The sequence below is a fragment of the Agrobacterium tumefaciens genome, from assembly GCF_031801495.1.
Lineage (GTDB): Bacteria > Pseudomonadota > Alphaproteobacteria > Rhizobiales > Rhizobiaceae > Agrobacterium > Agrobacterium tumefaciens_K.
On sequence record NZ_JAOEGC010000001.1, the window covers coordinates 1455885 to 1511545 of the forward strand.

Sequence of the window (55661 nt, forward strand, 5' to 3'; positions counted from 1 at the left end):
ACGAGCAGGCGCCGTGGATCATCAGGTTCGTACCGTTGCGGCCATTGGCGGCATCGTAGCGGTTCGGAAATCCGGTGTTGATGGCGAGGTAATATTTTGAGTTCGGATTGAGGTGCGCGGGCGTCAGGTTGTAGAAACCTTCCGGCGCCTGCCGGTCGCCTTCCTTGATCTTGGGACCGAGTTTGCCTGACCATGCGCAGATCTGGTATTCGGCGATCTTGTCGAAACGGTTGTCGCGCTTGGCCTTCCAGATTTCCAGAACGCCTTCTTCCTTGAAGATGCGGATCGCGATCGGCGAAGTCCGCTCCATGTTCTTCTTGTCCATCTCGGCCAGAATTGCGGGCGCAAGTGGATAGTCAACCTTGTTCTTGACGTGGGATACGTCCCGCTCGACGGTTTCCAGCGTGTCGTTGCAGCCGGTAAGAACGAGCGCCGTACAGGCAAGAAGTGCAAATTGTGTCAAACGCATGAGTCGATCCGAAAGACGATGTCGCGGCGCAGTTCTACACTGCCGCGTCTGCATTTTAAATACGGTATTAACCGTTTACATCTTCTTAACTGAATCGGGATCCGCCCCCGCAGCTACCGATACATCACTTTGATGTGACGTGACTGTGGCCGAGTTGGGGCGGATTGTCTTTAAAATATGGCGCGACGACCGTTGCCGCGGCTTAGAGGCTTCTGCCGATATCCAGGAATTTCTGACGGCGCTCGGCGCGCAGCTGCGTGCCGGACTGCTGGGACAGGTCTTTCAGCGCCTTGCCGATGACGTCTCCGGTCGCCTTGATGACCTTTGCCGGGTCGCGGTGCGCGCCGCCCATCGGTTCCGGAATGATGCCGTCGATGACGCCGAGAGCCTTGAGGTCGTCGGACGTGATCTTCATGTTCGTCGCAGCTTCCTTGGCACGGGTCGAATCGCGCCACAGGATGGATGCCGCGCCTTCCGGCGAGATCACCGAATAGATGGCATGCTCAAGCATGTAGACCCGGTTGCCCGTGGCGATGGCGATAGCGCCGCCGGAGCCGCCTTCACCGATGACGACGGAAACGATCGGCACTTTCACGTTCAGGCACATTTCGGTCGAGCGGGCGATGGCTTCGGCCTGGCCACGCTCTTCAGCACCAACGCCTGGGTATGCGCCTGCGGTGTCGATCAGCGTGACGACCGGCAGCGAGAATCGGTCGGCCAGTTCGAGCACGCGGATCGCCTTACGGTATCCTTCCGGGCGCGGGCTGCCGAAATTGTGCTTGAGGCGCGACTTGGTGTCGTTGCCCTTTTCCTGGCCGATGATGGCGACGGGCTGGCCATTGAAGCGGGCAAGGCCGGCCTGAATGGCAGCGTCTTCGGAGAATTTGCGGTCGCCGGCGAGCGGCGTGAAATCGGTGAACAGCGCATTGGCGTAGTCGATGAAATGCGGACGCTGCGGATGTCGCGCGACCTGCGTTTTCTGCCAGGCGTTCAGTTTCGAATAGATGTCCTGCATCGCGTCGTTGACGCGGGATTCAAGACGGCCGATCTCCTCCGAGGTGTCTATGCTCTCGTCTTCGGTGGCAAGCTTCTTCAGCTCGATGATCTTGCCCTCAAGGTCGGAGATAGGTTTTTCGAAGTCGAGGTAGTTGTGCATGAGATCCGTTTCCGATCGTTTTGCGCAAGGTTTGACCGGGTTATCCGGCGGTTCCGGTCGCTCTAATCAAGGTTTTTGGCCTGTTTGGCAAGAGGGTGATGCGTTTGTACCAGCTCTTGCAGCCGTTCTTCCAGAACATGTGTATAGATTTGTGTCGTGGAAATGTCCGAATGGCCAAGCAGTTCCTGCACGGCGCGAAGGTCTGCACCGTTTTGCAGCAGGTGGCTTGCAAAGGCATGACGCATGACATGCGGCGAGATTGCGGACGGGCTCAGACCGGCGCGGATGGCAATGTCTTTAAGGTCGCGTGCAAAGACCTGCCGCGTCAGATGCCCTTCCTTTCCGTTTGATGGAAAAAGCCATGCGCTTTCTTCCGTCGTCTTTGCTTTTGCCTTTTCCGGAGAAAGCGTCTTGCGGGCGTCCTCGTATTTCGCCATCGCCTCGATGGCCGCACGGGACAGAAGCACCATGCGGTCCTTGTTGCCCTTGCCGCGGATCATCAGGAAACGGCCTTCGTGTCTCAGCACCTTGGCAGGTAGGGAAACAAGCTCACTGACACGCATGCCGGTAGCGTAGAGAAGTTCCAGCAGCAAGTGCATGCGGATGCGGCCGAGTTGACCGGGGCCGGTTCTATTCGCCTCCTCGGTTGCCAGCGCCAGAAGCCGCGTCACGTCGCCGATGCTCATGGTTTTTGGCAAGGCGCGACCCTTTTTCGGGGCGTCGAGAATGCCGGTCGGATCATCGCTCCGCAACCCTTCGGCATAGAGGAAGCGGTAGAATTGCCGCATTGAAGACAGGCGGCGCGCCTGCGACGTGGAGGCGAAGCCCTGTGTGGCGAGATGCGCAAGGTAGGCCGAAAGATCAGCCGTATCCGCTGCCGCGAGAGACTGACCGCGCCCGGCCAGGAATTCGCGCAGATCGGAGAGGTCGTGTTCATAGGAAGTAAGCGTGTTGGTGGCTGCGCCGCGCTCGGCGCTCATCATTTCCAGAAAGCCTTCCAGCCGGGCGCCGTCACGTCCATTCATGCCCTGGCTATCGTTCATGGTGTGCGCCTTGCCGGTTCTGCCGCAGGCGGGTTCAACCTTTCCGAAGGGATGCGCACGGTCACTTCCCGTTCGCGCGGTTGCACGAACATGACGAGAAGAACCATGCTGCCGTAGATCAGCCCTGCGATGGTCGCCAGTATCATCGTGAAGCGCAAGAGAGTGGGCATGGTGGCTCCATTAAGGCGGTATTCAGAGTTCACGCAGGGTGCGGCACCCTGCATCCAAGTGATTCACCGCAATTCAGTCAGCAATTTGGCTTGACGCTTCGTAAACATTTGCAGATATCCATGCCAAACGGGCTTCAAATTTATGAACGAAACGAATTTAACGGTCCCATCAACACTTGGGGAACAGGCGCGGGCGAAGCTCGGACGGCGCAACGTTGTTTTCATCGGACTGATGGGAGCGGGAAAATCCGCCATCGGACGGCTTGTCGCGCAACAGCTCAGGGTTTCCTTCATCGACACCGATGCCGAGATCGAGCGCGTATCGCGCATGACCATTTCCGAGCTTTTCGCAAATTACGGCGAAGATGAATTCCGGGCGCTGGAGACGCGTGTCATCAAAAGGCTGATGCGCGGCGGTCCGAAGGTCATATCCACGGGTGGCGGTGCCTTCATCAACGACAATACCCGACGCCACATCAAGCGTGGCGGAATTTCACTGTGGCTGAGGGCGGATCTCGAAGTTTTGTGGGAGCGCGTGAACAAGCGTGACCATCGTCCGCTTCTGAAGACGGAGAACCCGAAAGCGACGCTCGCCGCATTGATGGAAAAGCGCTACCCGATCTATGCGGAAGCAGACATGACCATCGAATCGCGGGATGTGCGCAAGGAAATCATTGTGAATGAAGTGCTGGCCGCCATCGCCGGTATCGAAAAGAAAGATAGCAAGCCATGACGCCATCCCAGAACCAGAACGAAGAACGTCTCGTCCATGTACCGCTTGGCGAGCGTGCCTACGACATTCTGATCGGGCCGGGGCTGATCGGCAGGGCAGGGGGCGAGATTTCCTCTCGCCTCAAGGGCAGGCGTGTGGCTATCATCACCGATGAGCATGTCGCGCCGCTCTATCTTGAAAACCTCATGGACGGTCTTCAGACGGATGGCATCGAGGCGGTTTCGTTGACGCTGCCCGCCGGTGAAAAAACGAAGAGCTTCGAACACCTGATGACGGTCTGCGATGCGGTTCTGGCCGCGCGCGTGGAGCGCAACGATGCGGTGATTGCGCTGGGTGGCGGCGTGATCGGCGATCTTGCCGGTTTTGCGGCGGGTATCGTGCGTCGTGGTGTGCGGTTCGTACAGATCCCGACCTCGCTGCTGGCGCAGGTCGATTCCTCCGTCGGCGGCAAGACGGGCATCAATACGCGCCACGGTAAGAACCTCGTCGGCGTCTTCCATCAGCCCGATCTGGTTCTGGCGGATACGGCCGTTCTCGATACGCTCAGCCCGCGTGAATTCCGCGCCGGTTATGCGGAGGTCGTGAAATACGGCCTGATCGACAAGCCGGATTTCTTCTTCTGGCTGGAAAAGAACTGGGGCGAAATCAAAAAGGGCGGTCAGGCCCGTATCCAGGCGATTGCGACCAGTTGTCAGGCAAAGGCCGATGTGGTCGTGGCCGACGAGAAGGAAAACGGCGTTCGCGCCCTTCTGAATCTCGGGCACACCTTCGGTCACGCGCTGGAAGCGGCGACGAACTATGACAGCAAGCGGCTGGTGCACGGTGAAGGCGTCGCCATCGGCATGGTGCTGGCGCATCAGTTCTCGGCTCGCCTCAACCTTGCAAGCCCGGATGACGCCGCGCGCGTCGAGGCGCATCTGAAGGTCGTCGGCCTGCCGACGACAATGAAGGATATTCCCGGCGAGTTGCCACCGGTCGAAACGCTGATGGCGGCGATTGCGCAGGACAAGAAGGTCAAGGGCGGAAAGCTGACCTTCATCCTGACCCACGGCATCGGCCAGTCTTTCGTGGCCGATGATGTCGCTGCGTCCGAGGTGCAGTCGTTCCTGTCAGAAAAGCACCCTGGCTGAGCTTAGAAACGCGTCGGTTCGCCCGGTGCCGCTGCCTCAATGGCGAGCGCATGCAGACCGGCATCCAGTTCCGGCTTCAAAACTGCGTTGATCGCCCTGTGGCGGTCGACGCGTGACTTGCCGGTAAAGCTTTCCGCCATTATCTGTACACGCATGTGCGTCTCGCCCGTGCCGGTGATATCCGGCTGGTGGCCCGCATGCATATGGCTTTCATCGATCACGCGCAGCCGCTCCGGGGAAAAGCTTTCTTTGAGCTTGGTTTCGATGCGTTCGCGCAGGGACATGTCGGCTGTTCCGATCCTGTTGTGTTGTAAAAAGGGCTACCTAGAAGCCAGCAACATTCCGCTTTGTCAATTCTTGTTGTGCGTGCTTTCGCGCACCATAATCAGGACATCATGAAACTGGATTCGAAATATTTTGACCGCATCCGCACCCGCCGGAAAAGGGAGAAGGAGCCTGAGGTTCAGGCGCCGACCTGCCAGTGGGATGGATGTGAAAACCCGGGCGTTCACCGCGCACCCGTCGGCCGCAACGCCGAGGGGCAGTTCTTCCTGTTCTGTTTCGAGCATGTGAAGGAATACAACAAGGGCTACAACTATTTCTCCGGCCTGTCCGACAGCGAGATTGCTCGCTATCAGAAGGAAGCCGTGACGGGCCACCGTCCGACATGGACGGTTGGCGTGAACAAGACTGCGCGTGACGCTCCGTTGCATTCCACGCTGCGCTCCGGCACTGCCAGCGGCAATGCCCGAATCCGCGATCCCTTCGGTTTCGCCAATGGTTTTGCGCAGGGGGCGAGAGCAGGCGGCCAGCGCATGCAGCAGGCCCGCAAGCTCAAGACGCTGGAGGCGAAAGCCTTCGATACGCTCGAACTTTCCGCCGGTGCGACGCAGGATGAGATAAAAAGGCGCTACAAGGAGCTTGTCAAAAAGCACCATCCGGATGCTAATGGTGGCGATCGTGGTTCGGAAGAACGTTTTCGGGCTGTTGTTCAAGCATATCAATTGTTAAAGCAGTCAGGTTTCTGCTAAGCCATTTTCGTGTTTACCGCCTGATGATGATGTGGCCGGGTGGCTGCCGCCCGCCTTGGAGACGTGATGAGCAAAATCGACCTTGATATTTCCAACCTGCCCGACACAACCGTGTCCGTGCGGGAGGTTTTCGGCATTGATACGGATCTGCGGGTTCCTGCCTATTCGCAGGGCGACGCCTATGTTCCGGACCTCGATCCAGACTATCTTTTCGACCGCGATACGACGCTTGCCATTCTTGCCGGTTTTGCTCACAACCGACGTGTCATGGTGTCCGGATTCCATGGCACGGGTAAATCCACGCATATCGAACAGGTCGCTGCGCGACTCAACTGGCCTTGCGTTCGCGTCAACCTCGACAGCCATGTCAGCCGTATCGATCTCGTCGGCAAGGACGCCATCGTCCTGAAGGACGGCAAGCAGGTCACCGAATTCAAGGACGGCATTCTGCCCTGGGCCTATCAACACAATGTTGCTCTGGTCTTCGACGAATACGATGCCGGTCGTCCGGATGTCATGTTCGTGATCCAGCGCGTGCTGGAATCCTCCGGCCGCCTGACCCTGCTCGACCAGAGCCGCGTTATCCGTCCGCACCCGGCTTTCCGCATCTTCGCAACGGCCAACACGATCGGCCTTGGCGATACCACCGGCCTCTACCACGGCACCCAACAGATCAACCAGGCGCAGATGGACCGCTGGTCTATCGTCACGACGCTCAACTATCTGCCGCATGAGCAGGAAGTGAACATCATCGCCGCCAAGGTAAAGAGCTTCGATAACCCGAAGGGCCGTGAAACCGTATCGAAGATGGTGCGCGTGGCCGATCTTACCCGCTCGGCCTTCATCAACGGCGATCTTTCGACCGTCATGAGCCCGCGTACTGTCATCACCTGGGCGGAAAACGCGGAAATCTTCGGCGATCTCGCTTTCGCGTTCCGTGTGACCTTCCTCAACAAGTGCGACGAACTGGAGCGCACGCTGGTAGCAGAACAGTATCAGCGCGCTTTCGGCGTCGAGCTGAAGGAAAGCGCTGCGAACATCGTTCTGGGCGCCTGATTTTTCCGGTTTTCCGGGAAACATCACCGATGACGTGAAGGCGCTTGCGAACCGCACATTTTGCGATGGGCGGTTCAAAAGTGTTTAGAATCGACAGGAAAGACAATGGCAGGGCGCGGCGACAATTCCAGAGCGAAACCGGGTACGGCGATCGATACGGAGCCGTTGCGTCAGGCGATTACCGGCTGCGTGCGATCCGTCGCAGGCGATTCCGAGGTTGAAGTCGTTTTCGCCAACGAACGGCCGGGTCTTGCCGGTGAGCGCATGCGCTTGCCGGAAATTTCCAAGAAGCCGACAGCGCAGGAAATCGCCATCACCCGCGGTCTTGGCGATTCCATGGCGCTTCGGCTTGCCTGCCACGACAGCGACGTGCATGCCATCATGTCGCCGCAGGGAACGGATGCACGGCTGATCTTCGATGCCGTCGAGCAGGCGCGTGTCGAATCGATTGGCGCTTTGCGCATGCCCGGCATGGCGTCCAACATCCGCGCCATGAATACGGAAAAATATGCCAAGGCGAATTTTTCCGATATCAGCACGCAGAACGACGCGCCGATCGCCGAAGCGGTTGCGATGCTGGTGCGCGAGAAACTGACGGGTGAGAAGCCGCCTGCCTCTGCCGGCAAGGTGCTCGACCTGTGGCGCGGTTTCATTGAAGACAAGGCCGGTTCCGATCTTGACGATCTGTCCAAGGTCGTCACCGACCAGAAAGCGTTCTCCAGACTCGTCCGCAAGATGCTGACCTCCATGCAGATGGCGGAGGATTTCGGCGACGACGATAACGAACCGGAAAGCCAGGAGGCTGAATCCGAAGAGGATCAGCCCCGCACCAACGAGACTGACGACGAGCAGGTCGAGGAGGAGGCTGGTTCCGACGCGACACCCGCTGATGAGAGCGAGGCTTCGCAGGAGGAGATGGAAGAAGGCGAGATGGATGGCGCCGAGATGTCGGAAGAGGAGATGTCCGACGATCTCGACGAGGATTCCGAAACGCCCGGCGAAACGCGCCGCCCCAACAGCCCTTTCGACGATTTCAACGAGAAGGTTGATTACCGCATCTTCACGCAGGAGTTCGATGAAGAGGTGCATGCGGAGGAACTGTGTGACGAGGCGGAACTCGACCGTCTGCGCGCCTTCCTCGACAAGCAGCTTGCCCATCTTCAGGGTGCGGTCGGACGTCTGGCAAACCGCCTCCAGCGCCGCCTGATGGCGCAGCAGAACCGTTCGTGGGATTTCGATCTGGAAGAGGGATACCTCGACCCGGCGCGTCTGGTACGCCTCATTATCGACCCGATGCAGCCGCTGTCCTTCAAGAAGGAGCGCGACACGAAGTTCCGCGATACGGTGGTTTCTCTCGTCATTGATAATTCCGGATCGATGCGGGGACGCCCTATCACCGTTGCCGCCACCTGCGCCGATATTCTGGCGCGCACGCTGGAGCGTTCGGGCGTAAAGGTCGAGATTCTCGGTTTCACGACAAAGGCCTGGAAGGGCGGTCAGTCGCGTGAACAATGGCTGGCGAACAGCAAGCCCGCATCGCCGGGACGCCTCAACGATTTGCGTCACATCATCTACAAGTCGGCGGATGCACCGTGGCGTCGTGCTCGCCGCAATCTCGGCCTGATGATGCGCGAGGGGCTGCTGAAGGAAAATATCGACGGCGAGGCGCTGATGTGGGCGCATAACCGTCTGATCAACCGTCCCGAGCAGCGCAAGATCATGATGATGATCTCCGACGGTGCTCCGGTCGACGATTCCACGCTGTCGGTGAATCCGGGCAACTATCTTGAACGGCATCTTCGCGCCGTCATCGAACAGATCGAAACGCGTTCGCCCGTCGAGTTGTTGGCCATCGGCATCGGCCATGACGTGACGCGTTATTATCGTCGCGCCGTCACCATCGTGGATGCGGACGAACTTGCTGGTGCGATGACGGAACAGCTTGCCGCGCTCTTCGAAGATACGAATGCGTCTGCTCCGTCACGCAGGGTTCGCCGTGCGGGATAAGCAGCGCGGGCGTTTCTCTGCTCGCAATTGTTTCACGGCGGCGTTTCTTTTCGCCGCCGTTTCGCTGGCGCCCATTCAGCTTGGCGCATCCACCATCGATGTGCCGGTGAGCGCACGCCTGCTTGCCAATTTCGAGGTCGGCACCAGCGCGACCCGTTTCGGCAAGCTGGAATTTGTCGGCGGTCTGGTGATGAGTTCGCCCGAAAAGCTTTTCGGTGCGATATCCAGCATTCGGTTCCGGCCTGACGGCGAGAGTTTCGTTGCCGTGCTGGATACCGGTCACTGGCTGACCGGGCGGATACAGCGCGGCGAAAAAGGTGCGCTTTCCGGTGTCGCGGATGTTCGCATCGCGCCGATGCTGGATATGAGCGGGCGTGAGCCAACGCGGAAAATGGACGTGGATGCGGAGGGGCTGGCGCTGCGCGACGGCCAGATTTTCGTCAGCTATGAGCAGCGGCACCGGATCGATGTTTTCCCCGATCCGGGTTTCGAGACATCAAAGCCCCTTGCGCGTTTGCCGCATCTGATTGCCAACAACGAACTGCGCTCCAATGGCGGCATGGAAGCCCTTGCGGTTTCTCCTGCCGGTTCACTTCTGCAGGGCGCCATGGTGGTGGTTGCGGAGAAGAGCATAGATGCGGACGGTAATCTGCTCGCAGCCGTGCTGGAAGGGCCGCTGAAGGGTGATTTCGCGGTGGTGCATCATCCTTCGTTCGATGTGACGGATGGAGCCTTCCTGCCGAATGGCGACCTTCTGCTTCTCGAGCGGCGTTTCAATTTTGCCGAAGGTGTTGGCATGCGCATACGCCGCATCAAGGGGGCTGATATAAAGCCCGGAGCAGTCGTGGATGGGGAGACTCTGCTCGAGGCAGGTATGGTCTACCAGATCGACAACATGGAAGGCATGGACGTGGTGAAGGGGCCGGATGGCTCGACGCGTCTCATCATCGTCTCCGACGACAACCATTCGTTTCTCCAGCGTAACCTGATGCTGGAGTTCAAACTGGTCGAATGAAAAAGCCCGCTTTCGCGGACTTTTTCTGATCCATTTTTTACAGCGCCTTCGCGGGCGGCATTGGCTTCAGCGTGCTCATCAGCGCGCCGTAGGGAAGCAACATCACGAGGCCGACGATAATCTTCACCGACAGGTCGCCGAGCGCCCAGGAGATCCAGCGCGGTGCTTCCTGTGCGAAAACGCCGAGGATGGGCGCGTTCTCGATCGCGAAGGCATCGTTCGGGCCGACGAAGGAGAAGCTTGCCGCAAAGGCTATGGAGAAGAACAGCATCGTGTCCAGCACGGAGCCGAGCATCGAGCCAGCCAGCGGCGCGTGCCACCAGCGCTGACGGCGCAGACGGTTGAACACCGAGATGTCCAGCAACTGGCCGACCAGATAGGCCGTGCCTGATGCGACGGCGATGCGCGGGATCGAGGTCCAGAAGGAAAGCGTGACGCCGACGACGAAGCCGGCCAATACGACGCGGCGGGCGATGGAAGGGCCGAACTGCCGGTTGGTGAGGTCCGTTACGAGGAAGGCGATCGGATAGGTGAACGCACCCCAGGTCAGCAGATCACCGAGATTGATGCCGAACAGCGAGCCGGAAAGCGGATATTGCACGAGAATGTTGGACGCGACGACGACCAGCGTCATCAGGACCACGTAAATGAGCGTATAGCGCATATAGGGCATTTTTTTATCCTGGGTGATGCCACCAGTTCAAGCCGCGGACCGACAATGACAATCCGATGCTGAAACAAAAGAGCGTTGGCAGAAAAACAAACAAAAGGCTTGAGCGGCCAAAGCCATTCAAGCCTTCCGAATGTCGATGATGTTGAGGCCGCTAATTAAGCAGCTTCAGCCGTCTTCTTGGCGATCTGACGACGCAGCAGACGAGCGCGCATCGACAGGTCGTTTTCGTCGGACTTCAGAAGGAAGGCATCGAGGCCGCCACGGTGTTCAACCGAACGGAGAGCCGCTGCGGAAACACGCAGGCGGAAACGCTGGCTGAGAACATCGGAGATCAACGTGACCTGGCAAAGGTTCGGCAGGAACCGGCGCTTGGTCTTGTTGTTGGCGTGGCTGACGTTGTTGCCCGTCTGGACGCCCTTGCCGGTCAATTCGCATACACGGGACATGGGTACACCTATTTCGTTTCGTCTGTTTCACCACTGGATTGCTACCGGCAAAACCTGGCAGGCAATCCAACTGGCCATGATTGGAAAGTTGCGGTTCTATAGTCAGGCGCGCTTTAACAGTCAAGTCGCTCGCGAGCAAATGAACGGAAAATACGGCGTTTTCAACCGGCGTCCGCTTTTTTCTTGCCACAACTCGGCGTATATCATCGCCCTACAAGGCCTTTTCACGGGCCGCTTTCAGGGTGATATCCGATGTTTGCCAGAGGACAAAGGTTTTTCTTGGCTGCCGCCATGGCATTTGCGGGTGCAGGCCCGTCTTTTGCCGCTGAGGCACGCCATACGAGCGAATACAGCATCAATCTTGGTATCCTGCCTATTGCGCGGGCGAGTTTTTCGACTCGCATGGACGGACCGAACTATTCGATTTCCGGCTCCTTCACAGCAGCCGGACTGGCGAGCGTTCTCAAGGATATTTCCGGCAAGACGACCGTATCCGGTGCCAAACGCGGCAATCGCCTGCAGGCCAACGCCTATTCGCTGGTCTACAAGGACGGCAAGCGCGTCAGAACCTATGATGTCGTCTATCGCAACGGCAATGTGACCTCTACCAGCGTCAAGCCGGAGCCGAAAGCCCGGCCCGATAACTGGGTCGAGGTGAAGGATCGTGACCTGCGCTCTGTCCTTGATCCGATTTCCGGCCTCATCATTCCCGCCGGTGGTCGAATCTGCCCGACTCGCCTGCCGATCTACGACGGTGAGTCGCGGCTGGATCTCGTTCTGAGCTCCAGCGGTACGAAGCCATTCACGACTCAAGGGTTTAGCGGTGATGCGATTGTCTGCAAGGCGCGCTATGTCCCGCGCTCGGGTTATCGTCAGGGACGCAAGGATATCGAGTACCTGAAATCCATCTCCATGGAGATCTGGTTTGCCAAGTCGGACGCCATGAACGTCTACGCGCCGGTCTACGCGGTTATTCCGACCAGGGTAGGGCAGGTTTACATCACGGCGACCAAGTATGGCGGTTGAGTGATTTTAGCTGGCATCACCTGGCGACCAGCCTGGTTCCGCCATCTCGAAGCTGGAAAAGGCAAACCCCGGTGAGACAGTGCAGCCGACGAGCGTGAAGTCTCCGAGGCTCTCCGCCGATTGCCAGCAGTTTGACGGCACGATCACCTGCGGGCGCTCGCCGTGCAGAATCCCCGGACCAAGCGTAAAGGTCTGGACCTCTTCGCTGTCCTGAGAAAGATGCAGGGCAATGGGAGCGCCCGCATAGTAGTGCCATACCTCCACGGCATCCGTGACCCGGTGCCAGTGTGAGCGCTCCCCTTTTCTCAGCAGATAATAGATGGCGGTGGAATGGCCGCGCTCACCGCCCGCCCTGTCGCGAAAGGTCTGGTGATAAAAGCCGCCCTCAGGGTGCGGCTCGAGCCCCAGTTCGCGGATGATCGCTTCCGGCGTCAGTTCCGCACCGCTCATCTGAAATTGTCCTTTCGGGTGCGGATTTCAGCGAAGACGTCTTCATTCGTTGCATCCTCGAGGCCAAGGTGTGCACGAATCTTTCCATCTGCCACGCGCATATAGGGGTTGGTCTGTTTTTCCAGCCCGATGCTGGTCGGAATGGTGAATTCGTTCGACTGCCTCAGTTTTTCGACATGGGCGGCGCGCGCCTGCAGTTCAACGTTCTGCGGATCGACTGTCAGGGCGAATCGGGCGTTGGACAACGTGTATTCGTGGCCGAAATAGACTCGTGTGTCGTCGGGCAGAGCCATCAGTTTCTGGAAAGAGTGCCACATATCGACAGCGGGGCGCTCGAAAAGGCGGCCGCAACCCATGGCGAACAGCGTATCTGCGGCAAACAGCAGGCTATCGTCCGGCAGGTAATAGCAGATGTGACCTGCGGTATGGCCGGGTGTGGAAATTACCTGAACGCGCCGCCCGGCAAATTCGAATTCGTCGCCGTCCGCCTGCGAGCGGTCGAGGCCGGGAATCGCGACCGCCTCGTCATAAGGGCCATGGATTTCGCAGTGATAGCGCTCTTTTAGCGCCAGATTGGCCTCGACATGATCCTGATGGTGATGCGTGGTGAAGATATGGGTCAGTTTCCAGCCATGGGCTTCGAGCGCTTGGACGATCGGGCCTTCTTCCGGCGCGTCGATGGCTGCCGTGGCACCGCTTTCGGGGTCATGCAGCAGAACCCCGAAATTGTCACTGCGGCAAATAAAGACGTCTATTTCCAACGGTTTCATCGTGTCCTCTCCATTGCCGGGAACCAACCCGGCGCAATCGCCCGCCTGTCCCCCAATGTAAGGACATGCGCCTTGAAGTCCAACCGTCTGATGCTACATTCCCGTGCATGAATACCGATATTGTCGATCTGCGCGAATTCTATCACTCTCCGCTTGGCCGGTCGGCAGAGCAGGCGATCACCATGGCGCTGTCGACGCTCTGGCCGTCTCTTCCGGATGAGAGATTGGTGGGCCTGGGTTACGCCGTCCCGTTTCTGGATCGGTTTCGCCGCGATACCGAACGGACCTTCGCCTTCATGCCAGCGGGGCAGGGTGCGGTAAACTGGCCGGCTGGCGAGCTATCCTCCACGGCCCTGATCTTCGACGAGGAACTGCCGCTTCCCGATTCATCGATCGACCGCGTGCTGATGGTTCATTCGCTGGAGTTTGCGGAGAACCCGCGTGAAACCCTGAAAGAGCTGTGGCGGGTGCTGGCGCCGGGTGGTCGTCTGGTCATTGTGGTGCCGAACCGCCGCGGTGTCTGGGCGCGCATGGAACATACGCCTTTCGGTTCAGGCCGCCCATATTCCCGCAGCCAGTTGACCGCGCTTCTGCGCGAAACCAATTTTACGCCGGGTTCGACCGCCGAGGCGCTGTTCTTTCCACCGACCACCAGTCGCCCCGTATTGAAGTTCCGGCGTTATCTCGAACATACCGGCCGCAGACTATGGCCGCTATTCTCCGGCGTGATCATAGTCGAAGCCCAGAAGCGGCTGTATCAGGGGCTGCCTGTAACGCAGCGTGCCTCGCGCCGCGTTTTTGTGCCGGTTCTGGCACCCCAGGGCGTGCCGACAACACGTGTGTCCTCAATGCCGACAAACCGGCGCTGACCCTCGACAAAGCTCCCATTCCGGTCTAATGCCTGCGGCATTGTTTTTGCCGGATTTCCCGGCGTTTTTCCGAAGGTCGATCAAATGAGTGCAGAGCTTAGCCAACCTGTTCCGCGTCCAGGTATTCTGGATATCGCCGCGTATGTTCCGGGCAAGGAGCATGTTGATGGCGTTGCGAAGGTTTATAAGCTCTCGTCCAATGAAACGCCACTTGGCCCAAGCCCGAAGGCCATCGAAGCATTCGGCACCGCCGCCAGCCATCTGGAAATCTATCCCGACGGTCAGGCAATCGCCCTGCGTCAGGCCATCGCCGACGTTCATGGACTGAACATTGCAAACATCATGTGCGGCAACGGTTCGGATGAACTGCTTGGCCTGCTTTGCCATGTCTATCTCGGCGCGGGCGACGAGGCTATCATCACTGAACACGGCTTCCTCGTTTACAAGATCCAGATCATGGGTGCTGGCGCAACGCCGGTGACTGTGAAGGAAACGGATTGTACGGTCGACGTGGACGCGATCCTTGCCGCTGTCACGCCGAAGACCAAGATGGTCTTCATCGCCAATCCCGGCAATCCGACCGGCACCTATGTTCCTGTTGCCGAAATTCGCCGTTTGCAGTCCAGCCTTCCGAAGCATGTGGTTCTGGTGCTGGACGCGGCCTATGCCGAATATGTGCGCAAGAACGATTACGAAGCGGGCCTTGAGCTTGTTTCTGGCAACCGAAACGTGGTCATGACGCGCACCTTCTCCAAGGTTTACGGTCTTGCGGCGCTGCGCGTCGGCTGGATGTACGGCCCAGCTGACATCATCGATGCGCTGAACCGCGTCCGCGGTCCGTTCAACATGAGCGCGCCTGCCATCGCCGCCGGTGCCGCTGCCATCCGCGACCAGGCATTCGTCGAAAAGGCGGTTGCTCACAATGCCCTGTGGCAGGAGAAGCTGATAACGACATTTGAGGGCCTCGGCCTGACGGTCACGCCGTCCGTCACCAACTTCATCCTCATCCACTTCCCGGATCAGGACGGTAAGCGTGCAGCCGATGCCGACGAGTTCCTCAGCCGCCGGGGCTACATCCTGCGCGCCGTGCGCGGTTACGGTTTCCCCAACGCACTTCGTATGACGATCGGTTCGGAAGAGGCCAATCTCGGCGTCATCGCCGCTCTCACCGAGTTCATGGGAAAAGCGTGATGGCTGATTTCATGTTCGAACGGATCGCACTGATCGGCATTGGCCTCATCGGCTCGTCGATCGCGCGTGATGTCAGGGAGCTGGGGTTGGCGCGTCATGTCGTCGTCTCCACCCGCAGCGAAGATACGCTGAAACGGGCAGAAGAACTGGCACTCGGTACCGAATACACCGTGTCGGCGGCGAAGGCCGTCGAGGATGCCGATCTCGTCATCGTTTCGGTTCCGGTTGGTGCTTCCGAAAGCGTCGCAAAGCAGATTGCCGCGCATCTGAAGCCCGGTGCCATCGTCACCGACGTCGGCTCCACCAAGGCGTCGGTCATCGCGCAGATGGCGCCGCATATGCCCGACAACGTGCATTTTATTCCGGGCCACCCGTTGGCAGGTACGGAAAAATCCGGTCCCGATGCCGGGTTTTCGGGCCTTTTCCGTGATCGCTGGTGCATCTTCACACCGCTGCCCGGCACGGATGAGCACGCACTTGATAAACTGAAGGGCTTCTGGCTGGCGCTCGGCTCGCGCGTCGACGATATGGATGCGGAACATCATGACAAGGTGCTGGCCATCGTCTCGCACCTGCCGCATATCATTGCCTACAACATCGTCGGAACGGCTGACGATCTGGAAACGGTAACGGAATCGGAAGTCATCAAATATTCCGCTTCCGGTTTCCGCGATTTCACGCGTCTGGCGGCATCCGACCCAACAATGTGGCGCGATATCTGCCTGCACAACAAGGATGCCATCCTTGAAATGCTGGCGCGTTTTTCGGAAGATCTTGCCTCCCTGCAAAGGGCGATCCGCTGGGGTGAGGGCGACAAGCTGTTCGAGCTGTTTTCACGCACCCGTGCGATTCGTCGCTCCATCGTGCAGGCAGGGCAGGATGTCGATGCGCCCGACTTCGGCCGCCACGCACAAGATCAGAAGAAATAAGGCGTCCATCAATGCAAAAAGGCGGCTAAAGGCCGCCTTTTTCAAAACCGAGATTTTCGGTGGCTCACGCCGCCAGCGCTCTGGCGACTGCCTTGCGGATATCCGGCAGGGCGAAGGGCTTCGAAACCACGTCCACGATCTTTTCGGCAAGATCGTCTGCGCGTTCGCGCTGCTCTGCGTAACCCGTCATTAGAAGAATGCGCATATCCGGAAACCGCTCGGCGGCGCGGTGCGCCAGCTCGATGCCATCCATGACCGGCATGCGGATATCGGAAAGAAGAAGATCGAAACTGGTTTCCTGCAGCTTCTCCAGCCCCTGTTCGCCATCAGCGGCTTCATATGTCTCGTGACCGTCGAGACGGAGCGCGCGCGCAACGAACGAGCGCAGCGAATCCTCGTCTTCGGTAATCAGAATCTTTGCCATCAACCATTGCTCCTGGGCGTCATTTCCAGCCAGGAGCAACATCGCAGGCGCATCTTTTCAAGAGGTAAACACTCACGCATCCGCTGGGCGGATGGTTAACGAGGCGTCTCCAGATCGTGCCAAAAAAGGACAGGTCCGAGGCCGTCAGGCGTCGCCCGTCACGACGCCCACGAAGGGCAGTTCGCGGAATGCATAGGCCACGTCCATGCCGTAACCCACGACGAAATAATCGGGGCATTCGAAGCCGACATAATCGGCCTCAAGGTCTTCCTTGCGCTTAACCTTCTTGTCGAGCAGCACGGCGATGGAAACGTTGCGCGCGCCGCGCTCATAGAGCAGTTCCTTGGCGAAACGCAGCGTGCGGCCGGATTCAAGAATATCATCGATCAGCAGGACGTCGCGATCCTTTACGGCGCTGTCGATATCCTTGACGATCTTCACACCTTGGGAAACCGTGCCCGCACCATAGCTGGACAGCGTGATGAACTCGACTTCCGGGGCGAGGCCGCTATCGTGAAGCGCACGGATAAGATCGGCTGCGAAGATGAAGGAGCCTTTCAGGACAGCAATGACCAGCAGATCCTTGGTCGGGCCGCTTGCGATGCGCTGCGCCATATCGCGATTGCGCTCCGCAATCTGTTCGGCGGTGTAAAGCGGCTCGATGTTTTTTCCACGGACGACGGGCATTCTTTCTCCTGTGCTGCGTCTTGCTTCTTTTACCGTTCAGTCAAAAGACGGGACCGGTTAGCACAGTCAGCGCTCGGACGCACCCGCTTCTACGAAGGAAAGCTTGATCTGCGGCGTTTTTCCACCGGGATGGCGCAGTTTTGCTGCAAAACCATGGCTATTTGCTGGCTGGATTGCCTCTACTGGCGGGGAAATCAACATGCTGGCGACGAATTCGCCCTTGGCGGAGAAGAGATCGGCGCGAATGGCGGGTACGGCTTCCGTATTGTGACCGTTGTTTTCGACGATGCCGTTGATGAGCAGGATTTCCATGCCACCCGCATCCTGTGGTGTAACCGAGACGTGGGAGATTGAAAGCGGGCTGACGGGCGCGGCAGCGGCAGTGTTTTCCGGACCAACCACTGAAAGACCGCCGGCACAGATGAAAACCAGCGCAGCCAGTGCTGCCACCAATGCCGAATAGGCATCCACGGAAAGTCGGGATAATTTCCGGTCGATCCAACCGACGAAAGCAAAGCCGACGGCTGCCGCGGTTACCTCTGGGGCGCTTTTCCGGTGAGCGTTTGCTCCGCGATTGTCATTGCCGTGCCGACGACCGTACGTGTCCTTGATGGTGACAAATTCCGCATCTAGCACTTCTGGCTTGGCTCTGGCTGCACGCGATGTCGACTGCGCCGGTGCTTCAGGCATCAGGAGGTCGAGGTCGAAGGCCGGTTGGCGGCGCGATGAACGGAACATACCCATGGAATAATTCCCCGGTGAGGTTTTCCGCCCGGTAAAAACTGGGCATTGAAACGAATCCTGCCAAGTTTTAAATTTAATTGGTTAATGCTTCGCAAAAACGGTTCGCCCTGGCTGCCGGTAAGGGTTAAACGGCAAGTACCGGACGGGGAGCCGCGACCGGCGAGAAATCACGAAACAAAGAGACTGGAAGTCCGTTGATCCATTTCGAAAATGTCGGGTTACGCTATGGAATGGGTCCCGAAATCCTCAGGGACATGACCTTCGATATTCCGAAAGGGTCGTTCCAGTTTCTCACCGGACCTTCCGGTGCGGGCAAGACCACGCTGCTACGCCTGCTTCTTCTTTCACTTCAGCCGACACGCGGCAATATCCGCATGTTCAACCGCGATGTATCCCGCATTCCGCGCAGCGAGCTACCGATGCTGCGCCGCCGCGTCGGCATCGTTTTTCAGGATTTCCGTCTGCTCGACCATCTGACGACCTATGAGAATGTTGCGCTGCCTCTGCGGGTGCGCGGCAAGGAAGAAAGCGCCTACCGCAACGATGTGATCGAGCTTTTGAAATGGGTTGGTCTTGGCGAGCGCATAAACGTGCTGCCTGCGATTCTTTCCGGTGGGGAGAAGCAGCGTGCCGCGATTGCCCGTGCGCTGATGGATCAGCCGGAAATATTGCTGGCGGACGAGCCGACCGGTAACGTGGACCCGCCAATGGCCAAGCGGCTGCTCAATCTTTTCCTCGAACTCAACCGGCTGGGTACGGCGGTCGTCATCGCCACCCACGATTTTGGTCTGATGGATCAGGTCAATGCGCGCCGGATGATTCTGACCGAAGGGCGGCTCGACATCTATGAATGAGATGAACAGCAAACCGCTAACGCCGGAAACGAACACCGCCAAGCGGCCGCCGATGCGCATTCGCCCCATGGCGCCGATATTGCCGCCGTCCAACATTCAGGGCAATGCGCTTATGGTGGTGATCGCCATCATGGCCTTCCTTGCCTGTCTGACACTCGGGGCGGTGTCCATGGTCCGGGCGACGGCCGCGACATGGCAGAGCCAGATTTCCCGCGAGATCACCATCCAGATCAAGCCGGAAGACGGGCTGGATATGAATGCGGCGCTGAACAAGGCGCGCAATCTGGCAATGACCTTCGTCGGCACGCGTGAAGGCACCATTCTGGACGATGCTGCGACATCGCGTCTTCTCGAGCCGTGGCTTGGGTCAGGCCTGAACCTCGCCGAGCTTCCGGTTCCCCGTCTGGTGGTCATTACCATCGACGAAAACAATCCTCCGGATTTTCAGGCCATGCGCGACATGCTGAAAACGGAAATCCCGCAGGCGTTTCTGGACGATCATCGCACATGGGTTGACCGTCTTGTATCGATGGCGCGTACGACGGTCGGGATTGGCGTCGGCGTACTTATCCTCGTGTTTACGGCGATGGTGCTGACGGTGGTATTTGCCACCCGCGGCGCGCTTTCAGGCAACAGGCATATCGTCGAGGTTCTGCATTTCGTCGGTGCTGAAAGCAGTTTCGTTGCGCGCGAATTCCAGAAGCATTTTCTGAAGATCAGCCTGAAGGGTTCGGCGGCAGGCAGCGCACTGGCGGCGCTTGTCTTCCTTGTTGCAGGCTTCTGGCAGTCCAGCACGGTCGCCACGCCACAGAGCGATCAGGCGAGTGCGCTCTTCGGCTCATTCTCGGTCGGGCTGGGCGGTTACCTTGGCATTGCGGCAACCATGATGATTATCGCTCTTTTGACGACCGTTACGGCGCGCATTACCGTTATCCGTACGATCGACGACATCGATCGGGTGCGTTCCGACCCATCGAAAAGTGACGGTCTGGCGTCCTGACCCATTCCGCGTCGCGCGTTGGCGCGATCGGGAATGCTGCCGAAAAGATGCTTTTGCGAACGAATGTTCGCGAGCGCCGTTTACGCCGTGCAGGGCACAAAATGCCTGTTCCTTGCCTTAATCGGCGAGTATTCATGAGGAATGTTTGTGAGTCGGACAGACCAGGATCAAGCGAGCACGCCACGCGCAGGCAAAAGCCTGCTGTCGCGCCGTGGTCCCTTGCGCCGTTTTGTCCGTGTCGTCATCCTGCTGTGTGTCATCGCTTTTGGCGGTCTGTTCGGTGGTTTCCTTTGGTTTGCGGATTCCGTCGCCTCGATGCGGCCGCCGGCGACAGCAAAGGCCGACGCCATCATCGTTCTGACGGGCGGTTACCTGCGGATCGAGCAGGCGGTTGGTCTTCTGCGCGATGGTGTCGGTAAACGGCTGTTGATCTCGGGCGTAAACCCCACGACAACCCGCACTCAGATACGCAAGATGACGCAAGGATCGTCCGACCTTTTCACCTGCTGCGTCGACATGGGCTACAAGGCGCTGGACACGATCGGCAACGCCAACGAGGCCGCAAGCTGGATCCGTGACCACGGTTATGGTTCTGTCGTTGTGGTGACCAACAATTACCATATGCACCGTAGCCTGCACGAATTGCGTAGCGCCAGCCCGCAGACCGAGTTCGTGGCCTATCCGGTCATCAGTTCCGATCTGGCCCGGACGAACTGGTTCGTAGAGCCGGATGTGGTCCGAACCATGCTCTACGAGTATATGAAGTTCGTCGCAGCTGCCGGTCGCGATCTGACGGGCATCGGCAAGGGCGATGGTCTGCGCAAGCTTGCTGCCGACCATTCACCGATCCGCACGAGCAGTACATCTCCTTAGACCACCGGGACAAACGCCTTGCTGCAAGGCCTCGTTTTCGTGTAGGCGTGCGTTCACATGCATCCTGCATCCAAGGTCAGATTCTTCCTGGAGCGGTTGCCCCGGAGAAGTCTTTTGATGCTCAAGCTGCGCTCGTTTCTTTTCAATACGCTGTTCTATATCAATCTCATCGTGCTCATGATCGTGCTGACGCCGATCTATTTTATCCTGCCGCGCAAGGTTGCGTTTGAAATTCCTAAGAATTGGGCGCGTTCCAATCACTGGCTGATGAAAACAATCGTCGGTACCACCTTCGAGATCGAAGGGCTGGAGCATATTCCGGAAACCGGCTGTATCTTTGCGCCGAAACATCAGTCCTTCTGGGATACCTATGCGCTTCTGCCAAACCTTCCGGATCCGGTTTACATTCTGAAGCGGGAGCTTCTGTGGATTCCGCTGTTCGGATGGTATGCGATGAAGCAGCGCATGATCCCGGTCAATCGCGCGGCGCGCGGCAAGGTCATGCTGAAGGTGCTGCAGCGCGCCAAGGAAGAAATGGCTGCGGGCCGGGAACTCATCATCTACCCTGAAGGCACGCGCCGTCCACCCGGCGCGCCGCCGGAATATCGCTACGGCATTGCGCGCCTCTATCGTGATCTCAACGTTCCGGTCATCCCGGTCGCCATGCATCCGGGGCTTTTCTGGCCCCGCCGCTCGACCATGCGCTATCCCGGCCATTTCAAGGTCAAAATCCTGCCGCCGATCCAGCCGGGCCTCGATCCAGACGCGTTTTTCAAGCAGCTGATCGAGGTCACTGAAAAGGCGAGCGACGAGTTGCTGCTGGAGACGGCACGCAACAATCCCGACCTTCCGCTGCCGCCGACTGCGATCCAGCGCATCGCCGAACTCAAGGAAGCGGGCAAGGCCTGACCCCAGAGGCGCTAGACCGTCTGAACAGCCAGACCGCTGACCGATGCCGCGATGGTTTCAAGTGCGGTATCGCGGATGCCCATATCCTGCAGGTGCTGGATGGTGTTGAAAACGTAATCCGTATTCGGGCCGGAGCGGCCAACGGCGGTTGCGACGATGGCCGCTGCTTCCGCCACTGCAAGCCCGCCGATGTACTGGTCATGGGCGGGATCGGCCACATAGGTCACGGCACTGCCACGCCTGCCGTCCACCATGGCAATATTGACCACCCGTTCCTTGTAGACGTTTGTGACCAGCTCGCGTTCACGCAGATAAGCCATGACAGGATCGTATTCGTTTCCCTTGACGCGGAACGCGACACCAAGGCAGGAGCCGCCACGCTCAAGTCCAAGCACGAGGCCGGGCTTTTCATCCGTGCCGCGGTAGACGTTCGAACGGATGCAGAGCGCGCGCCGATAACCGTGCAGGCGCGCCTGCTGCCTCTCTTCAAAGGCAAAGCCGGGGTTCCACATCAACGAACCGTAGCCAAAGACCCAAAAATCGTCCATATCCCACGCCAAATCGAAATTGTCTGAAGTCGATTCATCGGAGATCAATATGGCAGCGTCAAGCCAATCCGGCACAGCCAGAAAAATCCTTTGGCTTGGTTTTGCCATCCTATTTGCCATAGGCCTCTACACGGCAGGATGGTTTTATGCAGCAAACAGGCTGAAAGAGACTGTTCTGCGCGCAATCACGCCGACGGAATCCGCCAGCGTCAGCGGCGAATGCGGAGATATCGCATTCAGGGGTTATCCGTTCCGGATTGGCCTTTTTTGCTCCAGGGTTAATGTGGATGACAAAAACAACGGCGTTTCGGCATCCTTCGGGCAGCTTCGCTCGGCAGCGCAGGTCTACAATCCCGGCCATATCGTTTGGGAACTTGATTCGCCCGCCGAAATCCGCACCGCCCATGGCCTCAGCGTTTCCGCCGAATGGCAGAACCTGCAGTCGAGCCTGACAACCAGGCTGAAGGGGATTGACCGCACGTCGCTGGTCATCGATGGCCTGAAGGCCAACGCTGTTTCATCCGTGACGGGCCAGACGATCAATTTCGATGCCACGAAAACCGAGGTGCACCTGCGCCAGAACGGTGCGGATCTGGATGGAGCCATCACGGTCACCGACTCCGCGACCGTCATCAAGGATTGGCCGCAGCTCCTGCCACGCCTTTCTGCCATTGCCGATGTGACGCTTGCAGGTAAGGCGGGCATGATCGACGGCAGCGATGGGACGGGTCTTTACGGGGCAAGCGGCGAGCTACGCCGCGTTGTGGCAGACATCGGCGAAGGCCGTACCATGCGGATCAGCGGACCGTTCTCTTTCGATAATGAAGGATATCTCTCCGGCCAGTTCAAGGTGGAAATCGAGAAACTCGGTGCGTGGTCGGACAATGCCAAACAGGCGTTTCCGCAATTGCAGTCCACCATCGACACGGCCCGCAAGCTGTTGGGTGCGCTGGCAGGCGGTGGCGACCGGGCGTCCGTCGATCTGGTTGTCGATCGCGGTCGCGCCACCATCAGCGGCTTCATTCCTCTTGGTAAAATCCCGCCGATCTGAGGCGGTTGTGATTATTAAACTGATCGTCAGGTGCGGCCATCCCGGCCGCGCCTGACGTCGGCTGGACACGTAGTTCAGTAACTTGAGCATCTGTTGGAGGCGCAAGACGCTCTCAGTGATCGGTTCACCCGCAGACGATCCGTAAGGGAAAATTTTCTTCACACACTGAGTTGGTAAAAAACCGCGAGGATGGCGATTCCGCCGCCATCCTTCGCCTGAGGGTTACTGGATATCCAGCAGCCGCTCCAGATAACGCCGCTCGATCTCGCCGGGCGGGTTGTTGCCAAGCTTTTCGCGGATGGCTTCGAGAATTTCGCGCGCCCGCTGCACGTCTATCTCGTCGGGAACCTTGACCTGATCGCCAAAGTCTGGACCGTTGGTGGAGCGCGGACGGCCAAGCGGGTCACGGCCGTTCTGGCCACCCTGACCGACCATGCCTTCCTGCCCCTGTCCGGGCTGCTGACCCTGCTGGCGCATGGCCTGCATGATCTGGCCCATCATATCCTGCGCGCCCTGCCGAAGCGCATTCATCGCATTGCCCTGTCCTTCGACAGCCTGTTCGCCCTGGCTCTGGCCGAGTGCTTCCCCGGCGCCCTGCATTTCCTGCTGAGCCTTGCCGAAATTCTCGCCCGGTTCCATGCCCAGATCGCGCAGACCCTGCTGCAGTTCGCCGAGCTGTTTGCCGAGGGCATCCTGCTGCGCGCGGAGATTCTTGAGCGCCTCGCGCAACTGTTCGGCGGTCATCTGGTCGGTTGGCTGCTGGCCACCTTGCTGACCTTGCTGCTGCTGCTGCTGGCCGTTTTCACCCATCTGCTGCTCGCTGCCTTCGCCGCCGTTCTGCTGCGGGTCGCCGCGTTGCATGCGGTCGCGGAGCGCCTGATCCAGCTTGAAGGTTTCATCCATCAGCTTCTGTTGCTGCTGCATGATCTCGCCGAGCTTGTCGATCTGCTGGCGCATCTGGCTCGTCTGCTGCTGTCCCTGCTGGCCGGAACGCTGTGGCCTGCCTGCCTGCAGGTTGTTCATCATGCGCTGCAATTGCTGGAGCATTTCCTGCGCGGCATCGCGATTGCCGGAGCGGGCAAGGTTCTCGATCTGGTTCATCATGTTTTCCAGATCGCGCTGGCGAAGGGTGTTCTGGGCCTGCTGGTTCATGTTGGATTGCGGCGCATTCTGCATGCGCTGGGCTAGTTCGCTCATGAATTCCTGCATCGCTTCACGCAGTTCCTGCATCAGCTTGGCGATTTCCTCGTCCGATGCATTGCGCTGCAGGGCCTCTGAAAGAGCATTCTGCGCGTCGCGCAGGCGTTTCTCTGCCTGCGAAAGATCGCCATCCTCGATGCCGAGGGCGATTTCCCAAAGGTAATCGGCCGTGTCTTTCAACATCTCCTCATTATAGGCAAGTCGCATGCGCGTCTGCGCGGATTTTAGCAACAGATAATGGGTCGTGTTGGGGATTGTTTCTTCGGGGCGCATGCCGACGGCCTCGTTATAGGCGATAGCCGTCGGCATCTGGCGCGTGTCGAGCGAGAAGATCTGCCGCTGCTCGACGATGGCGCCCGCCAGCGGTTCGGAGAAGTTGCGCCCCGGCAGGATCATTTCATGCGACGGGCTGCGACCGGTCTGGCCAGCGCCATCCGTGGCGACAAGCGTGATGCGCACGCGTTTTCCGGCCATGGGATGTTCGGTCAGGTTGCGGCTCGTCAAACCCTTGATGTCGCGATTGTTCTGGCGTGGCAGGTCCAGCTTGAATTCCGGTGGCGGATAAAGCGGGGTGGCACCCTGCGCCACATCAAGCGGCTCGATGATGGCATGCGCTTCTTTAAGGCCGTAGTCGTCCTTGGCCGTGAACCCCACTTCCAGCGCTCCGTTGACGGCGCGACGCGGCATGTTGTCGAAGGCGATGCTCGGCGGCTGGTCGGGTATGACGTTGAACACCCATTGCTCGCCATTGGCGGTAATCATGCCGCTTTCGGCAATGTCCATCAGGAAGGTACGGGGCGCCAGCGGTTGATCCGGAGTGCGTGCAGCAACCTGCGCCGCTTGTCCTTCCGCTCCGCTCACAGCATTCTGCGCGGGCTTGCTTTCGGGAGAAAGCGTCCGCAGCGCACCTGCCGCCTCCGGTTCGAAGGTTACTTCCTCCCCACCGTTACCGCCGGTCATGCGGATTGTCAGTTTCGAGGATTGGGGTACGGCAATCGCCTCCCGGTTCGCCGCATCACGCCCGGTCAGAAAAATGGGAGCGCGGCTGGTATAGGAGGGCGGGGTGACCCATGCGTCGAGGCGTATATCCGGATTGACAGGCCCTGCGGTCGGCTGGTCACGGAATGCGTCGGATAGGGTGCCTGCGCCGTTTGAAAATGAAAAGCCGAAAGCCGCGGCCAGAAGCAGCGCCGGGACGGCACGCAGCGCCATACGGTCATGGCGGGCGATATCCGGCTTCGGCAGGCCGGCATCGAGCGCTGCGATCCGCTCGGCCATGCGGGTCTGGTGTTCCTTCCACAAAGCGCGGGCGAGCGGCGTATCGAAGGCGGGTTCGTCTTCCTGCACGCCAACGGGCTGGTGGGCAAGGCCGTTGCGCTCTTCCAGAAGGCGGGACGCCTCGTCGTCCGTCGGCCATCGCAGCCGGATGATGGGCAGGAGCGTCGCCAGGAAAGTAAAGACGAGCAGGAAAACAACGCCGAGGCGCAGGAAGTCAGGCATCTGCCGGAAAAGACCGAACCAAGCCAGCGCCAAAAACGCTGCGGCAATGGTCAGCGGCCACAGGCTTTTCGGCGCCATGCGCTCTGCAAACATGACGAGTTTCGCGAAAAACCGCTTGATCGTGACCCGGCGCGCTAGATCCGGCCGGTTTTCAAAGGCGCTCGTAACGCGCTTCCTGCCTTTGCTGTCCTGCCTGGCTGTGGTCATCAATCCGTTCTCCCGGTTCTGGCCACGTCACACGCCATTCCCGGAACGGCGAAATCACACTATCCAGATAAAGATAACATTCTTTGTGGCGAAGACGAGGGCAAGCAAAGGCTCACCCCCGTTTTTTAGGCAGTTTCGCTCAAATGTGATCGGGAAGTGCTGTTCAGTCCAGCCATGCGGGTACGGAATCCAGCGCGATCAGCTCCTCGTATGTACCGCGCGGACGGATAACGTGGAACTTGTCGCCCTTCACCAGCACTTCAGGCACCAGCAGACGGGAGTTGTAGGTGCCTGCCTGTACGGCGCCATAGGCACCTGCGGAGCTGACGGCAATCAGGTCACCCGGCTGCGGAGCGGCCATCTCGCGGTCGAGCGCCAGATAGTCGCCGGTTTCGCACACCGGTCCAACAATATCGGCCTTGATACGTGTCGTGTCGGCTGCGGGCTGCACCACGGGACGGATACCGTGATAGGCTTCATAAAGCGTCGGGCGGATGAGATCGTTCATCGCACCGTCGACGATCACGAAGTTCTTCTCGCCGCCATCCTTCACATAGATGACTTCGGTGACCAGAATACCCGCATTGCCGACAATCAGGCGGCCGGGTTCGGTGACGATCTTGCAGTTGAGGCTTTTCAGTTCGTTCTTGACGATGTTGGCATAGGCATCCGGCAGCGGCGGAGGATTGTTGTCCTCGCGGTAGGGAATACCGAGGCCGCCGCCGATGTCGACGTGGCTGATCGTGTGACCGTCACCGCGCAGCGTTTCCACCAGTTCACGCAACAGCCGGAAAGCGTCCTCGAAGGGCTGCAACTCGGTGATCTGGCTGCCGATATGCATGTCGATGCCAGTCACGTCGATGCCCGGCAGGGTCGCTGCATGAGCATAGACGTCACGCGCCCGCTCATAGGAAATGCCGAACTTGTTTTCCTTTTTGCCGGTCGAAATCTTGGCATGGGTGCGTGCATCGACATCCGGGTTGATACGGAAGGAGACATGTGCCTTCTTGCCCGCCTTGATGGCGCGCAGATTCAGCACTTCCAGTTCCGGTTCGGACTCGATGTTGAAGCAGTAGATGCCTGCTTCTAGCGCGTAATCCATTTCCGCGACGGTCTTGCCCACGCCGGAGAACATGATGCGGTTCGCCGGAACACCTGCCGAAAGCGCACGGCGCAGTTCGCCGCCGGATACCACGTCAATGCCCGCCCCCAGTTTCGCCAGGGTCTTCAGCACGGCCTGGTTGGAGTTGGCCTTCATGGCGTAACAGACCATGGTGTCCACATCCGCGAACGCGCCCGAAAACACCTTGTAGTGGCGTTCCAGCGTTGCTGTCGAATAGACGTAGAATGGCGTACCCACTGCCTTTGCGATTTCCGGCACGGGAACGTTTTCGGCGTGCAGCACACCGTCGATGTAACCAAAGTGATTCACGGGTAAGTGTCCGTCAGAGAAGCTTGTCGAGAATGAACGGGCGATCTGCTGTGGTCGGTTTCGTCTCCGTGCCGTCAGCGGCGCGCTTGTTGCGCATCTCCACCGGCGTGCTCGGCGGATCGATATCGCCTTTTCGGCCGCAGCCGGAAAGAACGAGGCTGACGGCCAGCGTCATGCCGATGGGAACGATGAGATTACGCGCGGTTTTTGAAAGCATGGCCCTGTCCAAAGGAAATATGTGCCTCTCTGATAACGAAAAACAGGGCGCTTGTGCACCCTGTTTCTTGTGATGGCAGTGTAACGCGAACTTATCAGTTGCGGCCCCGCCACCAGGCGATCTGCTTCTTCACTTCCGAAGGCGCGGTGCCACCGAAACTGGTGCGGCTTGCGACCGATGCCTCAACGGAAAGCACGTCGAACACACCCTTGTTGATGGCAGGATTGATCGACTGAAGCTCTTCCAGCGAGAGGTCGGCCAGATCGCAGCCTTTCTTTTCCGCCAGCGCAACGGCATTGCCGGTGACGTGGTGGGCATCACGGAAGGGCAGGCCCGCTTCGCGCACCAGCCAGTCGGCAAGATCGGTGGCGGTGGAATAGCCGGAACCGGCGGCAGCGCGCATGCGGTCCTTGCGCACATCCAGATCGCGGATCATGCCGGTCATGGCGGCAATCGCCAGTTCCAGGCTCTCGGCGGCATCGAAGACCTGTTCCTTGTCTTCCTGCATGTCCTTGGAATAGGCGAGCGGCAGACCCTTCATCACGGTCAGCAGCGCGATCAGCGAGCCGTTGATGCGGCCGGTCTTTGCGCGCACCAGTTCGGCCGCGTCCGGGTTCTTTTTCTGCGGCATGATGGACGAGCCGGTGGAGAAGGCATCCGACAGGCGGATGAAGCCGAATTGCGGCGTGGACCAGATGACGATTTCTTCCGCCAGACGCGACAGATGCGTGGCGCAGATCGAGGCGATAGACAGGAATTCCAGCGCAAAATCGCGGTCGGACACGGTGTCGATGGAGTTGCGCGTTGGCTCACGGAAGCCAAGCGCCTTGGCCGTCATGTGGCGATCGATCGGATAAGGTGTTCCGGCGAGTGCCGCGGCACCGATGGGGCTCTCATCCAGATGCTCGATCGCATGGCGCACGCGGGCGCGGTCACGGCCGAACATTTCAACATATGCCATGCAGTGATGACCGAAGGTCACCGGCTGGGCGGTCTGCAGATGGGTAAATCCGGGCATCACCGTGTCGGCGTGTTCTTCGGCGCGGTCGAGGAAGGCCGCGATGAGGCCCGTCAGCATGCCTTCGGTCTTTTGAAGCTCTTCCTTCACCCACAGACGGAAATCGAGTGCAACCTGATCGTTGCGCGAGCGGGCGGTGTGCAGGCGACCGGCTGCAGGGCCGATCAGCGTCGCCAGCCGTGCCTCGATGTTCATGTGAATGTCTTCGAGCTTGCGCGAGAATTCGAAGGTGCCTGCCTCGATCTCTGACAATATCGTGTTCAGCCCTTCGACGATCTTGTCTTTATCTTCCCGCGAAATAATGCCTTTTTCCGCCAGCATGGTGGCGTGTGCTATGGAGCCGCGGATGTCCTGGGCGTAAAGCTTCTTGTCGAAGCCGATGGAGGCATTTATCTCTTCCATGATGGCTGACGGGCCTGAGGCGAAGCGTCCGCCCCACATCTGGTTGGAGGATTTCGTGTCGTTACCATCAGCCATGTTGTGCGTGCCCTGGAGTATCCGATGACAGACAAAAAGCCTTTGAGGCTTCCTTCCGCCAAGTTGGTTGCAATTGCTGCCGTTGCCGGTGTTTTAAGCGGCGCGGGCGTGGTCGCGTTCAGGCATATTGGGTCTGGAAGCGAGGTTCAAGGGGCAGCGGTGGCAGAGGCCGGTTTATGTGAGGGGGCCGCGACGCGAATCGCCTCTCTGAAGCCTTTCCTCAAGGGGCAGGTTGCGGCGATGTCGGCGACTGATACGCCCCGCGTTGTTCCGCTTTCCTTCAAGGGGCCGGAAGGCCGCGACCTGACGCTTGCCGATCTGAAGGGCAAGACGGTTCTTCTGAACCTCTGGGCGACATGGTGTGTGCCCTGCCGTGAGGAGATGCCCGCGCTCAATGCGCTCGAGAAGGAAATGGGCGGCGATAATTTCGAGGTGGTCGCGGTCAACATCGACACCGGCTCGGATGACAAGCCGAATACCTTCATGAACGAATACAACATCGATGGGCTGAAGCTTTATCGCGACAGTTCCATGGGCGTCTTCAACGTGTTGAAGAAGGAAGGGCTGGCGTTCGGTCTGCCCGCCACGCTGCTTATGGATGGGAATGGCTGCCTGCTTGCCGCCATGAATGGCCCGGCGGCATGGGATAGCGAGGATGCGAAGGCGTTGGTATCGGCAGCAAAGGCACGATGAAGAAAATGCCCTCGGCCCTTGATCCTGCGCAACATGAAATTCGCCGTTGCTGCTTGAGGACGAATTTGCATTAGTGTGCTAACGTCTTCGATTATGTGGGTAATGGAATGGAAGGGCTTATCCCTCGTCTTGGCCTTGCTCTCGCAATCGGTCTTCTTGTTGGTCTTGAGCGAGGCTGGAGGGAGCGTGAGGCACCGGCCGGCAGCCGTACTGCCGGGATAAGAACCTACGGAATAAGTGGCCTGCTTGGCGGCATTTTTGGTGCGCTCGCCCGCGAACATGGCAGCCCGATCGCCTTTGCTGCAGGGTTTTTGGGGTTCGTATTCAGCTTTACGTGGTTCAAGTTCCGCGAGGCGCGACACGATGACGATTTCAGCGTAACCGGCGTCGTTGCGGCGCTTTGCGTTTTTGCGCTGGGCGGGCTCGCGGTGACGGAAGAATACCGTGCAGCCGCTGCGGCTGGCGCTGGACTTGCATGTCTTCTTGCCGGTCGAGAGGTTCTTCACCGCCTGCTGGAAAGGTTGACTTGGGTGGAGCTTCGTTCCGCTTTGGTGCTTGCCGTGATGACCGCCGTCGGCTTGTCTATCCTCCCCGACCGGCCACTGGATCCCTGGGGTGGCTTCAACCCTTGGGAGATTTGGCTATTTACCGTCATCAGTGCGGGAATTTCCTATTGTGGTTACATTGCCGTACGTTTGCTTGGCTCGACGCGCGGCCTCTTGGTTACAGGCCTTGCCGGTGCAGTTGTTTCATCTACGGCAGTTACGGCCAGCTTTGGGCAAAAAACAAAAAGCGGTGAGAATGCCTGGCCGCTTGCTGGCGTTGCGGCATTGGCGGCAAGCGTTTCACTAATCAGGGTTCTTGCTGTCATCCTCGTTCTTTCTCCGACGATTCTTGTGCTTGTGGCTCCAGCAACGATCGTCGCAGCAATCGCCTTCATAGCGGTCGGGACCGGCCTTATAAGGCTGCAGAAAACGCGGCCCGATCAGGGCATCAGCACCAGGAACCCATTTGACATCGGGCCACTTGCCATTTTTGCTGTGCTTTTCGGTTTGACACGGACATTGAATGCGGCCCTCCTATCCTGGACCGGCAATAGCGGATTTATCGTCCTAACGACCCTGTCAGCCATGTTCGATGTCGATGTTGCCGTGCTCAGCGCATTGCGAACAATCGGGGCAAGCGTTTCGTCTGAAACCATTGCTGTTGCGATCCTGGCTTCGCTGGCCGTAAATGCGGTCGGGCGTGTATTTGTCGCCATGGCTGCAGGGACGCTTGCCTACTGGCTCCTGTTGGCAGCGACATCGGTTTTGGCGACAGGTGCCGGTGCGGTCACTTATCTGGTTTTCGCCTGATGCGTACAGGCTTCAGCCAAATATCATCAGCGCGTCGGAACCGGCGTTTCGCCGCGGTAGTCGTAAAAGCCGCGGCCGGATTTGCGGCCAAGCCAACCGGCTTCGACATATTTCACCAGCAACGGGCAGGGGCGGTATTTGCTGTCGGCCAGTCCGTCATGCAGCACCTGCATGATCGACAAACAGGTGTCCAGACCGATGAAGTCTGCAAGCTGCAACGGCCCCATCGGGTGGTTCGCGCCAAGCTTCATGGCGGTATCGATGGCTTCCACGGAGCCGACGCCCTCATAGAGCGTGTAGATCGCCTCGTTGATCATCGGCAGCAGGATTCGGTTGACGATGAAGGCGGGAAAATCTTCCGCAACGGTGATCGCCTTGTCGAGCGAACGAACATAGTCCTTCGCGACGTTGAAGGTTTTTTCGTCGGTGGCGATACCGCGCACCAGTTCCACCAGCTTCATCACTGGCACCGGGTTCATGAAGTGGATGCCCATGAACTGCTCGGGACGGTCCGTTGCCGAGGCAAGGCGGGTGATCGACAGGGAAGAGGTGTTGGTTGCAAGAAGCGCTTCCGGCTTGAGCACAGGGCAGACCTGCGCGTAGATCTTGCGCTTGATCTCTTCGTTCTCTGTGGCGGCCTCGATCACGAGGTCCATCGCGGCCAGATCGTTGATGTCATCGGAACCGGAAATCAGCGAAAGGGCTTGCTTGCGGGCGTCGTCCGTAATCTTGCTGTGCGAAACCTGACGCGCAAGATTGCCATTGATAGTCGCAAGACCTGCTTCGATCCTGTCCTTCGCGAGGTCGAAGATGTGCACCTTGTAGCCGGCGACGGCGGAAACATGCGCAATGCCGCAACCCATCTGACCGGCTCCTATGACACCGATATTCTTGAATGGGGCAGTCATAGGCGTTTCTCCTCGCAGGAATTCGTCTGTTGTTGTGGCGGCAATGTTACGCACATCGCCGGAAAAGCGAAAGCGGCGCGTTTCAAAAACGCGCCGCTTTGCAAAGGGCAGTTAATCAGAGAGCTTTTTCGAGTTCCGGCAGGGCGTCGAAGAGATCGGCGACGAGGCCGTAGTCGGCGACCTGGAAGATCGGCGCTTCTTCATCCTTGTTGATGGCGACGATGACCTTCGAGTCCTTCATGCCGGCCAGGTGCTGGATCGCACCGGAAATGCCCACTGCGATATAGAGCTGTGGTGCGACGACTTTGCCGGTCTGGCCAACCTGCCAGTCGTTAGGTGCGTAGCCAGCGTCGACAGCTGCGCGGCTTGCGCCGACGGCAGCGCCCAGCTTGTCGGCGACCGGAAGGATGACTTCCTTGAATTTCTCCGACGAACCGAGCGCACGACCACCAGAGATGATGATCTTGGCTGAGGTCAGTTCCGGACGGTCGGACGAGGCGAGCGCATCCGATACGAAGGAGGAAACGCCGGGGTTGGCGGCGGCCGCAACCGTTTCAACTGCTGCCGAACCACCTTCCGCGGCAGCCGCAAAGGCTGTCGGACGAACGGTGATGACCTTTTTGGCGTCGGTGGCCTGAACCGTCTGAATCGCGTTGCCAGCATAGATCGGACGCTTGAAGGTGTCCGGGGACACGACTTCGATGATTTCCGAAACCTGCGCCACATCGAGAAGCGCGGCAACGCGCGGCAGCACGTTCTTGGCGGACGCGGTGGCCGGTGCGAGGATGACGTCGTAGGAACCTGCCAGCGAAACGATCAGTGCCGCCAGCGGCTCGGCCAGCTGGTTGGCATAGGATGTGTCTTCGGCAAGGAGAACCTTGGAAACGCCGGAAAGCTTTGCCGCCGCATCGGCTGCGGCCCTGGCATTGGTCCCGGCAACCAGAACGGTGACGTCGCCGCCGATCTGGGTTGCCGCCGTCAGCGTCTTTGCCGTCTGGTCGGAAAGGGTCGCGTTGTCGTGTTCTGCCAGAAGAAGAATGGCCATGGTATGATCTCCCTTTTCCGAAACCTTAGAGTACGCCGTCGGCCTTGAGCTTCGATACAAGCTCCGCGACAGAACCAACCTTGACGCCCGCCTTGCGGCCAGCCGGTTCCTCGGTCTTCAGAACCTTGAGGCGCGGGGCAACGTCGACGCCGAAATCGGCCGGAGCCTTTTTGTCGAGCGGCTTCTTCTTGGCCTTCATGATGTTCGGCAGCGATGCGTAACGCGGCTCGTTGAGGCGAAGATCGGTGGTGACGACAGCCGGAAGTTTCAGCTCAACGGTCTGCAGACCGCCATCGACTTCACGGGTGACGGCAACCTTGCCATCGGACGGCTCGACCTTGGAGGCGAATGTTCCCTGGCCCCAGCCAAGCAGAGCCGCCAGCATCTGGCCGGTCTGGTTGCTGTCGTCATCGATCGCCTGCTTGCCCAGAATGACGAGGCCGGGTGCTTCCGCTTCCACCACGCCCTTCAGGAGCTTTGCGACAGCCAGCGGCTCGACCGTTTCGTCTGTTTCGATCAGGATGGCGCGGTCCGCGCCCATGGCAAGCGCCGTGCGCAGCGTTTCTTCCGCCTTGGCAGGACCGATGGACACGACCACAACCTCTTCGGCCTTGCCGGCTTCCTTCAGGCGCAGGGCCTCCTCGACCGAGATTTCGTCGAACGGGTTCATCGACATCTTGACGTTGGCAAGCTCGACACCGGAGCCATCTGCCTTCACCCGGATCTTAACGTTGTAGTCAACAACACGTTTGACGGGAACGAGGATTTTCATTGCGTCCTTCCTTAAACTCCTGTTCGCAAGACATTAAGAAGTCCCGCGAAACCTCCAAAAACAGGTTGGCGTCATGGATAAGCATTTTTCCCGCAAATACAACGGAACAATGTTCATTATCGCATGCATGTCAGGCATATCTTACGTTGACGTTCACGTAAATACTTTATCTCCTGTCTGTAGCGCCGTCAGTTCCCGTCATAGCGGGCTTCGGTTTGCGACAGCCCTGTCGTTTGCGACGTATTCTTGAACTCTGCCGCCCTTGGCGGCACGATGGTGCGATCAAAAAGGGGAACGCCGCGCCTGCGCATGAAAATCACCAGAATGGCACCTGCCAGAATGCCACCAACATGCGCGCCCCACGATACGTTTTCTTCAAGACCGAGCACCAGCATCAGGAATTGCTGGCCGATCCACAGCGCCAGCGGAATAAAGGCGGGCAGGGGAAGAGGGATACGCATGAAAACCAGTACCCATACCCGCACTTTCGGGTGCAGCAGGAAGTAGGCGGCAACGATGCCCGAGACGGCACCGGATGCGCCGATCAACGGACCTTCCGACATCGGCGCGACCAGACCGTGAAACAGGGCACCCGCGATTGCGCAGGCGAGATAGAAGATCAGGAAGCGGGCGTGGCCGAGCGCATCTTCAACATTGTCGCCGAACACCCACAGGAACAGCATGTTGCCCGCCAGATGCCAAAAATCCAGATGCACGAATGCGTAGGTGAAGACCGTCAGGTCATCGGGCACGATCTGCAGGGCGGGTTCCAGATAGGCATAATCGAACACCACGGCTGGAATGAAGCCAAGGCCCAGGGCGGCGGCATTCGCCTGGGTATCGCTGGCCAGAACGCCGGTGAAAAGCCAGACGAGAACATTGATAGCAATCAGCGATATGGTGACGTATTGCAGGCGGATATGCTTGAGCGCATTCGCGTCGTGCAGCGGTATGAACATTCGATGCCCTTCGCTTTTTGCGCCTGACGGCCTTATCTGTTCTGGCCGGGAACCCAGAGAATATCGGCCTCGCCCATCTCATTTGCAAACCGGGCGGCGACGAACAGGAAATCCGAGAGCCGGTTTGCATATTTGATGGCTGCGGGACTGACGATTTCGTTTTCGGTAACCGACAGTTCCACCATCAACCGTTCCGCCCGGCGGCAGATTGTGCGGGCAAGATGCAAATGCGCCGCCGCCGCACTGCCGCCCGGCAGTACGAAGGAGGTGAGCGGTGAAAGTTCGGCATTGAGCTGGTCGATCTCGTTTTCCAGTCGCGTCACCTGCGCTTCGACGATCCGCAGCGGCTCCCATGCTGGCGGCTCATCCGTTTCCGGCGTGGCGAGATCGGCACCGAGGTCGAAAAGATCGTTCTGGATGCGAAAAAGCATGGCGTCGAGGGCTGCCATGTTCTTTGTGTGAAGGCGTGCGATGCCGATGGCCGAGTTGGTTTCATCGACGGTGCCATAGGCCTCGACGCGTGCATCGTGCTTCAGACGGCGTGGACCGGATACCAGCGCCGTGGTGCCTTTGTCGCCGGTGCGGGTGTAGATCTTGTTGAGCTTCACCATGTCAGCGCCCGCCGCCCGTCAGCCAGAGCGTGAGCATAATGAGCGCGATGGCGATGGCCTGCAACAGCAGGCGAAGCTGCATCAGCTTGTTGGAGCGATTTGCATCCTGCCCCTTCAGCATGTTGAACAGCCCGCGTATCAGGACGATGACGACGAGGCCCATGATGATCAGGGCCAGAACGGTGGTGAAACCGGACATTTTCTAAAACTTCCTCCCTCAATCAAACCTGCGCAGCAGACGGTAGAACAGTCCCGCAGGCAGAAGCCGTTTCAGCAGCAATCCCTGCTTGGCCGGAACGGTGACGGGATAATGGGGTTTGGGATTGGCGGCGGTCAAGGCGTGTTTCAGCACCGCATAGACCGCGTCGGGGCCGAGCTTGTGGCGGTTGACCGGACCGGAGCCATCCATGCGCGCAAGCTGGCGTTTGTATTCCACGGCATGGGCGGAATTTTCGAGATCGATATTGTCCTTGATGTGGCTGAGCGCCGTCGCCGTGAATTTGGAGGCGATCGGTCCCGGCTCTATCAGGCTGACGTGGATGCCGCTGCCCTGAAGCTCCATGCGCAATGTAACGCCAAGTCCTTCGATTGCGAATTTGGAGGCGGTGTAGGCGCCGCGATATCGATACGGCACCAGCCCGAGAATGGAGGAGCAATGCACGATGCGGCCGGTGCCGCGTTTGCGCATGAAGGGAATGACCTGCTTTGTCAGATCGTGCCAGCCGAAGACGTTGGTTTCGAACTGCCGCCGCAAAGCGTCTACCGGCAGATCCTCTACCGCGCCCGGTTGGCCATAGGCGCCGTTGTTGAACAGCGCATCGATTCGCCCGCCGGTCCGCTCGGCCACTGTCTTGACCAGAGCCGATATCGTCTCCGGCTTGGTGTAGTCCATGATGAGCGTCTCGATGCCTTGATTTTCAAGCGGCGCCATATCGATGATGCGCCGGACCGTCGCAAACACCCGCCACCCATCGCGATGCAGCGCAGCAGCGCAATAAGCGCCGATCCCGGAAGAGCATCCGGTGATGATAATGACGGGCTTTTCGGACATGGAGGCTCCGCGTTTCGAATGATGTCTGCTCCGAGGCAGGAAGCAGAAAGATGTTGCCAGCGCAAAAGCCTTTCAGTTTCTGGAACCGAATGGCGGCCTTGTGCGCTGTACAAACCGAAGCTGATTTCCCATATTCGGGAGAGAGTTACAAATGAAATGCCGATGAGTGGAGGTGACATGGTTGCCGCAGTGCGCCTGGCAGGCAAGGTTGCCTTCGATGCCTACTTTCATTTTGCCGAGGATGACGGCTGGGCCATGGCAAGCCACATGGCGCTGTCGATTCTGCTGGCTCTCTTCCCGTTTCTGATCTTCGGCACGGCACTCGCGGGTTTTCTCGGTGCCGATCAGTTTTCTGAAACGGCGGTGCATCTGATCTTCGATATATGGCCGGAAACGATCGCCGCGCCGCTTGCCGCGCAGGTGCAGCAGGTGCTGACCATACCGCGTGGCGGTCTGCTGACCGTTTCGGTGCTGGCGGCAGCTTATTTCGCCTCCAACGGTGTCGAGGCGCTGAGGATATCGCTGAACCGCGCCTATCGGGTTTCGGAAACCCGCTGGTGGTACATGACGCGCCTTCTCAGCCTGTTTTACGTGCTGATCGCCGTTGTCGTGTTCGCCGGTATCAGTCTCGTGCTCGTGGCCGTTCCGGTCGCCACATCGCTTGCCGAGCAGCGGTTTCCCTGGCTGACGGATATTCTCAACACCGTGTCGAGCCTCGGCCTTTACGGCACAGTGGTGATGCTGATCGTCGGGCTAATTGCCGCGCATCTTTGGCTTCCTGCCGGCAAGCGCCGTATCTGGGATGTCTGGCCCGGTATTCTGCTGACGGTGATTTTCTGGGCCATCGGTGCGGCCATCTTCGCCTATTATCTTTCAACCTTCGCCAATTATGCCGCCACCTATGCCGGTCTTGCTTCGGTCATGGTGGTGCTGGTTTTTCTTTATATGGTCGGCGTCATTTTCATGCTCGGTGCGGAGGTGAATGCCGCGCTGATGAAATACAAGGTCCGCCAGATCATCCGGCGCAACATCAACGGCTCCAGCCGCAAACCACAGCTAGACGAGGCCAACGAGGCGGCGGATATATGAGGGCGTTGCTCCATCCAGTCGCAAGGCTGAAAGGCCGGTGCTGCCCTCGCTTTTCGAAAGCTTGCGCCCATCGGTTCCCAATACCAGCCGGTGGTGATGGTAGAGAGGTGCTGGCAGGTCCAACAAGTGCTGCAACAGGCGGTGGATGGCGGTGGCATAAAACAGGTCCATGCCGCGCACCACATGGGTGACGCCTTGCAGGGCATCGTCCAGCACGACGGAAAGGTGGTAGCTCGACGGCGCGTCGGAGCGCGACAGAACGACGTCGCCCCAAGCGGACGGATCAGCGGCAATTCTGCCCGTCTCACCATAGCCGCTTTCACGCCAGAACAACGGTTCGCCTACAGCGCGAATGGCTTTTTCCATGTCCAGCCGCCAGGCGTATTGTTTGCCGGATGAGAGAAGTTCGGCCTGCTCGGTTTCCGGTCTTTCCCGGTCGATGGCCGGGTAAAGCGGTGCGCCGTCCGGATCACGCGGCCAGCTTTTGCCATCCGCCTCATATGCCTTGACGATGGCCTTCGTCTCGCCACGGCTCAAAAAAGCGGGGTAGGCCAGCCCCGCCTCGATCAGCCGGGTTAGCGCGTTCCGGTATTCATCGAAATGGTCGGATTGGCGGCGAACGGGTTTTTCCCATTCCAGCCCAAGCCATTGGAGATCGTCATAGATTGCCTGCTCTAAGGCAGGCGTGCAGCGTGTCTGGTCGATATCCTCGATCCGCAGCAGAAAACGGCCATCGTTTTTCTGCGCCATGCCGTGATTGAGGAAAGCGGAAAGCGCATGTCCCAGATGCAAGGGGCCATTGGGACTTGGCGCAAAACGATAAATGGGCTTTTGACGGAGAGGCGAAGGCATGGTTTGTTCTGCCATGTTTTGAAGCGCTTCGCCATCCGGCTTGAGGCGGGCGCATGGACGGAAAAAGCATATGAAGATCATCAAGGGTGCAGACGAGATCAGCGAAGGGCTGGAGCATCTCGCCCGCCTCGATCCGAACCTCGGCCCAATCATCGAAAAAGCCGGGCCGCTGGAACTGCGTCTTGCCGAGCCGGGCTTTGCCGGTCTTGCGCATATCGTCGTATCGCAGATGGTGTCGCGTGCCAGCGCCAATGCCATCTGGGGCCGCATCGTGACGGGAACCGGAACAGTGACTGCGGATGCCTATCTTGCCGTGCCGCAGGACATCCGTGCCGGTTTCGGGCTGTCGGGTGCGAAGGCACGAACGTTGCAGGGGTTGGCTGAGGCTGTAGCGATGGGCGAGATTGATCTTTATTCCATCACGCGGATGGATGCGAAGGATGCGCTTTCTGAACTCACGGCGCTACGCGGCATCGGCCCGTGGACGGCGGAAGTCTACCTGATGTTCTGCGGCGGGCATCCGGATATCTTTCCCGTGGGGGACGTCGCCTTAAGGGCGGCGGTTGGTCATGCGCTGGTGCTGGAAAACCGTCCGGAAGCCAGATGGCTCACAGATCGTGCCGAGGTCTGGGCGCCATGGCGCTCCGTCGCCGCCCGCCTGTTCTGGGCTTATTATGCTGCCGTTATGCGTCGCGATGCGACGCCGTTGCCCTGATTTTCAATAATCCACGATGCTATAAGGCAGCGGCCCGCGCGACAGGTGGTCCACATGCAGCCTGCGTTTCAGCGGTGGCACGGCGCGCTGCACGCAATCGATGCGCTCGCAGACGCGGCACGAGACGCCGATGGGTTTGAAGGATGAGGCATTGGCGAGTTCCAGCGTATCGGCGTAGACGAAGCTGTCCGCATGGGAAATCTCGCAGCCGAGCGCAATGGCATAACGCGGCCTGTCGGCATCGAAACCGGCGCTTGCCTTCTCGATCTGTGTGGCGATGGAAAGGTAGCGCACGCCATCTGGCGTTTCGGCAAGCTGGCGGACGATGCGGTCGGAGCTTTCGAAAGCCTGATGAATGTTCCAGAGCGGACAGGCCGCGCCAAATCGGGCGAACTGCAATTTGGTGGCGCTGTGGCGTTTGGTGATGTTGCCGGCGCGGTCGATCTTGGCGAAGAAGATCGGCACACCTTTCAGGCCGGGCCGTTGCAGGGTGCTGAGCCGGTGGGCGACCTGTTCCAGACTGGCGCCAAAACGGGCGGAGAGAAGCTCCAGATCATGCCGCAATTCCTGTGCGGCCCGATGGAACAGGCCGTAAGGAAGAACGAGGGCTGCGGCGAAATAATTGTGCAGCCCGATGCGACAGATTTCCTTCGCTTCAACCGTGCGGAAACCCGCATTCGACAAAATGGTTTCCACCGCAGCGCCTGCGTGGAGCTGGGCGATTTGCAATGCTGCCTGAAAGCTGCGGGTCGGCAGCGGCGCATAGGCGTTCAGCGTGAGTGTTTTGCGTCCCGCATCGAAGTGGCGGATCAGCGTGCCTGCCGCATCTGCCCGTTCGACACGGATCGCGTATCGGTCGCGGAGGAATCCGGCCAGAATGCCGTAGGTTTCACCGCCGTCAATCTCCAGTTCGCTCGCCAAGCTTTCGGCCAGCGTGTCGATCTCGTCGACATAATTGTCGACGAAATGAAAGAAATCCCGCACCTCCTCGTAAGGGGTGGTTTCCACCTGCGAGACGCCGCGTCCCAGGCTTTCGTCCAGCCGCAGCAATTGCTCGCTGTTCTGGCGATAGGCCTGATGGGCGCGCAGCAGGGCGTGGGCGAAACCGGGCGCGTTCTGGGCGATCAGCTTCAGTTCCTGCATGCCCGGTTCGTAGTTGAGGAAAAGCGGATCTTTCAGCGCCTCGCGCACGGCAGATACCAGCCGGTCGCCTTCGCCGGTTGCCAGCTCCGCCATGTCGAGCTGGAACTTTTCCACCAATGTCACAAGTACGCTTGCCGAAACCGGACGCTGATTGTTTTCGATCTGGTTGAGGTAGCTCGCCGAGATGCCAAGCCGTTCGGCAAACTGCGACTGCGTGGTGCGGGCATTTTCGCGAAGGCTGCGCACCTTGCGGCCGATGAAGAGTTTTTCTGTCGCCATGCTTTGCAACTTTGCAAATTTTAATATTGCAAATATTTATGGCACACATACGCGCACGATCAAGCCTTCTTAGGGGCTGCGTTCTCGGCTATTGATATCCTTGAAAATTGGGTGGAGGAAACATGTCCGGCATCATCGACCAACTGGAAGCCCGTCGTGCGGAAGCGCGCATGGGGGGCGGTCAGAAACGTATCGACGCGCAACATGCCAAGGGCAAGCTGACGGCCCGCGAGCGTATCGACGTGCTGCTGGATGAAGGGTCCTTCGAGGAATACGACATGTACGTGACCCACCGTGCGGTGGATTTCGGCATGGCCGAACAGAAGATCGCAGGGGATGGCGTCGTGACCGGCTGGGGAACGATCAACGGTCGTCAGGTCTATGTCTTCTCGCAGGATTTCACAGTGCTCGGCGGTTCGCTCTCCGAAACGCATGCGCAGAAGATCTGCAAGATCATGGATATGGCCGTTCGCAACGGTGCGCCGGTGATCGGCCTCAACGATTCGGGCGGTGCGCGCATTCAGGAAGGTGTCGCCTCGCTTGGCGGTTATGCCGATGTGTTCAAGCGCAATGTCATCGCTTCCGGCGTCGTGCCGCAGATTTCGGTCATCATGGGGCCATGTGCGGGTGGAGCCGTCTATTCGCCAGCCATGACCGATTTCATCTTCATGGTGCGCGATACCTCCTACATGTTCGTGACCGGGCCGGATGTGGTGAAAACCGTGACGAACGAAATCGTCACAGCGGAAGAACTGGGCGGTGCCTCCACCCACACGAAGAAATCCTCCGTTGCCGATGGCGCCTATGAAAACGATATCGAGGCTCTGGAAGCCGTACGCGCCCTGTTTGATTTCCTGCCGCTGAACAATCGCGAAAAGCCGCCCGTTCGGCCATTTTACGACGATCCGGCAAGACTTGAGGCGCGTCTGGACACACTGATTCCGGACAGCTCCAACAAGCCATACGACATGAAGGAACTCATCCACGCGCTGGCCGACGAGGGCGATTTTTTCGAGCTTCAGGAAGCGTTTGCAAAGAATATCATCACGGGTTTCCTTCGCCTCGAAGGCCAGACGGTCGGCGTTGTGGCAAACCAGCCGATGGTGCTGGCGGGCTGTCTCGATATCGACAGTTCGCGCAAGGCCGCCCGCTTCGTGCGCTTTTGCGATGCTTTCAACATTCCGCTTCTGACGCTGGTGGATGTTCCCGGCTTCCTGCCCGGTACGGCGCAGGAATATGGTGGCGTCATCAAGCACGGTGCAAAGCTGCTGTTTGCCTATTCCGAGGCGACGGTGCCGATGGTGACCTTGATTACCCGCAAGGCCTATGGCGGCGCTTATGACGTCATGGCGTCGAAGCACATCGGCGCGGATGTGAACTATGCGTGGCCGACGGCGGAAATCGCCGTGATGGGAGCAAAGGGTGCTGCCGAAATCCTCTATCGTTCGGAACTATCCGACCCCGACAAGATCGCGGCGCGTACTAAGGAGTACGAAGAACGCTTCGCCAACCCGTTCGTGGCGGCGGAACGCGGTTTCATCGATGAGGTCATCATGCCGCATTCGTCACGCCGGCGCATCGCCCGCGCTTTCGCCGCTCTACGCAACAAGCAGGTGGAAACGCGGTGGAAGAAACACGACACGATACCGCTGTGAACGGAATGACCTTTAAAAAAGCTTCGGCAACCTTACTATAGTGATGTTGAGGCGTCCGGTGTGATCCGGCGCGGTCTTTCAGAAGCACAAGGACAGATTTTATGGCCGAGAACTCCCCAGAAGATAATTTCCCAGCCGGTTACGTGGTGCCGAAGGTCTGGACCTGGGACAAGGGTAATGGCGGCGCTTTCGCCAATATCAATCGCCCCATCGCCGGTCCCACGCATGAAAAGGAATTGCCTGTCGGCAAACATCCGTTGCAGCTTTATTCGCTGGCGACGCCGAATGGCCAGAAGGTCAGCATCATGCTGGAAGAGCTTCTGGCGGCTGGTCAAGAAGGTGCGGAATACGACGCCTGGCTCATCAAGATCGGCGATGGGGACCAATTCGGTTCCGGTTTCGTTGGCGTCAATCCGAACTCGAAGATCCCGGCACTGATGGACCATTCCACGCCCGAGCCGACCCGCGTGTTCGAAAGCGGATCGATCCTCGTTTATCTCGCGGAAAAGTTTGGCGCGTTTCTGCCGAAAGAGGGCAATGCCCGCACGCAGGCGCTGAACTGGCTGTTCTGGCAGATGGGCTCTGCGCCCTTCCTCGGTGGCGGTTTCGGGCATTTTTACGCCTATGCGCCGATCAAGATCAAATACGCCATCGACCGTTACGCCATGGAAGTGAAGCGCCAGCTCGACGTGCTGGATCGCCACTTGGCTGAAAACCGGTATCTGGCAGGCTCCGAATATACCATTGCCGACATGGCCACATGGCCGTGGTACGGCAAGATCGCGCTCGGTCAGGCTTACGGTGATGCGGGCGCTTTCCTCGAGGCGGACGGTTATAAGAACCTGATGCGCTGGACGCTGGAAATCGGCGAACGCCCTGCGGTAAAGCGCGGTTCGATGGTCAACAAGACGTCGGGCGACCCGTCCGAACAGCTGCATGAACGCCATGATGCCTCCGACTTCGACACAAAGACGCAGGACAAGATCAGCAAGGCATGATTTGAGGCATGTCGCGCAAATGTATGCCGCGATTTTGCGATAACGACATGCGATAGACAAAACTGAAAGCGTGTCGCGAATCTGGAAGATCGCGACACGCTCCAGAAGACGAGAAAAGGAAACGATGATGGCGAACCTGCCCGAAATGACCAAACACCGGGGATTTCCATCCGGCATGCCGAGCACAGGTGTTCAGTTCACCATCCGCCGCGCCAATCCGAAAGGCGTGACACCCATCAAGATGATCCCCCGGAGGGCGCGAAACGACACCAAGGAGCACCGTATCGATGCCGCCTTCCTGCACTCGCTCTGGCACCACTTCGGGCCGGAGCCTTTCGAACGCGGAAACCTCGATGCCGCCCGCCTCAACTTGCTGTTCGGCCGCGAGGTCGTGCCTGCGGAAAAGAACTTCGATCCGGTTTCCTATCAGGCGATGCTGGTCATCGACGAGCGCGTCGCACGGCAGAATTTCCCGGAATCATTCGAGAATTTTTTCGAGATTTGAGAGCGTCTCTCAGACATTGATTGAAAATGACGTTGCGGGAGGCGACGGCGCATGATCCAGAAAATCCTCATCGCCAATCGTGGTGAAATCGCCTGCCGGGTCATCAGAACGGCGAAGAAGCTCGGTATTGCGACGGTTGCCGTTTACTCGGATGCCGATGCCAATGCGCTGCATGTAAAAATGGCGGATGAGGCGGTGCATATCGGTCCCGCGCCTTCGAACCAGTCCTATATCGTCATCGACAAGATCCTCGATGCCATCAGGAAAACCGGTGCGGATGCCGTGCATCCGGGCTATGGGTTCCTGTCCGAAAACGCGGCGTTTGCCGAGGCGCTGGAAAAGGCGGGCGTGACCTTCATCGGTCCGCCGGTCGGCGCCATTCAGGCAATGGGCGACAAGATCACCTCCAAGAAGCTGGCTGCGGAAGCGGGCGTGTCCACTGTTCCCGGCCATATGGGCCTGATCGCTGACGCCGACGAGGCGGTGAAGATCGCCGGGGAAATCGGCTATCCGGTGATGATCAAGGCGTCCGCCGGTGGCGGCGGCAAGGGCATGCGCATCGCCTGGAATGATCAGGAAGCGCGGGAAGGTTTCCAGTCCTCGAAAAACGAGGCGAAATCCTCCTTCGGTGACGACCGCATCTTCATCGAAAAATTCGTGACGGAGCCGCGTCATATCGAAATTCAGGTGCTGGGCGACAGGCACGGCACCGTGCTTTACCTCGGCGAGCGAGAGTGCTCCATCCAGCGCCGCAATCAGAAGGTCATCGAGGAAGCGCCGTCTCCGTTTCTCGATGAGGCGACACGCAAGGCCATGGGCGAACAGGCCGTGGCGCTGGCGAAATCGGTCGGTTATCACTCCGCCGGTACGGTGGAATTCATCGTCGATGGCAAGGCCAATAAGTTTTACTTCCTTGAAATGAATACCCGCCTTCAGGTGGAGCATCCCGTGACCGAACTCGTGACCGGCATTGATCTGGTCGAGCAGATGATCCGCGTGGCATCGGGCGAAAAGCTTTCCTTCGGCCAGCAGGATGTGAAGCTGAACGGCTGGGCCGTCGAGAGCCGACTTTATGCCGAAGATCCCTATCGCAACTTCCTGCCGTCGATCGGCAGGTTGACGCGCTACCGCCCGCCGAAGGAAGGCACCCAGGAAAACGGCACCATCGTGCGCAATGACACTGGCGTTTTCGAAGGCGGCGAAATCTCGATGTATTATGATCCGATGATCGCCAAACTGTGCACCTGGGGCAAGGATCGGGTCACTGCCGTCGATGCGATCGCGGATGCGCTGGATCGGTTCGAGGTGGAGGGCATCGGTCACAATCTGCCGTTTCTGTCAGCCGTCATGCAGCATGAGCGTTTTCGTGAGGGGCGGCTGACGACCGGCTTCATTGCTGAGGAGTTTCCGGACGGTTTTTCCGGGGTGACGCCGGACGAGCAGACGACACGGCAACTGGCCGCCATTGCCGCCGTGATCCACCAGCGCGTTCAAAACCGCGCCGTGGAGATTTCCGGCACCATAGGCAACCACCGCCGCATCGTCGGCAGGGACTGGATCGTCTCGCTCGGCACGTCGTCTCATCATAGGGTCAGTGTCAAAACCAATGCGGAAGGCATGGCTGTCCGCTTCGAGGATGACGCTGCGCTGACGGTCGATACCGGCTGGCTTCCAGGCCGCACGCTCGGGCTGTTCACCGTAGACGGTGAGGTTCTGGCGGTTAAGGTCGATCTTTCCGGCTCTGCCATACGTCTTCGCCAGAAAGGAATTGACGGACTTTGCCGCGTCCGCAGCCCCCGCGTTGCTGAACTGGCGCTTCTGATGCCAGAAAAGCTGCCGCCGGATACGTCCAAACTGCTGCTTTGCCCCATGCCGGGTGTCGTTACCGGTGTTGCCGTCAAGGAAGGCGACGAGGTGGAGGCCGGTCAGGCGCTGGCGACCGTCGAGGCCATGAAGATGGAAAACATCCTGCGCGCCGAAAAGCGCGGGCGTGTTTCGAAGGTCGCGGCCAAACCGGGCGATAGTCTGGCCGTGGATGAGGTCATTCTGGAGTTCGAATAAAGCACGGCTGGAACGGATTGGTGCAAGGGGGATTGTTCCCTCGGGTATGACACGGCAGAAGGGAAGAGATGCATGTCTGACGAAAAGAAGCGTAACGACTGGCAGCTTCTCGCCGAAAAGGAACTGAAACGTGCGCCGGAGGAACTTGTCTGGCACACACCTGAAGGTATCGATATCAAGCCGGTTTATGCTGCAGATGATATCGCAGACCTTTCCCATCTCGACAGCCTCCCCGGTTTTTCGCCCTTCGTGCGTGGACCCCGCGCCACCATGTATGCCGGACGACCCTGGACGATCCGCCAATATGCCGGGTTTTCGACGGCAGAGGCGTCCAATGCCTTCTACCGCAAGGCGCTGGCGGCCGGTCAGCAGGGCGTTTCGGTCGCCTTCGACCTTGCCACCCATCGCGGTTACGACAGCGACCACCCGCGCGTGGAAGGCGATGTCGGCAAGGCGGGTGTCGCAATAGACAGCGTTGAGGACATGAAAATCCTGTTCGACGGCATTCCGCTCGAAAAGGTTTCGGTGTCGATGACCATGAACGGCGCGGTCATTCCGGTTCTGGCCAATTTTATCGTTGCGGGCGAGGAGCAGGGTGTTTCGCGTGCAGCCCTTTCGGGTACCATTCAGAACGATATTCTCAAGGAGTTCATGGTCCGCAACACTTATATCTATCCGCCCGAACCGTCGATGCGCATCATTGCCGATATCATCGAATATACGGCGAAGGAGATGCCGAAGTTCAACTCCATCTCCATCTCCGGCTATCACATGCAGGAGGCGGGCGCGACGCTGGTGCAGGAACTGGCCTTCACGCTGGCGGATGGCCGCGAATATGTGCGCGCCGCTCTTGCCAAAGGGCTGAATGTCGATGATTTCGCCGGTCGTCTGTCGTTCTTTTTCGCCATCGGCATGAACTTCTTCATGGAAGCCGCCAAGCTGCGTGCAGCGCGCCTGCTCTGGTCGCGCATCATGGAGGAATTCAAACCGCAGAAGGCATCGTCGCTGATGCTGCGCACCCATTGCCAGACATCGGGCGTTTCGCTTCAGGAGCAGGACCCCTACAACAATATTGTCCGCACCGCCTTCGAGGCGATGTCTGCGGTGCTCGGCGGCACGCAGTCGTTGCACACCAACTCCTTCGATGAGGCGATTGCTCTTCCGACGGAGTTTTCCGCCCGCATCGCCCGCAACACGCAGCTGATCCTCCAACATGAAACCGGCGTCACCAAGGTTGTCGATCCGCTAGCCGGTTCCTATTACGTCGAAAGCCTGACCGATGAGCTGGCCGAGAAGGCCTGGGCGTTGATCGATGAAGTCGAAGCGCTCGGCGGCATGACGAAGGCCGTGGCCGACGGGTTGCCGAAGCGGCTGATCGAGGAAGCGGCAACGCGCCGTCAGGCCGCGGTGGACAAGGGCGAAGAGGTCATCGTCGGCGTCAACCGTTACCGGCTGGAAACGGAAGACGAGATCGAGGTGCTGGATATCGACAACGCCGCCGTTCGCGCCGCGCAGATCCGCCGTATCGAGGATGTGAGACGCCGCCGCAGCAAAAGCGACGTGGAGCAGGCGCTGGCTGCGCTTGCGGAGGTCGCACGCACGGGCAAGGGCAATATTCTCGAAGCGGCGGTTGTAGCCGCCCGAGCCCGCGCCACGGTGGGTGAAATCTCAGATGCGCTGCGTTCCGCCTTTGGCGACCATGCCGCCGTGCCGGAGGTGGTGAGCGATATCTACGGCGAAGCCTACAAGGACGAGCCGGAACTTGCGACGCTCGCTGCCCGCCTTTCTGGCGTGGCCGAAAAGGTCGGCACCAAACCGCGCATCATGGTCGCCAAGCTCGGGCAGGACGGACATGATCGTGGTGCGAAGGTCATCGCATCGGCCTTCGGTGATATCGGTTTCGATGTGATTGCCGGACCTCTGTTCCAGACGCCGGACGAGGCTGCCGACCTTGCCGTCAGGAACAAGGTGCATGTTGTCGGCATGTCGTCGCTGGCGGCAGGCCACAAGACGCTGGCGCCCCAGCTTGTCGAAGCGCTTAAAGCCAAGGGCGCACGGGATATCATCGTCGTGGCGGGTGGGGTAATTCCGCGTCAGGATTATCAGTTCCTGCTCGACCACGGCGTTTCCGCCATCTTCGGGCCGGGCACGAACGTCATGGATGCCGCCAACAAGGTGCTCGATCTTCTCGAAGGCATCCGCCGCAACGCGTAAGGAAACCACGATGTTTGGAAAGCTGAATCACATCGCCATCGCGGTGCCGGATCTCGATGCCTCCGTCGCGCATTACAGGGCGCTCGGGGCAGGGGTATCGGAGCCGCAATCGCTGCCGGAGCATGGCGTCACCGTCGTGTTCATTCAGGCGGACAATACCAAGGTCGAGCTTTTGCATCCGCTGGGGGAAAACTCCCCCATAGCCGCCTTCCTCGCCAAAAATCCGGCGGGCGGCATGCATCATCTCTGTTTCGAGGTGGCGGATATTCTGGCGGCGCGTGACGATCTTGTTCAAAAAGGCATCCGGATTCTCGGCGATGGCGCGCCAAAGATCGGCGCTCATGGCAACCCGGTCCTTTTCCTGCATCCGAAGGATATGAACGGCGTGCTGTATGAACTCGAGGAGGTCAGGCCAGCACAATCGCCGACACATGGCTGAAACACAATTGCCATAAGAGCCGCGCCTGAAAATCACTCACAAGGCATGCCATCTCGAATCAAAAGTTCGTTTTCTTTCTTTTGACATTCGTTTCGTTTTCGTTTTTATGATTGCTGTCTTTCAACCGCCGGTAACGCAGAGTCCGGCATTGGCGTGGATGCAGCATGTCTGGCGAAAAAACATATGATCTCCCATACGACCTTTTCGTGATTGGCGGCGGTGTGAACGGTTGCGGGATTGCTCGCGATGCAGTTGGCCGCGGTTATACGGTTGCGCTGGCGGAAAAGGGTGATTTTGCGTCCGGCACGTCTTCGGCTGCGACGAAGCTGATCCATGGCGGTCTGCGTTATCTGGAACATTACGAATTCAGGCTGGTGCGCGAGGCGCTGATGGAGCGCGAGATTTTGTGGGCCATGGCACCGCACATCATCTGGCCGATGCGTTTCGTGCTGCCGTTCCAGAAGGGCGGTGTGCGCCCGGCCTGGCTGATCCGGCTTGGCCTGTTCCTCTATGACAATCTCGGCGGTCGCAAGCTGTTGCCCGCGACGAAGACGCTGGACCTGCGCCGCGACCCGGCCGGCAAGCCGCTGAAGCCGGTGTTCGCCACGGCGTTCGAATATTCCGACGGCTGGGTGGATGACGCCCGTTTCGTGGTCCTGAACGCCCGCGACGCGCAAAACCGTGGCGCGACGATCCTCAACCGCACCCGTGTCGTCTCGGCGCGGCGCGAGAACGGCCTGTGGCGCATCGAGACACTGGACGGCAAGACCGGGCAGACGGGCGTTCATACGGCCCGCATGCTGGTCAATGCGTCGGGTCCGTGGGTGGATACGGTGCTGTCAGGCGTGTTCGGTCGCAACAACGTGCACAATGTGCGGCTCGTGCAGGGCAGTCATATCATCGTGAAGAAGAAGTTTGCCGATCCACGCGCCTATTTCTTCCAGAACCCGGATGGGCGTATCATCTTCGCCATTCCCTATGAGCGGGATTTTACCCTGATCGGCACGACCGATCGGGATTATGACGGCGATCCGGCGAGCGTGCGCATCAGTGCGGAAGAGACGGCCTATCTGTGCAATGCGGCGAGCGAGTATTTTGCCGAGCCGGTGAGCGAGGCGGATATCGTCTGGACCTATTCGGGCGTGCGTCCGCTGTTCGACGACGGCGCTTCGAAGGCGCAGGAAGCGACGCGTGATTACGTGCTGAAGGTCGAGAGCGCGGCAGGCGAGGCGCCGCTTCTCAACGTGTTCGGCGGCAAGCTGACGACCTATCGTCGGCTGTCTGAACATGCGCTGGAGAAGATCGGCGAGGCGATCGGGGTCAAGGGCAAGCCGTGGACGGCGGGTTCGCATCTTCCGGGCGGCGACTTTGCCACGAACGGCTACGAGAGGCAGGTCAAGACGCTGATGCAGCGCCATCCGTTCCTCGATCTTGTTCATGCGGAGCGTCTGGTGCGCAATTACGGCACGGACGCCACCCGCATGCTGGGCAACGTCTCCAGCCGTGCGGGGCTGGGCCGCCACTTCGGCGGCACGCTGTACGAGGTGGAGGTGCGCTGGCTCATCGAGCACGAATGGGCCGTCACCGCAGACGACATCCTCTGGAGACGGACAAAACAGGGGTTGAGGTTGAGCAAGGAGCAGATCGCGGCTCTGAGCGACTATCTGCGTGTACCGGAAATGGCGTGATTCACGCCGAATCGGCGTTGCGTCCCGCTTTCTGCAGGATATCAGCCGTCAGAATGTAATCGTCCGCGGCTGACAGGGCGAGGTCCATGTGGCCCTCGAACACCAGTGCGGGTTCGTCTGGACGGATGCTGATTTTCGGCATGCCGCCAAACCGGACGGCCTGCGATTGCGCGAGACCATCCTTGAGCCCGCTTTCCAGTAAATCGAAATAACGCGTTCCCGGGCCTGTCAGGAAAACCGGCATATGGCCGTGCAGGCTGAACAGGCGTGAAAGGCCGTTGCCCAGTGCCAAGCCGGCCGTGCGGAAGGCCAGGCGGGCCATGCGTCCTCCCGCGCGCGCGGCGGCAGCAATCTTGTCCACCTCGGCAACGGGTACGAACTTCGCCGGTTCGGCATGCGGCGGCGCTTCGAAGGCCGAGCGAAGGATGGCGTAGAAGCCGCTATAGGCTTCAATGCAGCCTCTGGTGCCGCAACGGCAGAGCGCACCATCGGCAAGATGCAGCATGTGACCGAAGTTCGGCGCGCTGAGTTCGACTATATCGCCCGCCCGGCGGGCAATGCCAAGGCCGATACTATGCCCGAGGGATAAGGCGACGAGCGCTTCCGGGCCACCATCGCCATTCGCATGTTCCCGCATGCGGATTGCTTTTGCAGCCAGCAACGTTTCGTTGTTCAGCGTCACGCGGACGCTACCATCCTCACCCAGAAGCGCCTGGAAATCGATCTGCTCGTCGCCAAGGACCGGGGACCATTTGAGTGCCGCAGACGCTGTATCCACAAGTCCCTTGCTGCTTATGGAGATCTGCAGGATGGAGCGCCGGGAAATGCGTGAACGTTCTGCCAGCCTGTCCAGCCCGGCCACGATTGCGCGTCCGAACGCTCCGCGCTCGGTGACGCGCCGCTGTTCGGAAAACCGGTCCACCAGTTTTCCGGAATAATCCACGAGGGAATATTGAACGCTGTCGGACGAGATGATGACGATGGCGACATGGCAGAATTCGCCGCGCGGACCGAACAGGATGCGCGGCCGCCCACGGCCGGCGGCATTCTGCTGTTCCTTGCGCAGGATGAGGCCGGCGCGCTCAAGATCATTGGTGATGGCGGAGACGGTGGCAGACGCAAGCCCGGTGAAGGATGAAATATCGGTATGTGACAGACTGCCGTGATGGCGAAGCGCCGTCAGCACCGAAAGGCTGTTTTTCTGTCGCACCAGTTCGGTACTTGCAATGGCGGACATCTGCCGGATCTGCTCCCTGAGCGGCCTGTTCTCGTTGCGTCTGCGGGCATTCCCATGGCCTTCGTGAAGCGTGAGATTGCTGCTCGCAGCGGTTGTTGACAGCCTGCGGAATCTCTGACATTAATTTTCTCGACTGTCGAGAAAATTGTGAAATCACAGCAATCGGCAGATTTTTCGGGCGGTTTTCCTGCATGGAGGTGCGGGCGTCGCCCTTACCGGGAGGACATCATGAATTCATTTGCCAAGCTTCTGGCGGGTACAGCCGTGCTCGTCTCTCTGCATACGGCTGCAATCGCGGCCGATCTCGTCGTGGGCGTTTCCTGGTCGAATTTCCAGGAAGAGCGCTGGAAGACCGATGAGGCCGCGATCAAGGCCGCATTGGACAAGGCCGGTGCGAAATACATTTCCGCCGACGCCCAGTCTTCTGCCGCCAAACAGCTCACCGACGTCGAGTCGCTGATTTCGCAGGGCGCAAATGCGCTCATCATTCTCGCGCAGGATAGCGATGCAATCGGCCCCGCCGTCGAGAAGGCTGTTGCCGAAGGTATTCCGGTTGTCGGTTACGACCGCCTGATCGAAAATCCGAGCGCCTTCTACATCACCTTCGACAACAAGGAAGTCGGTCGCCTGCAGGCTGCCGAGGTGTTCAAGGTGAAGCCCGAAGGCAACTATGTCTTCATCAAGGGCTCGTCCGCCGATCCGAATGCGGACTTCCTGTTCGCCGGTCAGCAGGAAGTTCTCAAAGCTGCCATTGACGGTGGCAAGATCAAGAACGTCGGCGAAGCCTATACCGATGGCTGGAAGCCAGAAAATGCCCAGAAAAACATGGAGCAGTTCCTGACCAAGAACAACAACAAGGTCGACGCCGTTGTTGCTTCGAATGACGGAACGGCGGGCGGTGCCATTGCGGCACTTGCGGCCCAGGGTCTTGCCGGCTCCGTACCGGTTTCTGGTCAGGATGCCGATTTCGCGGCGCTCAACCGCGTTGCGCTCGGCACGCAGACGGTTTCCGTCTGGAAGGACAGCCGGGAACTCGGCAAGGAAGCTGCAGGCATCGCGCTTGAACTGGCCGGTGGCAAGAAGATGACGGAAATCAAGGGTGTGACAGCCTTTGATGGCGGTCCGGAGAAAGTGAAGATGCAATCGGTCTTCCTCAAGCCGGTTGCCATCACCAAGGACAATCTGAACGTTGTCATCGATGCGGGCTGGATCAAGAAGGAAACGGCTTGCCAGGGCGTGAAGGCCGGAACGGTCAAAGCCTGCAACTGAGAATAAAAGTCCGAGCCTGGGCGCTGCGCTGCAATCTGTGGCGCGGCGCCTTTCAGACGTGAGGAGGACCGGCAGTCCATGGCCGAAATTACCCAATCCAATTCCACCACGCCTTCCAGACACGAAAAGTCCGGCTCCATTGCGCGCTTCATCAGCGCGACCGAGCTGGATACCCGCCTTCTGGGCATGGTCGGCGCACTACTTCTGATCTGGATAGGATTTCATATCCTGTCCGGCGGCCTATTTCTGACGCCGAGAAACCTCTGGAACCTGTCCGTCCAGACTGCCTCTGTGGCCGTCATGGCGACGGGAATGGTGCTGGTCATCGTGACCCGCAACATCGATCTCTCGGTCGGTTCCATACTCGGCTTTTCCGGCATGATCATGGGCGTGACGCAGGCGGAAATCCTGCCGCAGATCCTCGGCTTCGAGCATGGCGCTACATGGATCATCACGTTGCTTGTCGGCATTGTCGTGGGTGGCGGCATCGGCATGCTGCAAGGCTCGATCATAGCCTTCCTCAACGTGCCGTCCTTCATTGTCACGCTCGGCGGCCTGCTGGTCTGGCGCGGCGGCACATGGTTCATCACCAGCGGCCGCACGGTTGCGCCGATGGATTCGACCTTCCGCCTGATGGGTGGCGGCACCAGCGGTTCCATCGGTGCGACGTGGAGCTGGATTGCGGCTATCGTCGCGTGTCTTGCCATTATTGCGGCGATCCTGAATTCCAGGCACCAGCGTCGCCGTTTCGGGTTTCCATTGCGCCCCGTCTGGGCGGAGTATTTTCTGGCGGCACTTGGTTGCTTCATCGTTGTCGGCTTCGTCGCCATCGTCAACAGCTATCCCTGGCCGGTCAACATCGCCCGCAACTACGCGGATGCGAACGGTATCGCATGGCCAGAGGGGGGACTGTTCATCTCCCACGGCATCGCCGTTCCGGTTTTGATGGCTCTGGCTGTCGGTGCGGTGATGACCTTCATTGCTACGCGTCTGCGCTTCGGGCGTTATGTGTTTGCCATCGGCGGCAACCCGGAAGCGGCGGAACTGGCGGGTATCAAGACCCGCTGGGTCACGGTCAAGATCTTCACGCTGATGGGCGTTCTGTGCGCCATCGCGGCGGCGATCTCGACGGCTCGCCTCAATGCTGCCACCAACGCGCAGGGCGAACTGGACGAGCTTTATACGATCGCCGCGGCGGTCATCGGCGGGACGTCGCTGGCTGGTGGCGTCGGCACGATTGCGGGCGCGATGCTCGGCGCGCTCGTCATGCAGTCGCTGCAATCCGGCATGGTGCTTGTGGGCATCGATACGCCGTTCCAGCGCATCGTCGTCGGCGTGGTCCTAGTCGTTGCCGTCTGGCTCGACACCATCTACCGCGCCCGCGCCAAGTAAAAACCGAGGAGAAACCCATATGGTGGAACAAGTCACTCCCCTCGTGGAAATGCGCAACATTTCCATTTCCTTTGGCGGCATTCATGCGGTCGAGAACGCCTCCGTCGATCTTTTCCCCGGAGAAGTCGTGGCGCTGCTGGGACATAATGGTGCCGGGAAATCGACGCTCATCAAGATTCTTTCCGGCGCATACCGGCGGGATAACGGAGAAATCCTCATCAACGGCGAGGATGCGGATATCCGCAATCCGCGCGACGCCAAGAAGTATGGCATCGAGACGATCTACCAGACGCTTGCCGTCGCCGATAACGTCGATGCTGCCGCCAACCTTTACCTCGGCCGCGAGCTGAAAACGAAATGGGGTACACTGGACGATGTGGCCATGGAAGCTTCGGCGCGGGAGGTCATGGGGCGGCTCAATCCCAACTTCCGACGCTTCAAGGAACCGGTGAAAGCGCTGTCCGGCGGCCAGCGGCAGTCTGTTGCGATTGCCCGCGCCATCCTGTTCGATGCCCGCATCCTGATCATGGACGAGCCGACGGCAGCGCTCGGGCCGCAGGAAACCGCGCAGGTGGGCGATCTCGTCAAGGAATTGAAGCGGCAGGGAATCGGTATCTTCCTCATCAGCCACGATATCCATGACGTGTTCGATCTGGCCGACCGGGTTTTCGTGATGAAGAACGGCAAGGTCGTCGGCCATGCCCGCACGCAGGATGTGACCAAGGATGAGGTTCTGGGCATGATCATTCTCGGCAAGGTTCCGGCAGGTGCCGTACCAGGGCCGGGGGCCACCTTGGCTTAGTGCAGGCTCAAGCCGATGCGGCGTTTGAAGGCGATTTGACGGGAGAAAAACGAGCATGGCAGCCGGTGAGGTATGCTGCCGGCGTTTTGCAAGAGTGGCACTCCAGGGCAACAGAAACTGATCTTGAGGCAAAATATGAGGGGGCCAAAATCGCAAGGGCTCCCATCATATGCCCCTGCCATTTTTTGTTGTATGAAAGGGAAGCGTAATCAACGCGATATCGGTTTCCGACATGCAAGTAGCGAGTGCCATCCCGTAATGCTGAATATCCTGAGGAAATTGCTGACTCGGGAGAGCCGCACGGCCTCCGCGGTATCGGGGCGGCGTCGGATCAATCTCGGTGAGACGCTACCCCCATTTTCCTTATACGCCATCGGCGACGTGCATGGCTGTCTCGATCTGTTGCTGGACGCCGAACGCAAGATTGCGAATGACCTCCAGCTGACCAATGGGCGAGGGCTCGTCATAATGCTGGGAGACTACATAGATCGGGGTCCGGATTCCGCCGGTGTGATCTCTCATCTTCTGGCAAAGACACCTGAGAACGTGAAACGTGTTTGTCTCTGCGGCAATCACGAGAGCGCATTTCTTGGCTTTTTGCGGGAACCTTTGAAAAATTTGTGG

General features: G+C 59.2%; 57 protein-coding genes (2 of these 57 cut by a window edge). 30 read left to right on the forward strand and 27 right to left on the reverse strand.

The genetic code is table 11. The features are described 5' to 3' along the window. The 4 genes from N7578_RS06785 to N7578_RS06800 form a co-directional block, all read right to left on the reverse strand. On the reverse strand, positions 1–469 hold the 5' portion of the coding sequence (locus tag N7578_RS06785) for a L,D-transpeptidase family protein (protein WP_311109516.1). 830 nt of this gene lie to the left of the window's left edge; 469 of the gene's 1299 nt are visible here — the first part of the coding sequence; its start codon is at positions 467–469; its stop codon lies beyond the left edge, outside the window. 202 nt (positions 470–671) lie between these two features. Continuing rightward, positions 672–1625, reverse strand: a complete 954-nt coding sequence (locus tag N7578_RS06790; protein ID WP_311109517.1) for an acetyl-CoA carboxylase carboxyltransferase subunit alpha — start codon at positions 1623–1625, stop codon at positions 672–674. A 62-nt stretch (positions 1626–1687) separates the two neighbouring features. After that, positions 1688–2650 carry a site-specific tyrosine recombinase XerD gene (gene xerD, locus N7578_RS06795; RefSeq protein ID WP_311110076.1) on the reverse strand — a complete coding sequence of 321 codons (963 nt, stop codon included), beginning with the start codon at positions 2648–2650 and terminating at the stop codon, positions 1688–1690. A 14-nt stretch (positions 2651–2664) separates the two neighbouring features. Beyond that, entirely contained in the window at positions 2665–2838 is a 174-nt protein-coding gene (locus tag N7578_RS06800) for a histidine kinase (RefSeq protein ID WP_311109518.1), read from the reverse strand. A gap of 142 nt (positions 2839–2980) precedes the next feature. On the opposite strand from N7578_RS06800, the gene N7578_RS06805 reads away from it, so the two are divergent. Continuing rightward, positions 2981–3571, forward strand: coding sequence for a shikimate kinase (locus tag N7578_RS06805; RefSeq protein ID WP_311109519.1), 591 nt, complete (start codon positions 2981–2983; stop codon positions 3569–3571). Beyond that, positions 3568–4701 carry a 3-dehydroquinate synthase gene (gene aroB, locus N7578_RS06810; RefSeq protein WP_311109520.1) on the forward strand — a complete coding sequence of 378 codons (1134 nt, stop codon included), beginning with the start codon at positions 3568–3570 and terminating at the stop codon, positions 4699–4701. Before N7578_RS06805 ends, aroB begins: the two co-directional genes overlap by 4 nt. Before the next feature lie 2 nt (positions 4702–4703). On the opposite strand, the gene N7578_RS06815 is transcribed toward aroB, so the two are convergent. Continuing rightward, complete coding sequence (locus N7578_RS06815; protein ID WP_311109521.1) at positions 4704–4985, reverse strand: BolA family protein; 282 nt, start codon at positions 4983–4985, stop codon at positions 4704–4706. Between the two features lie 111 nt (positions 4986–5096). On the opposite strand from N7578_RS06815, the gene N7578_RS06820 reads away from it, so the two are divergent. From N7578_RS06820 to N7578_RS06835, 4 genes are all read left to right on the forward strand, one after another. After that, positions 5097–5732: a J domain-containing protein gene (locus N7578_RS06820; protein ID WP_311109522.1), complete on the forward strand. Its 636-nt coding sequence runs from the start codon at positions 5097–5099 to the stop codon at positions 5730–5732. Positions 5733–5798: 66 nt separating this feature from the next. Further along, positions 5799–6788: a cobaltochelatase subunit CobS gene (cobS, locus tag N7578_RS06825; RefSeq protein WP_311109523.1), complete on the forward strand. Its 990-nt coding sequence runs from the start codon at positions 5799–5801 to the stop codon at positions 6786–6788. Positions 6789–6893: 105 nt separating this feature from the next. Beyond that, complete coding sequence (cobT, locus tag N7578_RS06830) at positions 6894–8795, forward strand: cobaltochelatase subunit CobT (RefSeq protein ID WP_311109524.1); 1902 nt, start codon at positions 6894–6896, stop codon at positions 8793–8795. Next, the gene (locus tag N7578_RS06835) at positions 8785–9810 is read left to right on the forward strand and encodes an esterase-like activity of phytase family protein (protein ID WP_311110077.1); all 1026 of its coding nucleotides are present in this window, start codon (positions 8785–8787) and stop codon (positions 9808–9810) included. Before cobT ends, N7578_RS06835 begins: the two co-directional genes overlap by 11 nt. A gap of 37 nt (positions 9811–9847) precedes the next feature. On the opposite strand, the gene N7578_RS06840 is transcribed toward N7578_RS06835, so the two are convergent. Together N7578_RS06840 and rpmB are read right to left on the reverse strand one after the other, a co-directional pair. Further along, complete coding sequence (locus N7578_RS06840) at positions 9848–10483, reverse strand: queuosine precursor transporter (RefSeq protein ID WP_311109525.1); 636 nt, start codon at positions 10481–10483, stop codon at positions 9848–9850. 155 nt (positions 10484–10638) lie between these two features. After that, positions 10639–10929, reverse strand: coding sequence for a 50S ribosomal protein L28 (gene rpmB, locus N7578_RS06845; protein WP_311109526.1), 291 nt, complete (start codon positions 10927–10929; stop codon positions 10639–10641). 252 nt (positions 10930–11181) lie between these two features. Between rpmB and N7578_RS06850 the strand changes: the two genes are divergently transcribed. Continuing rightward, complete coding sequence (locus N7578_RS06850; RefSeq protein WP_311109527.1) at positions 11182–11955, forward strand: DUF3108 domain-containing protein; 774 nt, start codon at positions 11182–11184, stop codon at positions 11953–11955. Positions 11956–11961: 6 nt separating this feature from the next. Here the strand turns inward: N7578_RS06850 and N7578_RS06855 are convergent, their stop codons facing one another. Together N7578_RS06855 and gloB are read right to left on the reverse strand one after the other, a co-directional pair. After that, positions 11962–12405: a cupin domain-containing protein gene (locus N7578_RS06855; protein WP_311109528.1), complete on the reverse strand. Its 444-nt coding sequence runs from the start codon at positions 12403–12405 to the stop codon at positions 11962–11964. Continuing rightward, complete coding sequence (gloB, locus tag N7578_RS06860) at positions 12402–13175, reverse strand: hydroxyacylglutathione hydrolase (protein WP_311109529.1); 774 nt, start codon at positions 13173–13175, stop codon at positions 12402–12404. The genes N7578_RS06855 and gloB overlap by 4 nt, the downstream gene beginning before the upstream one ends. Before the next feature lie 107 nt (positions 13176–13282). Here gloB and N7578_RS06865 point away from each other — a divergent pair, with 107 nt between their 5' ends. From N7578_RS06865 to N7578_RS06875, 3 genes are all read left to right on the forward strand, one after another. After that, on the forward strand, positions 13283–14044 hold the full coding sequence (locus tag N7578_RS06865; RefSeq protein ID WP_311109530.1) for a methyltransferase domain-containing protein: 762 nt from the start codon (positions 13283–13285) through the stop codon (positions 14042–14044). An 84-nt stretch (positions 14045–14128) separates the two neighbouring features. Next, entirely contained in the window at positions 14129–15235 is a 1107-nt protein-coding gene (hisC, locus tag N7578_RS06870; RefSeq protein WP_311109531.1) for a histidinol-phosphate transaminase, read from the forward strand. Continuing rightward, a complete protein-coding gene (locus tag N7578_RS06875) occupies positions 15235–16164 on the forward strand; it encodes a prephenate/arogenate dehydrogenase family protein (RefSeq protein WP_311109532.1) in 930 nt (309 codons plus the stop codon). The genes hisC and N7578_RS06875 overlap by 1 nt, the downstream gene beginning before the upstream one ends. 64 nt (positions 16165–16228) lie before the next feature. Here N7578_RS06875 and N7578_RS06880 read toward each other — a convergent pair whose 3' ends face one another. The 3 genes from N7578_RS06880 to N7578_RS06890 form a co-directional block, all read right to left on the reverse strand. Next, complete coding sequence (locus N7578_RS06880; protein WP_311109533.1) at positions 16229–16588, reverse strand: response regulator; 360 nt, start codon at positions 16586–16588, stop codon at positions 16229–16231. Between the two features lie 144 nt (positions 16589–16732). Beyond that, positions 16733–17275 carry a hypoxanthine phosphoribosyltransferase gene (gene hpt / locus N7578_RS06885; protein WP_311109534.1) on the reverse strand — a complete coding sequence of 181 codons (543 nt, stop codon included), beginning with the start codon at positions 17273–17275 and terminating at the stop codon, positions 16733–16735. A gap of 66 nt (positions 17276–17341) precedes the next feature. Next, entirely contained in the window at positions 17342–18013 is a 672-nt protein-coding gene (locus N7578_RS06890; protein ID WP_311110078.1) for a DUF3426 domain-containing protein, read from the reverse strand. 200 nt (positions 18014–18213) lie between these two features. On the opposite strand from N7578_RS06890, the gene ftsE reads away from it, so the two are divergent. From ftsE to N7578_RS06910, 4 genes are all read left to right on the forward strand, one after another. Then, the gene (gene ftsE / locus N7578_RS06895; RefSeq protein WP_311109535.1) at positions 18214–18873 is read left to right on the forward strand and encodes a cell division ATP-binding protein FtsE; all 660 of its coding nucleotides are present in this window, start codon (positions 18214–18216) and stop codon (positions 18871–18873) included. Further along, positions 18866–19873 carry a cell division protein FtsX gene (locus N7578_RS06900; protein ID WP_422646672.1) on the forward strand — a complete coding sequence of 336 codons (1008 nt, stop codon included), beginning with the start codon at positions 18866–18868 and terminating at the stop codon, positions 19871–19873. Before ftsE ends, N7578_RS06900 begins: the two co-directional genes overlap by 8 nt. Before the next feature lie 141 nt (positions 19874–20014). Beyond that, the gene (locus N7578_RS06905; protein ID WP_311109536.1) at positions 20015–20746 is read left to right on the forward strand and encodes a YdcF family protein; all 732 of its coding nucleotides are present in this window, start codon (positions 20015–20017) and stop codon (positions 20744–20746) included. A 117-nt stretch (positions 20747–20863) separates the two neighbouring features. After that, on the forward strand, positions 20864–21655 hold the full coding sequence (locus N7578_RS06910; protein ID WP_311109537.1) for a 1-acyl-sn-glycerol-3-phosphate acyltransferase: 792 nt from the start codon (positions 20864–20866) through the stop codon (positions 21653–21655). A gap of 11 nt (positions 21656–21666) precedes the next feature. On the opposite strand, the gene N7578_RS06915 is transcribed toward N7578_RS06910, so the two are convergent. After that, positions 21667–22203: a gamma-glutamylcyclotransferase gene (locus N7578_RS06915; protein WP_311109538.1), complete on the reverse strand. Its 537-nt coding sequence runs from the start codon at positions 22201–22203 to the stop codon at positions 21667–21669. Positions 22204–22252: 49 nt separating this feature from the next. Here N7578_RS06915 and N7578_RS06920 point away from each other — a divergent pair, with 49 nt between their 5' ends. Continuing rightward, positions 22253–23254, forward strand: a complete 1002-nt coding sequence (locus N7578_RS06920) for a DUF2125 domain-containing protein (protein ID WP_311109539.1) — start codon at positions 22253–22255, stop codon at positions 23252–23254. 222 nt (positions 23255–23476) lie between these two features. Here N7578_RS06920 and N7578_RS06925 read toward each other — a convergent pair whose 3' ends face one another. The 4 genes from N7578_RS06925 to argH all read right to left on the reverse strand — a co-directional run bounded on the left by N7578_RS06925 (position 23477) and on the right by argH (position 29305). Continuing rightward, complete coding sequence (locus tag N7578_RS06925; protein ID WP_311109540.1) at positions 23477–26161, reverse strand: TIGR02302 family protein; 2685 nt, start codon at positions 26159–26161, stop codon at positions 23477–23479. A gap of 163 nt (positions 26162–26324) precedes the next feature. After that, the gene (lysA, locus tag N7578_RS06930; RefSeq protein WP_311109541.1) at positions 26325–27593 is read right to left on the reverse strand and encodes a diaminopimelate decarboxylase; all 1269 of its coding nucleotides are present in this window, start codon (positions 27591–27593) and stop codon (positions 26325–26327) included. Positions 27594–27606: 13 nt separating this feature from the next. Further along, complete coding sequence (gene lptM / locus N7578_RS06935; protein WP_311109542.1) at positions 27607–27810, reverse strand: LPS translocon maturation chaperone LptM; 204 nt, start codon at positions 27808–27810, stop codon at positions 27607–27609. Between the two features lie 94 nt (positions 27811–27904). Then, positions 27905–29305 (reverse strand): argininosuccinate lyase, encoded by a 1401-nt coding sequence (gene argH, locus N7578_RS06940; protein ID WP_311109543.1) that lies wholly within the window; start codon positions 29303–29305, stop codon positions 27905–27907. A 24-nt stretch (positions 29306–29329) separates the two neighbouring features. On the opposite strand from argH, the gene tlpA reads away from it, so the two are divergent. Both tlpA and N7578_RS06950 read left to right on the forward strand, forming a co-directional pair. Continuing rightward, a complete protein-coding gene (gene tlpA / locus N7578_RS06945) occupies positions 29330–29998 on the forward strand; it encodes a thiol:disulfide interchange protein TlpA (protein WP_311109544.1) in 669 nt (222 codons plus the stop codon). Between the two features lie 107 nt (positions 29999–30105). After that, on the forward strand, positions 30106–31353 hold the full coding sequence (locus N7578_RS06950; RefSeq protein ID WP_311109545.1) for an MgtC/SapB family protein: 1248 nt from the start codon (positions 30106–30108) through the stop codon (positions 31351–31353). A gap of 26 nt (positions 31354–31379) precedes the next feature. Here the strand turns inward: N7578_RS06950 and N7578_RS06955 are convergent, their stop codons facing one another. The 7 genes from N7578_RS06955 to N7578_RS06985 all read right to left on the reverse strand — a co-directional run bounded on the left by N7578_RS06955 (position 31380) and on the right by N7578_RS06985 (position 36699). Beyond that, positions 31380–32261, reverse strand: a complete 882-nt coding sequence (locus N7578_RS06955; RefSeq protein ID WP_311109546.1) for a 3-hydroxybutyryl-CoA dehydrogenase — start codon at positions 32259–32261, stop codon at positions 31380–31382. A 115-nt stretch (positions 32262–32376) separates the two neighbouring features. Then, complete coding sequence (locus N7578_RS06960) at positions 32377–33306, reverse strand: electron transfer flavoprotein subunit alpha/FixB family protein (protein ID WP_311109547.1); 930 nt, start codon at positions 33304–33306, stop codon at positions 32377–32379. A gap of 25 nt (positions 33307–33331) precedes the next feature. Further along, positions 33332–34078: an electron transfer flavoprotein subunit beta/FixA family protein gene (locus N7578_RS06965; RefSeq protein WP_311109548.1), complete on the reverse strand. Its 747-nt coding sequence runs from the start codon at positions 34076–34078 to the stop codon at positions 33332–33334. Positions 34079–34266: 188 nt separating this feature from the next. Beyond that, entirely contained in the window at positions 34267–35037 is a 771-nt protein-coding gene (locus N7578_RS06970) for a rhomboid family intramembrane serine protease (RefSeq protein ID WP_311109549.1), read from the reverse strand. 32 nt (positions 35038–35069) lie between these two features. After that, positions 35070–35648, reverse strand: a complete 579-nt coding sequence (locus N7578_RS06975) for a cob(I)yrinic acid a,c-diamide adenosyltransferase (protein ID WP_311109550.1) — start codon at positions 35646–35648, stop codon at positions 35070–35072. A 1-nt stretch (position 35649) separates the two neighbouring features. Continuing rightward, on the reverse strand, positions 35650–35847 hold the full coding sequence (locus N7578_RS06980) for a twin transmembrane helix small protein (RefSeq protein ID WP_311109551.1): 198 nt from the start codon (positions 35845–35847) through the stop codon (positions 35650–35652). An 18-nt stretch (positions 35848–35865) separates the two neighbouring features. Beyond that, entirely contained in the window at positions 35866–36699 is an 834-nt protein-coding gene (locus tag N7578_RS06985) for an SDR family oxidoreductase (protein ID WP_311109552.1), read from the reverse strand. A 177-nt stretch (positions 36700–36876) separates the two neighbouring features. Between N7578_RS06985 and N7578_RS06990 the strand changes: the two genes are divergently transcribed. Next, positions 36877–37788 (forward strand): YihY/virulence factor BrkB family protein, encoded by a 912-nt coding sequence (locus tag N7578_RS06990; protein ID WP_311109553.1) that lies wholly within the window; start codon positions 36877–36879, stop codon positions 37786–37788. Here the strand turns inward: N7578_RS06990 and gluQRS are convergent. Beyond that, a complete protein-coding gene (gluQRS, locus tag N7578_RS06995) occupies positions 37756–38640 on the reverse strand; it encodes a tRNA glutamyl-Q(34) synthetase GluQRS (protein WP_311109554.1) in 885 nt (294 codons plus the stop codon). The two genes, N7578_RS06990 and gluQRS, sit on opposite strands and share 33 nt — an antisense overlap. 70 nt (positions 38641–38710) lie before the next feature. Here gluQRS and N7578_RS07000 point away from each other — a divergent pair, with 70 nt between their 5' ends. Continuing rightward, the gene (locus tag N7578_RS07000; RefSeq protein ID WP_311109555.1) at positions 38711–39355 is read left to right on the forward strand and encodes a DNA-3-methyladenine glycosylase; all 645 of its coding nucleotides are present in this window, start codon (positions 38711–38713) and stop codon (positions 39353–39355) included. Positions 39356–39358: 3 nt separating this feature from the next. Here N7578_RS07000 and N7578_RS07005 read toward each other — a convergent pair whose 3' ends face one another. After that, positions 39359–40777 carry an XRE family transcriptional regulator gene (locus N7578_RS07005; RefSeq protein ID WP_311109556.1) on the reverse strand — a complete coding sequence of 473 codons (1419 nt, stop codon included), beginning with the start codon at positions 40775–40777 and terminating at the stop codon, positions 39359–39361. 122 nt (positions 40778–40899) lie between these two features. On the opposite strand from N7578_RS07005, the gene N7578_RS07010 reads away from it, so the two are divergent. The 7 genes from N7578_RS07010 to glpD all read left to right on the forward strand — a co-directional run bounded on the left by N7578_RS07010 (position 40900) and on the right by glpD (position 50337). Further along, on the forward strand, positions 40900–42432 hold the full coding sequence (locus N7578_RS07010; RefSeq protein ID WP_311109557.1) for an acyl-CoA carboxylase subunit beta: 1533 nt from the start codon (positions 40900–40902) through the stop codon (positions 42430–42432). Between the two features lie 101 nt (positions 42433–42533). Continuing rightward, on the forward strand, positions 42534–43430 hold the full coding sequence (gene yghU / locus N7578_RS07015) for a glutathione-dependent disulfide-bond oxidoreductase (protein WP_311109558.1): 897 nt from the start codon (positions 42534–42536) through the stop codon (positions 43428–43430). A 127-nt stretch (positions 43431–43557) separates the two neighbouring features. Further along, on the forward strand, positions 43558–43935 hold the full coding sequence (locus N7578_RS07020; protein ID WP_311109559.1) for a hypothetical protein: 378 nt from the start codon (positions 43558–43560) through the stop codon (positions 43933–43935). Between the two features lie 51 nt (positions 43936–43986). After that, on the forward strand, positions 43987–45996 hold the full coding sequence (locus tag N7578_RS07025; protein ID WP_311109560.1) for an acetyl/propionyl/methylcrotonyl-CoA carboxylase subunit alpha: 2010 nt from the start codon (positions 43987–43989) through the stop codon (positions 45994–45996). A 72-nt stretch (positions 45997–46068) separates the two neighbouring features. Continuing rightward, complete coding sequence (gene scpA, locus N7578_RS07030; RefSeq protein WP_311109561.1) at positions 46069–48210, forward strand: methylmalonyl-CoA mutase; 2142 nt, start codon at positions 46069–46071, stop codon at positions 48208–48210. Positions 48211–48220: 10 nt separating this feature from the next. Beyond that, positions 48221–48649, forward strand: coding sequence for a methylmalonyl-CoA epimerase (gene mce / locus N7578_RS07035; RefSeq protein ID WP_311109562.1), 429 nt, complete (start codon positions 48221–48223; stop codon positions 48647–48649). Positions 48650–48813: 164 nt separating this feature from the next. Next, positions 48814–50337 (forward strand): glycerol-3-phosphate dehydrogenase, encoded by a 1524-nt coding sequence (gene glpD / locus N7578_RS07040; RefSeq protein WP_311109563.1) that lies wholly within the window; start codon positions 48814–48816, stop codon positions 50335–50337. A 1-nt stretch (position 50338) separates the two neighbouring features. Here the strand turns inward: glpD and N7578_RS07045 are convergent, their stop codons facing one another. Then, positions 50339–51574, reverse strand: coding sequence for an ROK family transcriptional regulator (locus N7578_RS07045; RefSeq protein ID WP_311109564.1), 1236 nt, complete (start codon positions 51572–51574; stop codon positions 50339–50341). A 228-nt stretch (positions 51575–51802) separates the two neighbouring features. Between N7578_RS07045 and xylF the strand changes: the two genes are divergently transcribed. The 4 genes from xylF to N7578_RS07065 form a co-directional block, all read left to right on the forward strand. Next, positions 51803–52843 carry a D-xylose ABC transporter substrate-binding protein gene (gene xylF, locus N7578_RS07050; RefSeq protein WP_311109565.1) on the forward strand — a complete coding sequence of 347 codons (1041 nt, stop codon included), beginning with the start codon at positions 51803–51805 and terminating at the stop codon, positions 52841–52843. Positions 52844–52921: 78 nt separating this feature from the next. After that, positions 52922–54235, forward strand: a complete 1314-nt coding sequence (locus N7578_RS07055) for a sugar ABC transporter permease (protein WP_311109566.1) — start codon at positions 52922–52924, stop codon at positions 54233–54235. 19 nt (positions 54236–54254) lie between these two features. Next, positions 54255–55037 carry an ATP-binding cassette domain-containing protein gene (locus N7578_RS07060; protein ID WP_311109567.1) on the forward strand — a complete coding sequence of 261 codons (783 nt, stop codon included), beginning with the start codon at positions 54255–54257 and terminating at the stop codon, positions 55035–55037. Between the two features lie 258 nt (positions 55038–55295). Further along, positions 55296–55661: the 5' portion of a metallophosphoesterase family protein gene (locus tag N7578_RS07065; protein WP_311109568.1), read on the forward strand. It continues 426 nt past the right edge of the window; only the first 366 of its 792 coding nucleotides appear in the window; its start codon is at positions 55296–55298; its stop codon lies off the right edge, out of view.

Bases quoted from the DNA above. Each gene is read 5' to 3' on its own strand.
- N7578_RS06790 (WP_311109517.1), bottom strand. From the start codon at position 1,625: ATGCACAACTACCTCGACTTCGAAAAACCTATCTCCGACCTTGAGGGC.
- xerD (WP_311110076.1), bottom strand. From the start codon at position 2,650: ATGAATGGACGTGACGGCGCCCGGCTGGAAGGCTTTCTGGAAATGATG.
- N7578_RS06800 (WP_311109518.1), bottom strand. From the start codon at position 2,838: ATGCCCACTCTCTTGCGCTTCACGATGATACTGGCGACCATCGCAGGG.
- N7578_RS06805 (WP_311109519.1), top strand. From the start codon at position 2,981: ATGAACGAAACGAATTTAACGGTCCCATCAACACTTGGGGAACAGGCG.
- aroB (WP_311109520.1), top strand. From the start codon at position 3,568: ATGACGCCATCCCAGAACCAGAACGAAGAACGTCTCGTCCATGTACCG.
- N7578_RS06815 (WP_311109521.1), bottom strand. From the start codon at position 4,985: ATGTCCCTGCGCGAACGCATCGAAACCAAGCTCAAAGAAAGCTTTTCC.
- N7578_RS06820 (WP_311109522.1), top strand. From the start codon at position 5,097: ATGAAACTGGATTCGAAATATTTTGACCGCATCCGCACCCGCCGGAAA.
- cobS (WP_311109523.1), top strand. From the start codon at position 5,799: ATGAGCAAAATCGACCTTGATATTTCCAACCTGCCCGACACAACCGTG.
- cobT (WP_311109524.1), top strand. From the start codon at position 6,894: ATGGCAGGGCGCGGCGACAATTCCAGAGCGAAACCGGGTACGGCGATC.
- N7578_RS06840 (WP_311109525.1), bottom strand. From the start codon at position 10,483: ATGCCCTATATGCGCTATACGCTCATTTACGTGGTCCTGATGACGCTG.
- rpmB (WP_311109526.1), bottom strand. From the start codon at position 10,929: ATGTCCCGTGTATGCGAATTGACCGGCAAGGGCGTCCAGACGGGCAAC.
- N7578_RS06850 (WP_311109527.1), top strand. From the start codon at position 11,182: ATGTTTGCCAGAGGACAAAGGTTTTTCTTGGCTGCCGCCATGGCATTT.
- N7578_RS06855 (WP_311109528.1), bottom strand. From the start codon at position 12,405: ATGAGCGGTGCGGAACTGACGCCGGAAGCGATCATCCGCGAACTGGGG.
- gloB (WP_311109529.1), bottom strand. From the start codon at position 13,175: ATGAAACCGTTGGAAATAGACGTCTTTATTTGCCGCAGTGACAATTTC.
- N7578_RS06865 (WP_311109530.1), top strand. From the start codon at position 13,283: ATGAATACCGATATTGTCGATCTGCGCGAATTCTATCACTCTCCGCTT.
- hisC (WP_311109531.1), top strand. From the start codon at position 14,129: ATGAGTGCAGAGCTTAGCCAACCTGTTCCGCGTCCAGGTATTCTGGAT.
- N7578_RS06875 (WP_311109532.1), top strand. From the start codon at position 15,235: ATGGCTGATTTCATGTTCGAACGGATCGCACTGATCGGCATTGGCCTC.
- N7578_RS06880 (WP_311109533.1), bottom strand. From the start codon at position 16,588: ATGGCAAAGATTCTGATTACCGAAGACGAGGATTCGCTGCGCTCGTTC.
- hpt (WP_311109534.1), bottom strand. From the start codon at position 17,275: ATGCCCGTCGTCCGTGGAAAAAACATCGAGCCGCTTTACACCGCCGAA.
- N7578_RS06890 (WP_311110078.1), bottom strand. From the start codon at position 18,013: ATGTTCCGTTCATCGCGCCGCCAACCGGCCTTCGACCTCGACCTCCTG.
- N7578_RS06900 (WP_422646672.1), top strand. From the start codon at position 18,866: ATGAATGAGATGAACAGCAAACCGCTAACGCCGGAAACGAACACCGCC.
- N7578_RS06905 (WP_311109536.1), top strand. From the start codon at position 20,015: ATGTTTGTGAGTCGGACAGACCAGGATCAAGCGAGCACGCCACGCGCA.
- N7578_RS06910 (WP_311109537.1), top strand. From the start codon at position 20,864: ATGCTCAAGCTGCGCTCGTTTCTTTTCAATACGCTGTTCTATATCAAT.
- N7578_RS06915 (WP_311109538.1), bottom strand. From the start codon at position 22,203: ATGGACGATTTTTGGGTCTTTGGCTACGGTTCGTTGATGTGGAACCCC.
- N7578_RS06920 (WP_311109539.1), top strand. From the start codon at position 22,253: ATGGCAGCGTCAAGCCAATCCGGCACAGCCAGAAAAATCCTTTGGCTT.
- N7578_RS06925 (WP_311109540.1), bottom strand. From the start codon at position 26,161: ATGACCACAGCCAGGCAGGACAGCAAAGGCAGGAAGCGCGTTACGAGC.
- lptM (WP_311109542.1), bottom strand. From the start codon at position 27,810: ATGCTTTCAAAAACCGCGCGTAATCTCATCGTTCCCATCGGCATGACG.
- argH (WP_311109543.1), bottom strand. From the start codon at position 29,305: ATGGCTGATGGTAACGACACGAAATCCTCCAACCAGATGTGGGGCGGA.
- tlpA (WP_311109544.1), top strand. From the start codon at position 29,330: ATGACAGACAAAAAGCCTTTGAGGCTTCCTTCCGCCAAGTTGGTTGCA.
- N7578_RS06950 (WP_311109545.1), top strand. From the start codon at position 30,106: ATGGAAGGGCTTATCCCTCGTCTTGGCCTTGCTCTCGCAATCGGTCTT.
- N7578_RS06955 (WP_311109546.1), bottom strand. From the start codon at position 32,261: ATGACTGCCCCATTCAAGAATATCGGTGTCATAGGAGCCGGTCAGATG.
- N7578_RS06960 (WP_311109547.1), bottom strand. From the start codon at position 33,306: ATGGCCATTCTTCTTCTGGCAGAACACGACAACGCGACCCTTTCCGAC.
- N7578_RS06965 (WP_311109548.1), bottom strand. From the start codon at position 34,078: ATGAAAATCCTCGTTCCCGTCAAACGTGTTGTTGACTACAACGTTAAG.
- N7578_RS06970 (WP_311109549.1), bottom strand. From the start codon at position 35,037: ATGTTCATACCGCTGCACGACGCGAATGCGCTCAAGCATATCCGCCTG.
- N7578_RS06975 (WP_311109550.1), bottom strand. From the start codon at position 35,648: ATGGTGAAGCTCAACAAGATCTACACCCGCACCGGCGACAAAGGCACC.
- N7578_RS06980 (WP_311109551.1), bottom strand. From the start codon at position 35,847: ATGTCCGGTTTCACCACCGTTCTGGCCCTGATCATCATGGGCCTCGTC.
- N7578_RS06985 (WP_311109552.1), bottom strand. From the start codon at position 36,699: ATGTCCGAAAAGCCCGTCATTATCATCACCGGATGCTCTTCCGGGATC.
- N7578_RS06990 (WP_311109553.1), top strand. From the start codon at position 36,877: ATGGTTGCCGCAGTGCGCCTGGCAGGCAAGGTTGCCTTCGATGCCTAC.
- gluQRS (WP_311109554.1), bottom strand. From the start codon at position 38,640: ATGCCTTCGCCTCTCCGTCAAAAGCCCATTTATCGTTTTGCGCCAAGT.
- N7578_RS07000 (WP_311109555.1), top strand. From the start codon at position 38,711: ATGAAGATCATCAAGGGTGCAGACGAGATCAGCGAAGGGCTGGAGCAT.
- N7578_RS07005 (WP_311109556.1), bottom strand. From the start codon at position 40,777: ATGGCGACAGAAAAACTCTTCATCGGCCGCAAGGTGCGCAGCCTTCGC.
- N7578_RS07010 (WP_311109557.1), top strand. From the start codon at position 40,900: ATGTCCGGCATCATCGACCAACTGGAAGCCCGTCGTGCGGAAGCGCGC.
- yghU (WP_311109558.1), top strand. From the start codon at position 42,534: ATGGCCGAGAACTCCCCAGAAGATAATTTCCCAGCCGGTTACGTGGTG.
- N7578_RS07020 (WP_311109559.1), top strand. From the start codon at position 43,558: ATGGCGAACCTGCCCGAAATGACCAAACACCGGGGATTTCCATCCGGC.
- N7578_RS07025 (WP_311109560.1), top strand. From the start codon at position 43,987: ATGATCCAGAAAATCCTCATCGCCAATCGTGGTGAAATCGCCTGCCGG.
- scpA (WP_311109561.1), top strand. From the start codon at position 46,069: ATGTCTGACGAAAAGAAGCGTAACGACTGGCAGCTTCTCGCCGAAAAG.
- mce (WP_311109562.1), top strand. From the start codon at position 48,221: ATGTTTGGAAAGCTGAATCACATCGCCATCGCGGTGCCGGATCTCGAT.
- glpD (WP_311109563.1), top strand. From the start codon at position 48,814: ATGTCTGGCGAAAAAACATATGATCTCCCATACGACCTTTTCGTGATT.
- N7578_RS07045 (WP_311109564.1), bottom strand. From the start codon at position 51,574: ATGTCCGCCATTGCAAGTACCGAACTGGTGCGACAGAAAAACAGCCTT.
- xylF (WP_311109565.1), top strand. From the start codon at position 51,803: ATGAATTCATTTGCCAAGCTTCTGGCGGGTACAGCCGTGCTCGTCTCT.
- N7578_RS07055 (WP_311109566.1), top strand. From the start codon at position 52,922: ATGGCCGAAATTACCCAATCCAATTCCACCACGCCTTCCAGACACGAA.
- N7578_RS07060 (WP_311109567.1), top strand. From the start codon at position 54,255: ATGGTGGAACAAGTCACTCCCCTCGTGGAAATGCGCAACATTTCCATT.